Source organism: Streptomyces sp. NPDC059861, from assembly GCF_042731435.1.
Lineage (GTDB): Bacteria > Actinomycetota > Actinomycetes > Streptomycetales > Streptomycetaceae > Streptomyces.
Window position 1 is genome coordinate 1 of record NZ_JBHWJQ010000017.1, and the last position, 55772, is coordinate 55772.

The window sequence follows — 55772 nt, forward strand, 5'->3', positions numbered from 1 at the left end:
TTCCCGGCCTTGGCGTGCGGCTCGATCTGGCTGCGCCGGACGGAGATCAGGGCGAACTCCGCGCCGACGAAGAAGGCGTTGGTCAACAGGGTCAGAGCGCCGATCGCGAGTTGCAGCACGGTCATCGGGACACCTCCCCCTTCGGCTCCTGCGTCGCGGCCGTCCGGGCCGGGACCTGTGCGGGCCCGAGGATGCGGACGCGGTCGGCGCGGTGGTGCTCGACGTCGAGGACGTCCAGGTGCCAGCCGTCGTCCAGGTCCAGGACGTCGCCCTTGGCGGGGATGCGCGCGAGGCGGTTGGCGACCAGGCCGGCCACGGTCTCGTACGGCCCCTCGGGGGCCGTCAGGCCTATCCCGGCCAGCTGGTCGAGACGGACGGAGCCGTCCGCCTCCCACGCGGCGCGGCCGTCCGCGGTCTGCGGGGTGGGCAGCAGGTCGGGCACCTCGACGGGGTCGTGCTCGTCGCGGACCTCGCCGACGACCTCCTCGACGATGTCCTCCATCGTCGCCACGCCCGCCGTGCCGCCGTACTCGTCGATGACCACGGCCATGGTGCGGGTGGCGCGCAGCCGCACCAGGAGCCGGTCGGCGGTGAGGCTGTCGGGCACCAGCAGGGGCGCGGTGGCCAGGTCGGTGACCGGTGTGACCGCGCGCTTCTCCGGCGGCAGCGCGAGCACGTCACGGATGTGGACGGTGCCGATGACGTCGTCCAGCCCGGCGCGGTAGACCGGGAACCGGGACAGGCCGGTGGCGTGGGTGAGGTTCGCGGCGTCCACGGCGGTGGCCCGTGCTTCCAGGGCCTTGACGTCGACCCGCGGCGTCATGACGTTCTCCGCGGTCAGCTCGCCGAGGTGCAGGGTCCGTACGAAGAGTTCCGCGGAGTCCGCCTCCAGGGCGCCCTCGGCGGCCGAGTGCTGGGCGAGCGCCACCAGCTCCTCGGGGCTGCGGGCGGAGGCCAGCTCCTCGGCGGGCTCCAGGCCCACGCGGCGGACGAAGCGGTTCGCCGTGTTGTTCAGGTGGCGGATGAACGGGCCGAAGGCGGCGGTGAAGCCGCGCTGCGGGCCGGCCACCACCTTGGCGACGGCCAGCGGGCGGGAGATCGCCCAGTTCTTGGGCACCAGCTCACCGATCACCATCAGCACCACGGTGGACACGACCACGCCCAGCACGGTGGCGACGGGGGACGCGGCGCCGCCGAGGCCGATCGCCTCCAGCGGCCCGCGCAGCAGCACCGCGAGCGACGGCTCGGCGAGCATGCCGATCACCAGGGAGGTGACGGTGATGCCGAGCTGGGCGCCGGAGAGCTGGACCGTCAGGCGGCGTACGGCCTTCAGCGCGCCCTCCGCGCCACGCTCGCCGGCGGTGGCGGCCCGCTCCAGGTCACCGCGCTCGACGGTGGTCAGGGAGAACTCGGCGGCGACGAACACCGCGCAGGCCAGTGTCAGGAGGAGGGCCAGCAGGAGCAGCAGGACCTCGGTCACCGTGCCACCCCCGTCCCCTCGCAGTCGTGGCGTGGGTGGGGCTTGGCACGGCTGGTACTGGGAGGCTCACCCATTGCGGGTCCCTGGCTCCTTTTCGGTCTGTCGGTTCGGGAGGGCGTCGACACCCTGACCCCATGGTAAAGGACAAGCAAAGCAGGCTGGTCAAGCTCCCGCACGCAGCGAGTTCACGGCGTTTTCGGACTTTCCCGCGCCGCGGGCCGTGACACCGCCTGCGGCGCCATGGGCCACTTTATGCTTCTACTCGCTTGTAGAGAACGTCCGGGCCCTCCCGGTTGTTCCGTCACGGAGCCCGGCCGGGCGGCCGGCGGCAGCGGTCGCCCCGTCCACCCGGCACCGGCGACGCCCCCGGCCGGAAACGCCACGCGGCGGGCGGAGCGAGCGGTGCCCCCGCCCTGATCGTCGCCGGACCGCAGGGGTCAGAGTGGTGTCGCCGTGTGCAGGATGAAGACCAGCGTCACCGCGGAGTTGGCGGACGACATCGCGGAGACGGCCGTCCCGGCGGCGGCCGTCCACGCGGCCACCCCCACCGCGGTGAACGCGGAGGGCCAGGTGCGCGTCGCGGGAGGGGGCCCCAGCAGCGCCGCGACCCGGCGCGGCACCGGACCGGGTGCGGCGAAGCCCGCGAGGGCGGGGTGCCGCGTATCCCATGGGACCAGGGCCGCCCTGCCGATCGCGCGCGCCACGGTCCGGCGGTCGCCCACCTCGCGGGCCGCCTCCTCGTCCGCCCACCGCTCCGTCGTGTACGACACCGCCGTGCGCAGCGGACGCAGGAAGGGGTTGGCCCGCGCGGCCAGTTGGGCGACGAGCAGCAACCGGTGATGACGTGCGGCCAGGTGGGCCCGCTCGTGGGCGAACAGGGCGCGCCGTTCGGCGGGGCGCAGAACGCGCAGCAGTGCCGTGGTGACCACGATCCGCTCGTCGGCGCCGCCGGGCAGGGCGTACGCGTAGGGCGTGTCGTCGGGCAGTACCGCGACCTTCGTGGTGGGCAGGCCGGCCAGGGCGCGGTGCGCTCGGCGGCGTGTCCGCCGGTGGCGCCACAGCGTGCCGCCGCACGCCACGGCGACGGCCAGCAGCGCGGGGATGGCCGCCTTGCCGACCACCTCGTCGTAGGGGACGGCCTCGCGGACCTCCGGGTCGGACCAGCCGTCCGGCAGTGGATTGCCGGGCAGTTGGGCGGTGCCGACCACCATGAGCAGACCCAGGCACAGCGTGCTGCACGAGGCCATGACGCCGCCCATCACCGTCAGCAGCCGGGTGGCGAGGCGCGGGTGGAGGTGGTGCTCGGCGAGCCGCGCGATCGGCCACGCGGTCAGCGGCAGCACCAGTGGCAGAAAGACGAACACCCCCATGCGGCCTCAGTCTTCCCCTTCGCCCTTCGCCCGCTCCAGCAGGTCCCGCAGCAGCCGCTCGTCCCCCGGTTCGAGGGCGGTGACGAAGCTGGCGAGCACCGCCTCGCGGTCCTGCTCGGCGTCCAGCACCTTGCGCATCTTCCGGGCCGCGAGGCCCGCGCCGTCGGAGGCCGGCGTCCAGGCGAACGACCGCCCGGCGCGCTCACGGGTCACCGCGCCCTTGGCCAGCAGCCGGGTCAGGATCGTGATCACCGTCGTGTAGGCGAGGTCGCCACCGAGCCGCTGGCGCACCCAACCGGCGGTCGCGGGTCCGTCCGCCTCCCGCAGGGCGGCCAGGACCTGCACCTCCAGCTCGCCCTGCCCCCGTCGCCGGGGACCCCGGTGATCCGTCACGCCCTGTCTCCCTTCCGCTGCCACGCACTTCACGGGCGGTCCATCGTACGGACACCCGGACCTCTTCCCCGCCCGCTACTCTTCTACAGTGCTGTAGATTCAAGGCATGTTCGGACTGAGTGAACTCGCCGTCGTTCTCATCGTCGTCATAGCCGCCGTCGCCGCCAAGAAGCTTCCCGAACTGGCCCGCTCGGCGGGCAAGTCGGCGCGCATCCTGAAGGCGGAGGCCAGGGCGACGAACGAGCAGCGGGCACCGGCCGGGGAGCGGGCCGCGCCCCGGGTGATCCGGGGCGAGACCGTCACACCCACCGGTCAGGAGCCCCCTCCCCCGTCCTCCGGGCAGCGACCCCCGCAGGGCTGATCAGACACTGCTCCGCCCGGCCTCTCACCGCGCCACGGGCATCGCGAGGTACTGGTACTCCAGGAACTCGTCGATCCCCACGCGTCCGCCCTCCCGACCCAGCCCGGACTGCTTGACCCCGCCGAAGGGTGCCGCCGGGTTGGAGACGAGACCGGTGTTGAGGCCCACCATGCCCACGTCCAGGCGTTCGCTCACGCGCAGGGCACGGTCGAGGCCCTCGGTGAAGACGTAACCGACGAGCCCCCAGGGCGTGTCGTTGGCGCGGCGGACCACCTCGTCCTCGTCGTCGAAGGTGAGGATCGCCGCGACCGGGCCGAAGATCTCCGTGGCCATCAGGCGGCTCTCCGGGGAGACGTCCGTGAGCACGGTCGGCGGGTAGAAGCAGCCCGGCCCGTCCGGTGTACGGCCGCCGGCGAGCACCCGGGCGCCGCGCTCCACCGCGTCGGCCACCAGCTGCTCGACCTTGGCGCGCCCGGCGGCGTCGATGAGCGGGCCGACGTCCACACCCTCCTGGGTGCCGGGGCCGACGACGAGCGCCCCCATCCGAGCGGCGAGCCGCTGCCCGAACTCCCCCGCCACCGACCGGTGGACGAAGAAGCGGTTGGCGGCGGTGCACGCCTCCCCCATGTTGCGCATCTTGGCGACGAGCGCGCCCTCCACGGCCACGTCCAGGTCCGCGTCCTCGAAGACGAGGAACGGCGCGTTCCCGCCCAGCTCCATCGAGGCGCGTACGACGGTGTCGGCGCACTGGGCGAGCAGCAGCCGCCCGACCTGCGTGGAGCCGGTGAAGGACAGCTTGCGGATGCGTCCGCCACGCAGCAGGGGCTCGCACACCTCACCGGCCCGGGAGGTGGTCACGACGTTCAGCACGCCGTCCGGCAGTCCGGCCTCCTCGAGGATCGCGGCGACGGCCAGGCTGGAGAGCGGGGTCTGCGGCGCCGGCTTGAGCACCATCGTGCAGCCGGCCGCGATCGCGGGTCCGATCTTGCGGGTGCCCATGGCGAGGGGGAAGTTCCACGGGGTGATCAGCAGGCAGGGGCCGACCGGACGGCGGGAGAGCAGCATGCGGTTGCGGCCGTCGGGAAGGGTTCCGTGGCCGCCGTCGATGCGGACGGCCTCCTCCGAGAACCAGCGGAAGAACTCCGCCGCGTACGCCACCTCGCCCCTGGCCTCCGCCAGCGGCTTGCCCATCTCGGAGGTCATCAGGCGGGCGAGTTGGTCGGTGCGGTCGAGGATGATCTCGTAGGCGCGGCGCAGGATCTCGCTGCGTGCCCTGGGTGCCGTGTGTGCCCACTCCCGCTCCGCCCGCACCGCGGCGTCCTCGGCCAGCCGGGCGTCCTTGGGGCCCGCGTCGGCGACGTGTGCGATGGTCTCGCCGGTGGCGGGGTCGTCGACGGCCATGGTGGCGCCGTCGGCGGCATCCAGCCAGGTGCCGCCGATCAGGAGTTGCTTGCGTACGTCCGGAGTCATGAGGGCTCCCCTGGTCGGTCGGCGGCGGGGTCGAGCAGTTCCGCGAGATGGACGGCGTGGACGCCTCGGTCACCGGCGAGGTGGCCGATCTGGGTGGCGCAGCTGAATCCGTCGGCCACGACGACGGTGCGCCCGCCGTCCGGGAGTTCGTCGAGGCGTGGTGCGAGGGCCAGGCCGGCGACGGCGAGCGAGGTGTCGTAGTGCTGTTCCTCGAAGCCGAAGTTCCCGGCGAGTCCGCAGCAGCCCTCGGCCTCGTCGACCAGCTCCGCGCCGAGCCGGCGGAGCAGGTCGCGCGGGCGGCGTCCGGTGAAGGTGGCGTACTCGTGGCAGTGCGTCTGCAGGAGGACCTGGTCCGGCAGGGGCGGTGGGGTCCAGTCCGGAGCGGCCAGGTCGGTCAGGGCACCGGTGAGGGTGTGGACGCGGGCCGCGACGCGCCGGGCGGCGTCGGTGCCGAGGAGTTCGGGCACGTCGCTCTTCAGGGCGGCGGCGCAGCTGGGCTCGGCCACGACGACCGGCAGTTCGTCGCCGGCGTCGAGGCGGGCGACGGTGCGGGCCATGACCCGGCGGGCCATGGCCAGTTGGCCGGTGCTGACCCAGGTCAGACCGCAGCACAGGCCGTCGCGGGCCGTGCAGGGGATGCCGGCCTCGCGCAGGACGCGGCTCGCCGCTCCCGCCACCTGCGGGCGGAAGGCGCGGGTGAAGCTGTCGACGAAGAGGACGGCCCTGGCGGGCGCACCGGTCTCCGCCGCGCGCAGGGCCTTGCGCAGGGCACGCCGGGAGGCGAAGGCGGGTATCGCCCGGCGGGTCGTGACTCCCCCGAGCCGCGCGAGCGGCCCGCGCAACGGCCCGCACAGGAGCGCGTTGAGCGGGCGGGCGGCGTATCCGGCGAGGGCGGAGGTCAGGGGCAGCCAGCCCAGTGCGTAGTGCGCGCGGGGCCGGAGCCGGCCCCGGTAGTGCCGGTGCAGGAACTCCGCCTTGTACGTCGCCAAGTCGACACCCACCGGGCAGTCGGCGGCGCACGCCTTGCACGACAGACACAGGTCGAGGGCGTCCAGGACCTCGGCGGAGCGCCAGCCGTCCGGGACCGTCTCCCCCCGCAGCATCTCCTGGAGCAGGCGGGCCCGGCCCCGGGTGGAGTGCTGCTCCACGCCGGTGGCCCGGTAGCTGGGGCACATCACGCCGCCCGCCTCGCCGCGGCAGCGGCCGATCCCGACGCAGCGGCGCACCGCGCCCGCGAAGCCGTCCTCGTCGTGCGGGAAGGTGAACTCGGTACCGACAGGCCCAATCCGGTGCAGGGCCAGGTCGGCGTCGAGCCGGGCGGGCGCCACGACGACACCCGGGTTCAGCAGCCCCTCCGGATCGAAGATCTCCTTGAAGGCGGCGAACGCCCGGATCAGCCGCGGGGTGTACATGACCTCCAGCAGCTCGCCGCGCGCCCGTCCGTCGCCGTGCTCGCCGGACAGCGTGCCGCCGTGGGCGACGACGAGTTCGGCCGCGGCGCGCAGGAAGCGGCGGGTGGCGGCGCGGCCGGCGTCCGTGGCCAGGTCGAAGTCGATGCGCACATGGACACAGCCGGCGCCGAAGTGGCCGTACAGCACACCGGTCAGCGCGTGCGAGGCGAGCAGCGCGCGGAAGTCCCGCAGGTAGGCCGCCAGATCGCCGGGGGCGACCGCCGCGTCCTCCCAGCCGGGCCAGGACTCCCCGCCGTCGACCAGGCGGGCGGCCAGTCCGGCGCCGTCCTCGCGGACCCGCCACAGCGCGCGCCGCTCGGCCGCGCTCGCGACGACGCGTCCGCCCGTCATGCGGCCCCGGGCCTCGAGCGCGTCGAGGAGTTCGGCCGCTCGCGCGGTGACCGCCGCCTCGTCGTCGCCGTCGAGTTCGACGTACAGCCAGGCGCGGCCCTCGGGGAGCCCGGTGACGGAGCCGGGGCCGCGGCGGGCGCGCATGGTGGCGACGATCGCCTCGTCCATGCCCTCCACCGCGGTGGGCGACCGGCGCAGGATCTCGGGGACGTCCTCGGCGGCGTCGACGACGTCGTCGTAGCCGATGGTGAGGAGCGCGGACGCCGGTGCGGTCTCCACCAGGCGGACGGTCGCCGCCGTGACGACGGCGCAGGTGCCCTCGGTTCCGACGAGGGCGCGGGCCATGTCGAAGCCGCTCTCCGGCAGCAGCCGGTGCAGCGGGTAGCCGGAGACCTGGCGGGGGATGCGGCCCAGTTCGGTGCGGATCGGGGCGAGGTGGGCATCGATCAGACGCCGGACGTCCGCCTCCAGCCGGGCCACCCCGCCGGCGTCCGAGGGGTCCGTGGCGTGCAGCCCGGTGTGGTCGGCCACGGCACGCAGCCCGTCGGCGGTGACGATCTCCAGGGTCTCGACGTGACCGCTGGTCCGGCCGTGTCGTACCGACCGGTTGCCGCACGCGTCGTTGCCGATCATGCCGCCCAGCGTGCAGCGGCTGTGCGAGGACGGGTCCGGGCCGAAGGTGAGGCCGTGCTCGCCGGCCGCGTGACGCAGGGTGTCGAGCACGGCTCCGGCCTCGACGCGGGCGGTGCGCGCCACCGGGTCGATGTCCAGGATCCGGTGCATGTACCGGGAGAGGTCCAGGACCACGCCGGGTCCCACGGCGTTGCCCGCCATGCTGGTGCCGCCGCCGCGCGCGGTGACCGGGACACCCGCCTCCCGGCAGGCCCGCAGCACCGCGCGGACGTCGTCGGCGGAGCGCGGGAAGGCCACTGCCGTAGGTGGGACGCGGTAGTTGGAGGCGTCGTACGCGTACGGCCCGGTGGCGCCCGGGCCGGTGGTGACCAGCAGGCCGGGCGCGCTCTCGGCGAGACGGGCGGCCAGCCGGTCCCCCGGCGCCGTGGTCATCGCCGCGCCGCTGCGGACGTGCCGGCCTCCACCGCCGCCGCCCACGCCCGAAGGCCCTCGTCGATCGCGGTCTCGTCGACGACGAGCGCCGGGATCATCCGCACGACCTGGTTCCAGGCCCCGCACAGCAGCAGGAGCAGTCCCTCGTCGACGGCGGCCCGCTGCACACGGGCGGCCGTGTCGGGGTCGGGGCCGCCGTCCTCGGTGACGAACTCGGTGCCGAGCATCAGCCCGAGCCCCCGTACGTCGCCGATGGCCGGTGTCCGCCCGGCCACCTCCTCCAGGCCCTGGCGCAGCCGGACGCCCATCGCCTCGGCGTTCTCGACGAGCTTCTCGTCGCGTACGACGTCGAGGGTGGCGCAGGCCGCCGCGCAGGCCACGGCGTTGGCGCCGTACGTGCCGCCCTGCGAGCCCGGCCACGCCTTCCGCATCAGTTCCTCGGGGGCTGCGATGCCGGACAGCGGGAAGCCGCTGGCCAGACCCTTGGCGGTGATGAGGATGTCGGGTGTGACGCCGAAGTGGTCGTGGCCCCAGAACCGTCCGGTGCGGCCGACGCCGGTCTGCACCTCGTCGAGGACCAGCAGGAAGCCGTGCCGGTCGGCCCGTTCCCGCAGGCCCTCCAGGAAGGCACGGGTCGCGGGCACGTATCCGCCCTCGCCGAGCACGGGTTCGACGATGACCGCGGCGGTGTCGGCCGGCGAGGAGATCGTCTGGAGGGTGTGGTCGAGCTCCTTCAGGGCGAAGTCGGTGGCGGTCCGCTCGTCCCAGCCGTAGCGGTAGGCCGTCGGGAACGGGGTGACGACGACACCGCTCATCAGGGGCGAGAAACCGGAGCGGAAGCGGATGCCGGACGTCGTCATCGCGGCGGCGGCGACCGTACGGCCGTGGAAACCGCCGTGGCAGACCAGGATGTTGGGCCGGCCGGTGGCCTGGCGGGCCAGCCGCAGCGCGGCCTCGACGGCCTCGCTGCCGGAGTTGGTGAAGAACAGGCTGTCCAGGCCCTCGGGCAGCACCTCGCCGAGTCTGTCGACGAGTTGCCGCAGCGGGCGGTGCATGACGGTCGTGTACTGGCCGTGGACGAGGGTGCCCACCTGCTCCCGCGCCGCCGCCACGACCCTGGGGTGGCAGTGCCCGGTGCTGGTGACGCCGATGCCGGCGGTGAAGTCGAGATAGCGGCGGCCGTCCTCGCCGTAGAGGTGGACGCCCTCGCCCCGGACGGCCGTGACGGGCGTGGCCTGGCGAAGGTGCGGCGACAGTGCGGTCATGGTCGTCTCCCGGCCGATGCGTTGCGGACTGCTCCGACGTATCGAGCGTCGCGGTCCGTCCCCGGCGCGGACAATGCCTGAACTGTCCGGTGCGGGCGCGGAGTTCGGACGTTGTGTCAACCGCGCGGGGGCGGATGAGGGGGTCCTGGGCCTCGCGCGCCTCACCGGGGCCGCTCTTGCACAGGTCAGCACCGGTTGTCAGAGTGTCCGGACGGGCAGGGTGACAGGATGAGCCAGAGTGCCGGACCGACTCCGCCCCCGGACGGGCACGGGACGGGCGAGGGAGCGCGGCCGGGTGGCGGCGCGTCGGGAAGCGGCCGCTCCCTCACGGTGGCCGACGCCCTGGCGCTCCCGGTGCTGGCGGCCGGTCAGCCGCAGGTCGTCACCGGCGTCACGCGCCTCGACCGGCCGGTGCGCTGGGTGCACATCACCGAACTCACCGACCCGGCCTCCTTCCTCAAGGGCGGCGAACTCGTCCTGACCACCGGTATGCCGCTGCCCGAGGACACGGCGGGCATCCGCCGCTACGTCGACGAACTCGCCGACGTCGATGCCGCGGCCCTGGTGATCGAACTCGTACGGCGCTACCACCGGCCGCCCGACGCCCTCGTGCAGGCCTGCCGGTCCCGGGACATGCCGCTCGTCACCCTGGCCAGGGACGTCAACTTCCTGGAGGTCACCCAGGTCGTGCACGCCCTGATCCTCGGCAACCAGGCGGACGCGATGCGCCGTACCCAGCGCATCCACGAGGCGTTCACCGCGCTGACCCTGCGCGGCGCGGGGCCCGATGACGTCATGCGGGCGGCGGCGGAGATGAGCGGTCGCACGGTCGTCCTGGAGAACCTGGTGCACCAGGCCCTGATCTGCGAGCCCTCCGGCAGCACGGTGGAGGAGGTGCTGGCCGGCTGGGAGCAGCGCTCCCGGTCGACTCCCCCGGGCGATCAGCCGCGGACGCGCGGGCCCGAGGGCTGGCTGGTGACGCCGGTGGCGTACCAGGGCGAACGGTGGGGGCGCGTCGCCATGCTGCCGCCCCCGCCGGGCCCGGCAGCCGTCGGCGGGGCACCGGCGTTCTCGCCCGAGGACGTCACCGTCCTGGAGCGGACGGCGATGGCCCTCACCATCGCCCGCCTGATCCACGCCACCCCCTGGGAGCGCACCGCGCACCGCAGCGCCCTGCGCGACCTCACCGAGCAGCGTCACCACTCCCCCGAGGACGCCCGCGCCCGCTTCGCCGCACTGGGGCTGCCCACCGAGGGCGCCGTCTACCTGGCCGTGCTGACGGACGGGGGGACCGCGGGCGACGAGGCCGGCCTGGAGAGCCGGCTGTCCCACGAACTCACGGCGCTCGGCCTGCCGGCCCTCGTCGGCACGCTGGCCCCCGGCCGGATCGGCGTCCTGCTGGCCCTGCGGCCGGCACAGCAGTGGCGGCCCACCGCCGAGCGGCTGAGCCGTGTCGTGCTGGGGGCGCATCCCGAAGCGGTGGTGAGCGTGGGTCCGGAGGTCACCCGTCTCGCCGACGCCCCCCGCTCCTTCCGCGCGGCGGCCCGCGTGGCCGAGGCGGCCCTGCCCGGCCGACCGCTCCCCGACGGCAGGTCGTTCCACGAGCAGTCCGACGTCGGCCTGCGCCATCTGCTGTTCGCGCTCCGCGCGGACACCCGGGTCCAGGACTTCGCCGAACGACGGCTCGGCCCCCTCGTCGACCACGACACCCGGCACGGCACCGATCTCCTGACGACCCTGCGCCACTACCTGGACGCGGCAGGCAACAAGACCACCACCGCCCGCCGCGGCAACCTGTCCCGGGAGACCGTCTACCAGCGTCTGCGCACCATCGAGCGGGTCCTCGGCTGCGACCTCGAATCAGGCGAGGAGCGCACCGAACTGCACACGGCACTCACGGCGCTCGACGTCCTGCGACTCGGGTGACGCCGCCGTCAGGTGCTGTTCAGGCCTCTCGTCGGTCCACGACCGGATACGGCACTGCTGTGGTGGTCGATCCGGAGCGTCCGGCCGAGAGGAGGTGCGGCGCGCCGAAGGCAGTCGAGCCGTTCGCGGACACGGCAGCCCATGCGGACGGGGGTGGCGGCGAAGGCGTTCGCCTTCGACGGTTCCTGGGTCGCCCACACCGGCCTCGCGCCGGGTGCCGCGAGGTCTTCGACGGTGTCCTCGGCGACCGGCCGCACCCGGCCGGCGAACCCCCAGCGCCCTCGCCCACACCGGCGGCCCGCGCGACCACGCCCAGCATCGGGCGGCCGACGCCTGGTGCCCGCTCGTCGGGCAGTGCCGATGACGGGCCCCAAGTCACCGCGTGCTCCGGGCCGTTGAGCGCGAAGGGGCCCAGGAACAGAGGGGCGGCGCCGTCCTGCCGCGGCGGGGCGCGGCCGTCCGGCGAACGACGCGCATCGCAGATCACCCCCGCGCGGCGCGCCGCCGCCGCCGGTGACGGCGCCGACCTGTGCGGAGCGCCGCGCCTAAAATGGTTCTCACAGGCCCGGACCGGGATGCCACGGCGCTTCCCCACGGTCGCCGCCGTCGGTGCCCCGCGCGAGAGGGGGTCGCCATGGCTGCCACACGCCTGAGCAGTACGCCGCTGCCGGGGATCGGCGTCCGGTACGACCTGACCACTCACGACCAGTGGCGCCTGTCGGTGGTCGCGCACCGCGACGGGGAGCGCACCTTCAGCACGTACCGCACGGACGACCCGGACGACTGCGCCCTGTCCGTGCGGCTCACGGCCGAGGAGGCGGCCGCTCTCGTGGACGCGCTGCTGCCCGAGCACCACGCACCGAACCTGCTGTCCCCCGCCGACCTGGGCCTGGTGGCCGAGCGGATCGAGCTGTCCGGCACTTCCCACTGGAACGGGCGGCTGCTCGGCGAGACCCGGCTGCGCACCACGACCGGCGCCTCGATCGTGGCCGTCCTGCGCCGGGCCGAGGCGATCCCCTCCCCCACGCCGGACTTCCGGCTGGCCGGCGGAGACACCCTGATCGTGATCGGCACCCGCGAAGGCGTGGAGGCTGCCGCCGGCACACTCGGGCGGGAGTGAGCCGCCGTGCACTCCTCGGCCGTGTTCCTGAGAGGCGGACTGCTTCCGCTGGGGGCCAGCGAGGAGTTCATCGCCGTCGGGGCCGAGATCGGCGTCATCCTGCTGCTGCTCATGCTCGGCCTGGAGTACACGGCCAGCGACCTCGTCACCAACCTCAAGTCCCACTACCCGGCCGGCTTGGTCGACTTCGCCCTCAACGCCCTGCCGGGCGCCGCGCTGGCGCTGCTGCTCGGCTGGGGACCGGTCGCGGCCGTCGTCCTGGCGGGCGTCACCTGGATCTCGTCCTCCGGCGTGATCGCCAAGATCCTCGGCGACCTGGGCCGGCTGGGAAACCGTGAGACACCCGTCGTGCTGAGCATCCTGGTCCTCGAAGACCTCTCCATGGCCGTCTACCTGCCCATCCTGACAGCCCTGGTGGCGGGCATAGGCCTGGCGGCCGGCGGCATCACCCTGGCCATCGCGCTCGGCGCCGCCGCCCTCGTCCTCGTCCTCGCGGTGCGCTACGGCCGGGTCATCTCGCGGTTCGTCTCCAGCGACGACCCGGAGAAGCTGCTGCTGGTCGTCCTCGGGCTGACCCTGCTGATCGCCGGGCTCGCCCAGCAGGTGCAGGTGTCCGCGGCGGTGGGCGCCTTCCTGGTCGGCATCGCGCTGTCGGGCGAGGTCGCCGAGGGCGCGTACAGCCTGCTCGCCCCGTTGCGGGATCTGTTCGCCGCCGTCTTCTTCGTCTTCTTCGGCCTCAACACCGACCCGGCGAGCATCCCGCCCGTCCTGCTGCCCGCCCTCGCCCTGGCCGCCGTCACCGCGCTGACGAAGATCGCCACCGGCTACTGGGCGGCCCGACGGACGGGCGTCGGCCCGAGGGGCCGCTGGCGGGCGGGCGGCACGCTGGTGGCTCGCGGCGAGTTCTCCATCGTCATCGCCGGGCTCGCCGTCACCGAGGGGATCGAGCCCTCCCTCGGCCCGCTGGCCACCGCATACGTCCTGATCCTGGTGATGCTCGGCCCGCTCACCGCCCGCTACACCGAGCCTGTCGCCTCACGGCTCGCCCGCCGACGCCGCCGCGGGTCCGCGTCGGCGGGCGGGAAGGCGGGGTCGTCCGCCGGCCTGGAACCGCACGAGCCGCTGGACGACCAGGACACCGTCGGCCGGGCCTGACGGACGGTGGCGCCGGGTCGCGCGCCCAGGACACGAACCCCTTCGCGACCCTGTGACACAGAACACGTCGCAGCGTGCAAAATTTGGCCAGTGCAATGATGAATCCGGGTCGCCCGTCCGTACCTCCTGACGTACCAGCCACTCGCGTCAGGAGGCCCCATGCCCGTCTCACCCAGCAAGTTGGGAAGCATCTTCGTGTTCGGCGCGCTGGGTCTGACCCTCGCCGCCCTCGCGTACCCGGCCATGCTCGGGATCGAGAACACCGCCGGCTCTCCGGACCGCATCATCGCGAACACGCCCTACGGCCCGCTGACCGAGGCCGATCGTGACTTCGTCGTCAAGGTCCGCTCAGCGGGGCTGTGGGAGTACCCGCTCGGGGAGATGGCCATGGCGCGGGGCACGACGCCGGAGATGAAGGAGGCCGGCGAGCACCTCATCGTCGGGCACGCGGGACTGGACGCCACCTGCCGCAGAATCGCCCCCGAACTCGGCATCACCCTGCCCAACCAGGCGACGCCGCAGCAGCAGCAGTTCGTGGCGACCGTGGACTCGGAGACGGGCAACCAGTTCGACATCACGGCGGTCAACATCATGCGCGTGACCCACGGCCAGATCTTCCCGGCGATCGCCAAGATCCGCGCCAACACCAAGAACACGCTGGTCCGTGCGCTGGCCGACCAGGCCAACGACACCGTCCTCGACCACATCACGGTGCTGGAGAAGACCGGCATGGTCAACTACGAGCAGGTCCAGTTCCAGCAGACCGCGCCGCCGAAGCTGCCCAAGGAGCAGCTGACCCCGCCTCCGCCCCAGCCGGGCTCCCCGATTCTGGCCCTCAAGCCGCGCCCCGACCTCGATGTGCAGACCACGTCGCCGACGCCGAGCCCGACGCCCGCTGGGCAGGTGGGCTGACCTGTCCGAGGCGACGACGCGGCACGGCGGCCTCAGGCGCCGTACCGCTCGGCCGGGGGGTCCTCCCAGCCGAGCGGGTGCGGACCCGGGTCGCCCTGTGCGGGCGCGAGGGGTTCTCCGCCCGCCTCGTTGAAGGCGGTGAGCGCGGCGACGAGCGCGGCGCGCTGGTCCGGGTCCAGTCGCTGGACGATCGTCGCGATCTCGGCCCGGCGCCGCGCGGTCACGAAGGCTACGGTGCGCCGGCCTTCGTCCGTGAGCTGGAGGAGGGTCTCGCGGCGGTTGGCCGGATTGGTCTGCCGGTCGGCCAGCCCGGCCGCGATCAGCCGGTCGACCATCCGCATCGCCGTCGAGGGGGACACCTGAAGCTGGTCGGCGAGCGCCACCAGCTTGGTGGCGCCGCGGGTGGACAGCACCATCAGCATGCGGAACTGCGGGAGTGTGACGCGTTCCTCGACCTGGGCGAGGGACCGGGCGGAGACCGCCACCAGCAGCCGTGACGCGGTGAGCACCGCTCGGGTGACCGCGTCCACATCGTCCATGCCCTTCACGGGCTCCTCACGCTCCGCCATGCCCCTTTCTATCGCGCCGGGGCACGCCGGCACGCATCTCACCGGCGCAGATTTTCCCGGACCATGACCATCGCGGGGTGTGACCGCGAGCACCTCCCTGCCCGAGGACACTGAGTGCGGTGCGCGCCAGGTGGCGCGCGACCACCCGGGCGAGGCGATCATCCACTGCAGGTGCGGCCCCACCGGTTCGTCGGTCTGGCCGCCCGCACGGGGGCTGTATCCACACCGCACTTCTCACACGGCTCTGTGGCCCACACACATCGTCGGGCGCCCAAGTGTACGGTCGTACGCATGTCGACGGACTACTTCGCACAGGACCCCCGGACGAACCTCGAACGCATGCTGGCGGGTGACCTCTACATCGCCGACGACCCCGAGATCGCCCGCCGTCAGCAGCGAGCCGTGCGCCTGGCCGCTCGTTTCCAGGCCGCCTACACCGAGGACGCCGACGCGGCGCTGCCGCTCCTCGCCGAACTGCTCGGTTCCGTGGGCGAGGGGGTGCACGTACGGCCGCCGCTGTACGTCGACTACGGCAGCAACATCACGATCGGCGCGCGCACCTTCGTCAACCACAACCTCACCGCGCTGGACGTCGCGGCCGTCACCATCGGCGAGGACTGCCAGATCGGGCCGAACGTCCAGTTGCTCACCCCCACCCACCCGCTGGAGCCGCGGCCCCGGCGCGACAAGCTGGAGGCCGCCCGCCCGATCACCATCGGGAACAACGTGTGGCTCGGCGGTGGCGCGATCGTCCTGCCCGGCGTGACCATCGGAGACAACTCCGTGATCGGCGCGGGCGCGGTGGTCACGAAGGACGTGCCCGCCGATGTCGTCGCCGTCGGGAACCCCGCCCGCCAGGTCCGCACCCTCTGAAGGTCCCTGCCATGGCTACCGGACACACCGATCCGCAGCGCCGCGCACGCATCGTCGCCGCGACCCTCGATCTCATCGCCGAGGAGGGGGTCGCCGGTGTCTCGCACCGGAAGATCGCCGCGCGCGCGGGTGTCCCGCTGGGCTCGATGACCTACCACTTCGGCGGCATCGAAGAGCTGCTGCGGGAGGCGTTCGGCCAGTTCGCCGGTCACGTCGTCGCCGTCTTCGACGCCCATCTCGCCGCGCCGGCCGACCGCGACGAGGCGCGCGAGGCGGTGACGGACCTCGTCCACACCCTGTCGGAAGGCAGCGGGCGGGACCTCGTCCTCACCCAGGAGCTGTACACGCTCGCCGCCCGCCGGCCCGCCTACCGGGAACTCACCCACGAGTGGATGCGACGCAGCCGCCTCCACCTCGAGAAGCACTTCGACCCGGACACCGCCCGCCAGCTCGACGCCCTCGTCGAGGGCCTGATCCTCCACCGCGCGCTGGCCCGCGAGCCCCATGACCGCGCCCTGACCGCTGAGGCCGTCCGGCGTATCACCACGACCGGGCGGTGACGCCGGCGGCTGTCAGACCTCGAAGCGGCGGCGGGCGGACTCGATCTGGCCGAGGTACTGGTGGGTCCAGCCGCACATGCCGTCGACGGTGGCTCGCAGGGCCTGGCCCGGCTCGGTGAGGGTGTACTCCACCCGGGGCGGCACGGTGGCGTGCACCTTCCGGTCGACCAGCCCGTTGCGCTCCAGCATGCGCAGGTTCTGGGTGAGCATCTTGTGGCTGACGCCCTCGACCCTGGTCCGCAACTCGCTGAAGCGCAGCGTGCCCGCGCCGAGAGCCTCGATGATCAGGAACGCCCACTTGTTGGCGACGTCCGAGAAGATCTCCCGCGCGAGCGAGTCGGCACGCCTGAGGTCCGCGTCCTCGGGCGCGCCGCCGAACTGCTTGGTCCCTATGCGATTCCCCGGTCGGCGAGATGCGTTCTGCACGGTCGGCGACCACTCTCCTACGGTTCCCAAGTAACCACAAGCGAGCATCCGGAGACGGGCGGCCGGTGGTCCGGCCGCCTCGAGAGCGCCCGGTCGTCAGCCCGGGCGGTGTCCGGGTTCGGAGTCGTTCGGGTCGACGCCGGTGAAGGCGTCGTCGTCCTTGGTGCCGCTGGGCCGGCCGGAGCGGCCCCTGCGGCCGGTGTCCCGCATGCCCTTCTCCGACTCCTCGGCGTAGTCCTCGCCACTGCGCCCCTCACTGCCGGCGACGTCACCGGGGACGGAGGTGCGCTCCTCCTTGGACTTGGTGCGCCCCGCTCCGCGCCGGGGCGCGTTCTCCTCGGCCCGGAAGGAGCGCCGGGCACTGGGGTTGTCCTGCTGTCGCGTCTCGTCGACGTCGGGGGACCAGCCGTGCTGCTCGGTCCCCTCGTGCCGGCTCGGCCCACGGCCGTGAGACGGCTTCGACGACTTGCGTTCCTTGGCCATTCGCCGACCTGCCTGTCCGCTGTCGGGGGGGCACGCTCGACGGGTGCCCGGTCGCTAGCGATTCTTCCACTTACCGACAAATAGGGCATATCGATCGACCTGGCCAATGAGGGAGTTCCCGAGTCGCCTGCGGCGGTCCCTGCGGCATATGGCGGGAAGCCCACCTCCTACGAGTGACCGCCGGGATTCGCTTCGACGTCCACCGATGCGTCTGTATGACGATCACGGGCATGCGCATCCTGCTCATCGGCAGCGCCTACAACAGCCTCACTCAGCGTGTGCACGCGGAGCTGCGCGAGCGCGGGCACGGTGTGGCCGTCGAGGTGACGCCCCGCGGCGACGACGTACGGGCGGCCGTCCGACGACACGCGCCCGATCTGGTCGTGGCGCCGATGCTGAAGACCGTCGTACCGCGCGACGTGTGGTCGGCCCGCACCTGCCTGATCGTCCACCCCGGCCCCGTGGGCGACCGGGGCCCCTCCTCGCTGGACTGGGCCATCCGTGACGGCGCCGGCGAGTGGGGCGTGACCGTGCTCCAGGCCGACGAGGAGATGGACGCCGGGCCGGTGTGGGCGACGGCCGCCTGCCCCCTCCCCTGCGTGGGCAAGAGCGAGCTGTACCGGAACGAGGTGTCCGACGCGGCGGTCGAGGCGGTGCTGCTGGCCGTGGAGCGGTTCGCCTCCGGCCGGTACGTACCGCGGGATCAGGCCACCCTGCCGAGGGCGGCCGGCGCGCGGACCAGGCCCGTGATGCGCCAGGAGGACCGCCGCATCTCCTGGGCCGACGACTCCACCGACACCGTGCTGCGCACCCTGCGCGCCGCCGACTCGCAGCCCGGTGTGCTCGACGAGCTGCTGGGCGCGCAGTGGTTCCTGCACGGCGGGCATCCCGAGCTCCGGCTGCGGGGTCGCCCCGGTGAGCTGCTGGCGACCCGGGCGGGCGCGATCTGCCGGGCCACGAGGGACGGCGCGGTCTGGATCCCCGAGCTGCGGGAGCGTACGGCCGCCGGTGCCCCGCGCGCGTGCAAGCTGCCCGCCGTGACCGCCATGGGCGCGCGGCTGCCCCGGCTGCCGGACCTGGACCCGGCGGAGAACTCCTCCTGGTCCGACATCCGGTACCGGGAGGACGGGCCGGTGGGTGTCCTGTCGTTCGCGTTCCCGGGCGGGGCGATGTCCACCGACCGGTGCCGGCGGCTGCTGGCCGCCTACCGGGCGGCGTGCGAGCGGCCGACCACCGTGCTGGTGCTGGGAGCCGGGCGTGACTTCTTCTCGAACGGGATCCATCTCGGTGTCATCGAGGCCGCCGCCGATCCGGCCGCGGAGTCCTGGGCGAACATCAACGCGATGGACGATCTCGTCGAGGCGGTCCTCACCACCACCGACCGGCTCGTCGTGAGCGCCGTCGGCGGCAACGCCGCGGCCGGAGGCGTGATGCTGGCACTGGCCGCCGACGAGGTGTGGTGCCGCTCGGGCTCGGTGCTCAATCCCCACTACCGGCGCATGGGGCTGTACGGCTCCGAGTACTGGACATACAGCCTGCCCCGCCGGGTCGGCGCGGCCATGGCGGAGCGGCTCACCCAGGAGGCGCTGCCGGTCACCGCCGCCCGCGCTCGGGACATCGGGCTGATCGACCGGGTCGTCGCCTGCCCTCCGGCGCGCTTCACGGACGACGTCACTCTCCTGGCCCACCGGCTGGCGACCTCGGCCGTCGCGCAGTCACGCCTCGCCGCGAAGAAGGCCGAGTGCGAGCGCCGGGAGGCGGTCACCCCGCTGGCGGCGGTCCGGGAGCGGGAACTGCACCGGATGCGCAGGACCTTCTCGGACCCCGACGCGCCCTATCACGCACTGCGCCGGGCCTTCGCCCGCAAGGAGCGGGCGCCGTCCGGCCCGGCCGCTACGGATGCGGGGGACGCCACGCTGTCCGACGCTTAGCTGGAACATGGGCCGATTCGTCGGCTTCGAGGCTTTTCCTCCACGGGAGGCAGTTGATGAACGCAGCATCGCCGACCACGGCTCAGGAGCCGGACGCGGCCGGCTCACCCGGCACGGACGAGGAACCGATCCACATCCTCTGGATCAACGCCGGGCTGAGTTGCGACGGCGACTCGGTCGCCCTGACGGCCGCCATGCAGCCGAGCATCGAGGAGATCGCCCTGGGGGCGCTGCCGGGGTTGCCGAAGATCGCGGTGCACTGGCCGCTGATCGACTTCGAGTGCGGTCCGGTCGGTGGCGCGGACACGTTCATCGAGTGGTTCTTCAAGGGCGAGCGCGGGGAGATCGACCCGTTCGTCCTCGTGGTCGAGGGGTCCGTCCCGAACGAGGCGATCAAGCAGGAGGGCTACTGGTGCGGCTTCGGCGACAACCCGGAGACCGGCCAGCCCATCACCACCAGTGAGTGGATCGACCGGCTCGCCCCGAAGGCCCTGGCCGTCGTCGCGATCGGCACCTGCGCCACGTACGGCGGCATCCACGCCATGGCAGGCAACCCGACCGGCGCGATGGGCGTGCCCGACTACCTGGGCTGGGACTGGAAGTCGAAGGCGGGCATCCCGATCGTGTGCGTGCCGGGCTGCCCGATCCAGCCGGACAACTTCGCCGAGACGCTGACGTATCTGCTGTACCAGGCGGCGGGGTCGGCGCCGATGATCCCGCTGGACGACAAGCTCCGGCCGACCTGGCTGTTCGGGGCGACCGTGCACGAGGGCTGCGACCGGGCCGGCTACTACGAGCAGGGCCAGTTCGCGATGGAGTACGACTCGCCCAAGTGCCTGGTGAAGCTCGGCTGCTGGGGTCCGGTCGTCAAGTGCAACGTGCCCAAGCGGGGCTGGATGAACGGCATCGGCGGCTGCCCGAACGTGGGCGGCATCTGCATCGCCTGCACGATGCCCGGCTTCCCCGACAAGTTCATGCCGTTCATGGACGAGCCGCCCGGCGGCAGGCTCTCCAGCACCGCCAGCGGTGCCTACGGCGCGGTGATCCGCAGGCTGCGGTCCATCACGGCGAAGACGGTGGACAAGGAACCCAAGTGGCGGCACACGGGCCGGGAGATCACCACCGGCTACCGGCCCCCCTGGTGACCACGCTCCCCCGGCCACTCCCCCCCTCGCAGACCCGACCGACCGAAGGGCATCACAGACACAATGGCGACCTCGACGACATCCGGTGACGGCACCGGGCTGGTGGAGATGGCGTGGGACCCGATCACCCGGATCGTGGGCAGCCTCGGCATCCACGCGAAGATCGACTTCAAGCAGAAGCGGGTCGCCGAGTGCTACAGCACTTCGTCGGTCTTCCGCGGCTACAGCGTCTTCATGCGGGGCAAGGACCCGCGCGACGCGCACTTCATCACCAGCCGCATCTGCGGCATCTGCGGTGACAACCACGCCACTTGCTCGGTGTACACGCAGAACATGGCGTACGGCGTGAAGCCGCCGCACCTCGGTGAGTGGATCATCAACTGCGGTGAGTCCGCGGAGTTCATGTTCGACCACAACATCTTCCAGGAGAACCTGGTCGGGGTCGACTACTGCGAGAAGATGGTCCGCGAGACCAACCCAAGCGTCATGGAACTCGCCGAGCGCACCGAGGCGCCGCACGCCGCCGACCACGGCTACCGCACCATCGCCGACATCATGCGCGCCCTGAACCCGCTGGAGGGCGAGTTCTACCGCGAGGCGCTCTCGGTCAGCCGCTACACCCGGGAGATGTTCTGCCTGATGGAGGGGCGCCACGTGCACCCCTCCACGCTCTACCCGGGCGGCGTCGGCACCATCGGCTCCGTGCAGCTCTTCACGGACTACATGACGCGCCTCATGCGGTACGTGGAGTTCATGAAGCGCGTCGTCCCGCTCCACGACGACCTGTTCGACTTCTTCTACGAGGCGCTGCCCGGCTACGAGGAGGTCGGCCGCCGCCGGGTGATGCTCGGCTGCTGGGGAGCGTTCAACGACCCCGAGTACTGCGACTTCACGTACGCCAACATGACGGACTGGGGCCGGCGGATGCTCGTCACCCCCGGCGTCATCGTGGACGGCAAGCTGGTCACCAACGACCTCACCGAGATCAACCTCGGCATCCGGATCCTGCTGGGCAGCTCGTACTACGAGGACTGGGTGGGCCAGGAGCAGTTCGTCACGCACGACCCGCTGGGAAACCCGGTCGACCCGCGCCACCCCTGGAACCAGCACACCATCCCGGCCCCGCAGAAGCGGGACTTCAACGACAAGTACAGCTGGGTGATGTCGCCGCGCTGGTTCGACGGCAAGGACTACCTGCCGCTGGACACCGGCGGCGGCCCCCTCGCCCGGCTGTGGTCGACGGCCCTGTCGGGCCTGGTGGACATCGGGTACGTGAAGGCCACCGGGCACAGCGTGGTCATCAACCTGCCGCGCACGCTCACCAAGCCGGAGACCACCTTCGAGTGGAAGATCCCGAAGTGGAGCAACGCCCTCGAACGCAACCGCGCCCGCACCTACTTCCAGGCGTACGCCGCCGCGGTGGCGCTGCACAGCGCGGAGATGGGCCTCGCCGAGGTACGCGCCGGGCGCACCCAGACGTGGGAGAAGTTCGACGTGCCGGACGAGTCGATCGGCGTCGGCTTCACCGAGGCGGTGCGCGGGGTGCTCTCGCACCACATGGTCATCCGGGACGGCAAGATCGCCAACTACCACCCGTACCCGCCCACCCCGTGGAACGCCTCCACCCGCGACACCTACGGCACACCGGGCCCCTACGAGGACGCGGTGCAGAACACGCCGATCTTCGAGGAGAACCCGCCGGAGAACTTCAAGGGCATCGACATCATGCGCACCGTGCGCAGCTTCGACCCGTGTCTGCCGTGCGGTGTGCACATGTACGTCGGTGACGGCCGCACGACGAAGGCGATGCACGTCCCCACCGGCCTGAGCGGTCTGGCCGGATGAGCGGGACGCCCGGCACGGTGAACGCGGTGAACGCGGAGACGGCCGGCCGGCTCGTCGAGGAGGTCCTCGACCGGCTGGCCGCCTCCGGCGACCCCGCGGCGTGCGAGGCGGCCGAGGAACTCGTGCGGGTTCTCATGGAGTTCTACGGCGCCGGCCTGGCGCGCGTCCTCGACCTGGTCGAGCGCGACGCCGACGCGTCCGCCGCCCTCGGTGCCCTGCTCGGCGACGACCTGGTGGCGAGCCTGCTGGTGCTGCACGGGCTGCACCCGGAGGACGCCCGCACCCGCATCGCCCGCGCGCTCGACAGCCTCCCCCAGCCCGTCGAGAACGCCGGCTTCGACCCGGCGACCGGTGCGCTGCGGCTGCGGCCCGCCGGCTCCGGCGGCTGTGGCTGCGGGGGCACCGGGGGCGTCGAGGAGGCGGCCCGGGAGGCGCTGGCGTGTTTCGCGCCGGAGGTGACCTCGGTGGAGATGGAGGCCCCGGCGCGGGAGCCCGCGCTGTTGCAGATCGGCACCGCGCCGCCCGGCGCCGGGACGGGCGGCCGCTCGTCGGCCGACGCGCGGTGAGCGCGCCGCAGACCGGTCCGGGGCGCATGCGGAACGGCACGGGGCCCCGGGGCCTGAGCCGCTTCACCACCCCCCGCCGGCCCCGTGAGGAGCGCTGCGAACTGTGCGCCGCGCCGCTCGCCGACACGCGGCACCGGCACCTCGTCGACGTCGAGAAACGAGCCTTGGCCTGCGCCTGCGATCCCTGCGCCCAACTGCTCGACCGCTCCGGGGAGACGCACGGCCGGTTCCGCACCGTGCCCGGCCGCTATCTGCGCGATCCCGGCCACCGGATCGACGAGCAGGCCTGGGAGCGGCTCGGCATCCCCGTCGGCGTCGCGTTCTTCTTCCGCAACTCGGCCCTCGACCGGCTGGTCGCCCTGTACCCGAGCCCGGCCGGGGCGACCGAGAGCGAACTGGACCCGGAGAGCTGGCAGTCCGTGCTGGCCGCCACGGAACTGGCCGAGCTGCTGGCACCCGACGTCGAGGCGCTGCTTCTGCGCCGGTACGAGGGCCGGGTCGAGTGCTATCTGGTCCCGGTCGACATCTGTTACGAACTGGTCGGGCGGATGCGGCTGCGCTGGCAGGGCTTCGACGGCGGCGCGGAGGCCCGTGCCGACCTGGAGGCGTTCTTCGCGCACGTCGGTGAACAGGCCCGTGAGCCGCGAGGGAGCCGGTCGTGACCGAGTTCGCGTTCACGTGCACGGGGGTGCGCGCCGAACCGTACGCCATGGGCCCCACCCTGGTGTTCCGGCTGCGCGTCACGGCGTCCCCGCCGACCCGGGTGCACGCGCTGGCGCTGCGCTGCCAGATCCGGATCGAACCCGCCCGGCGCGGCTACGCCGACTCCGAGGCCGCGGCGCTGACCGACCTGTTCGGTGAACGGTCCCGGTGGGGCAGCACCCTGAACCCGCTGCAGTTCGCGCAGGTGCAGGTGATGGTGCCCGGGTTCACCGGCGAGGTCGAGACCGACGTCGTCGTGCCCTGCACCTACGACATGGACATCGCGTCCACCCGCTACTTCGACGCCCTGGAGGACGGGGAGGTGCCGCTGCTGATGCTGTTCTCCGGCACCGCCTTCACCGGCGACGGCGGCTTCCGCGTCGAGCCGGTCCCCTGGGACAAGGAGGCCGGATTCCGGATGCCGGTGAAGACGTGGCGGGAGATGGTCGAACAGCACTTCCCGGGCTCCGGCTGGATCCGACTGCCCCGGGACACCATGGACGCCCTGGTGGCGTACCGGTCACGGCGCGCGCTGCCCTCGTGGCAGGAGACCGTCGAGGCGCTCATGACGGCGGCCGGGGAGAGGACACCGTGATCACAACGACCTTCCGCCCCGAAGCAGAGGCCCGCCTGGCCGTCGCCCGGCAGGTCGCCGACGCCGTGCTGTTCGAGGGGTACGTGCTCTACCCGTACCGTGCCTCCGCCGCGAAGAACCGGCTGCGCTGGCAGTTCGGCGTGCTGGTGCCCCCGGCGTGGAGCGCGGCCACCGAGGAGCACGACTTCCAGCACACCGAGTTGCTGATGGAGCCCAAGCCGGGCGCGACGCTCGCCGTCGAGGTGCGCTTCCTGCACGCCCAGCGGCGCACCGTGCAGCGGGCCCGCCCCGGCGGCGGCTTCGAGACGGTGCCCGAACTGGCCCTGGACGACCGGCTGCTGGTCCCCTGGGACGAGGGGCACGAGGAGCAGGTGAGGCTCGTCGTGCCGGTGGCGAAACTGGCGGAAGGTGACGTCGTCGTGCCGTTCGGCATGCCGGCGGCCGAGGAGACCGAGCCCGTGACGGACCGCGCCGGCGCGACGGTCGGCCGGCTGGTGCGGCGCCGCGAAGAGGTCAGCGGCACCCTGCGCCTGTCGGTGAGCGAGCTGGACGGGCCGTACCGGACGCAGCGGTTGAGCGTGGTCGTGGAGAACACCGGTGACTGGCTGCCCGCGGAGGGCGCCGACCGTGACGCCGTCCTGCCCCGTTCGCTGGTCGCGAGCCACACGCTGCTGTGCCTGGACGCCGGGCGGTTCCTGTCGCTGACCGACCCGCCGGAGTGGGCCAAGGGGGCCACCGCGGCCTGCCGCAACCTGCACACCTGGCCGGTGCTGGCCGGTGAGCCGGGCCGCGGTGACCTGGTGCTCTCCTCTCCGATCATCCTGGAGGACCACCCCGCGATCGCCCCGGAGAGCCCCGGCGCCCTGTACGACGCGACCGAGATCGACGAGATCCTCGCCCTTCGCACCGCCGCCCTGACCGACGAGGAGAAGCGCGAGGCCAGGGGCACGGACGAGCGGGCGGCCGCGGTGATCGACCTGGCCGACTCGATGCCGCCGGAGGTACTGGAGCGGCTGCACGGCGCGGTACGCAGTCTACGGGAGGTCACGGGGCCCGCCGCGCGTGCCACGGACGGTGTGCCGCAGTTCCGTACGCCCGACGAGGCCGATCCTTTCCGGCAGGACGGTGTCATGCGCCCCGACACCCCGTGGTGGGACCCGGGCGGGGACACCGCCGTCGATCCGGCCAGCGACCACGTGCTGGTCGACGGGCAGCCGGTGCGGGCCGGCTGCCGGGTCGTGCTGCGGCCCCGACTGCGGCACACCGACGCGCAGGACCTGTTCGTCGACGGGCGGCACGCACTGGTGGAGGCGGTGCTGCACGACGTCGACGGCGGTGTGCACATCGCCGTCACCCTGGAGGACGACCCGGGCGCCGACATCCGCCGGGAGCAGGGGCGTTTCCTGTACTTCCAGCCCGACGAAGTGGCCGTCGCCGAGATCCGGGAGGACGCGTGAACGCCGCCACGCCACCGTGCCCCCGTGCCCTGGTCGCCGGGGTGGGCAACATCTTCCTCGGCGACGACGGCTTCGGCGTCGAGGCGGCACGTCTGCTGGCCGGGCAGGAGCTGCCGCCCGGCGTCGAGGTCGCCGACATCGGCATCCGCGGGGTGCATCTGGCGTACCAGCTGCTCGACGGGTACGACACCCTCGTCCTCCTCGACGCGACGGCCCGCGGCGGCAGGCCCGGGACGTTGTACGTCATCGACGCGGCGGAGCCGGGCAGTCGCCGCCCGCCGCAGGACGTGCCGCTCGACGGCCACCGGATGTCGCCCGACGCCGTGCTGGCCCTGCTGGACACCCTGTGCGCCGGCATCGGTACGCCGCCGCCGCGGCGCACGCTGGTGGTGGGGTGTGAACCCGCCACCGTCGAGGAAGGCATCGGCCTCAGCCCGGCCGTCGCCGCCGCGCTGCCCGAGGCGGTGCGCCTGGTCGCCGGGCTGCTGCGCGACCCGTCCACCGTGAAGGAAGGCGATGAAGCAGCCGTATAGGTGCCGAGGGCTTCGCCGAGGCACCCCCCAACCCACGGAGAGCACCATGAAGAAGCGCATCATCAGCGGTGCGGCCGCCGCGACCGCCGCCACCGCGCTCGCGGCGTTGGTCACCCACGTCATGCCCGACATCAAGCGCTACCTGCGCATTCGCCGTATGTGACGCCGACCTGAGCGCCCACCGCCGGCCGGGTGCACCGAACGGGCCAGGCATCCGTGTGACTCCGGCGCGCCGCTCGGCCGGCCGCCGGGCCCCCGCCGTGTAATGGGCGCCCAGGACTTAAGCCCGGCCCGGGACGGAGACCGATGCACGAAATGTCCGTCGCCCTGTCGGTCGTGGACCAGGTCGAGCGAGCGGCGCACTCACGAGGCGTGGCCGGTGTCGGCGCCGTGCATCTCGACGTCGGCGAGCTCGCCGGAGTGGTGCCCGACTCCCTCGCGTTCTGCTTCGAACTGGCCTGTGCCGGGACCGTGCTGGAAGGCGCCGCGCTCACCACCCGGCCTGTGCCCGGCCGGGCGTCCTGTGCGCCGTGCGGGCGGGCCTGGGACACCGGGATGCCGCCCGACATGGTCTGCGCGGGCTGCGGGAGCGGCGCCACCGATCTGCTCGCGGGTCGTGAACTGCGGATCACCGAGGTGCACTGGGCCGACCCCGCCGACCCGCCCGCGCCCACACCCGCCAACCCACGCAAGGAGAGCTGACCATGTGCCGCGTAGTGGACCTACGGCAGGCGGTGCTCGCCAAGAACACCATGGCGGCCCGCGTCCTGCGTACCGAACTGACGGCCCGGGGCACGACGGTGGTCAACCTCCTGTCCAGCCCCGGCAGTGGCAAGACGGCGCTGCTGGAGCGGGAATTGCTGCTCGCCCGGGAGCGTGGCGTCGCGACCGCCGCGCTCACCGCGGACCTCGCCACCGAGAACGACGCCGTCCGGCTGGCGCGTTCGGGCGTGCCGGTCAAGCAGGTGCTCACGGACGGGCTCTGCCATCTGGAGGCGGACATGCTGGCCGGCCATCTGCACGAGTGGCTGCCCGAGGACACCCGCCTGCTGTTCGTGGAGAACGTCGGCAACCTGGTGTGCCCCGCCTCCTACGACCTCGGCGAGTCGCTGCGCGTGGTCCTGGCGTCCGTCACGGAGGGCGAGGACAAGCCGCTGAAGTACCCGACCGCGTTCGGGCTGGCCCAGCTGGTGATCGTCACCAAGTCCGACCTGGCAGGACCGGCCGAGTTCGACGAGGCCGCCTTCCGCGCCCATGTGCAGCAGGTCAATCCGGGCGTCGAGGTCGTGCTGACCTCCGTGCGCGGCGGTGAGGGCGCCGGCGTCCTGGTCGACCGGGCTCTGGCGGCGGCCGACGGGCACGACGTCCACGCTCCGGTGATGGCCCGGACCGAGGCGTGAGCACGGCACCGGAGACCGGCACGGTCCCGGACGTGCGAGCCTCGCCCGCCGTGCGGCGGGCGCGGGTCGTCGTACGGGGTGTGGTGCAGGGCGTGGGTTTCCGGCCGTACCTGTACGGACTCGCCACGGAGTTGCGGCTCGCCGGTCATGTCACCAACACCGGCGACGGCGTGCTCGTCGAGGTGGAGGGCGCGCCGGACGCCGTCGCCCGGTTCTGCAGGGGCATCGCGCCCGGCGCCCCGCCGCTCGCGCTGGTCGAGGCCGTGGAGGCCACCGACCTGGCCCCCACCGGGAGCCACGGCTTCACCATCGTCCCCTCACGCACGACCGGTTCCGTCCGGACGCTGGTGGCTCCCGACACCGCCACCTGCGCCGACTGCCTCGCCGAACTCACCGACCCCGCCGACCGGCGCCACCGCCACCCCTTCATCACGTGCACGCACTGCGGGCCGCGCTTCACCATCGTGACGGGTCTGCCGTACGACCGTGCGCACACGACGATGGCGGACTTCCCCCTGTGTCCCGACTGCGCCCGCGAGTACGACGACCCCGCCGACCGGCGCTTCCACGCCCAGCCCGTCGCCTGCCCCGCCTGCGGCCCGCGCCTGAAGCTGACCGGCGCGCACGGCGAGACGCCCGACGGCGATCCGATCGAGGCGGCGCGCGCCCTGCTCGCCGAGGGTGCCGTTCTCGCCGTGAAGGGTGTCGGCGGCTACCACCTCGCGTGCGACGCGACCGACCCGGCGGCGGTCGCCGAGCTGCGCCGCCGCAAGGCGCGCGGGGACAAGCCGTTCGCGCTGATGGCCGGGGACGTCGCCGACGTCGAACACCTGGTGCGTGTCGGGCCCGTCGAACGCGAGTTGCTCACCGGACGGGTGCGGCCCATCGTCCTGATGCGCCGGCGCGCCGGAGGCAGGCCCGCCCCAGGTGCGCCGGTGCCGAGCGACGGCGTGGCTCCGGGCAGTCCGGACCTCGGCGTCATGCTGCCGTACACGCCGGTGCACCACCTGCTGTTCGGGAGCGAGGACGCGCCCCGGCTGCTGGTGATGACGAGCGGCAACCTCTCCGGCGAGCCCATCGTCACCGACGACGCCGAGGCCCTCGAACGGCTCGCGATCCTGGCCGACGCCTGGCTCACCCACGACCGGCCCATCCATGTGCCGTGCGACGACTCCGTCGTGCGGGTGTGCGACGGCGAGCAGCTGGTGCTGCGCCGCTCGCGTGGCTACGCGCCCCTGCCGGTCACCCTGCCCGTGCCGGTGGCCCCCGTGCTCGCCGTCGGCGGGGACCTCAAGAACGTGTTCGGTCTCGGCGAGGGCCGCAGGGCCTGGCTGTCCGCGCACGTCGGGGACATGGACGACCTCGCCACACAGCGGGCGTTCGACCGGGCGGAGCGGCAGCTGGAGTCCATCACGGGAGTACGGCCGACGCTCCTTGTCACCGACACGCACCCGGCATACCGGTCGGGCGCGTGGGCGCGACGGCACGCGGACGGGCGCCCGGTCGTCCCGGTCCAGCACCATCACGCGCACGTCGCCGCCGTCATGGCCGAGCACGGCCTTCAGGCGGACGCCCGGGTGATCGGGGTCGCCTTCGACGGCACCGGGCACGGGGACGACGGGGCCGTGTGGGGCGGTGAGTTCCTGCTCACGGGCTACGACGGCTTCCGCCGGTTCGGGCATCTGGCGTACGTGCCGCTGCCCGGTGGGGACGCGGCGGTGCGCCGGCCGTACCGCATGGCGCTGGCGCATCTGCACGCCGCGGGCCTCGCGCCCGGTCCGGACCTGCCGTGTGTCGCCGCCTGCCCGGACGCCGAACTGCCGCTGCTGCGCGCACAGTTGGAGCGAGGGCTGAACTGCGTGCCCACGTCCAGCATGGGGCGGCTCTTCGACGCCGTGGCGTCTCTGGCGGGGGTCTGCCAGCACGTCGGCTACGAGGCGCAGGCCGCGATCGAGCTGGAGGGCGCCGCCGTGTCCGCCGCCGACGAGGACGACGACCCGCGGTACGCCTTCCGGCTGGCGGGCGCCGAGCCGGTCACCGCCGGTGCGGGGCCGCTGCTGGCGGCCGTCGCCGAGGACGTACGGGCGGGCGTTCCCGCGGCCGTGATCGCGGTGCGCTTCCATCTCGCCGTCGCCCGGCTGGTGCGGGCGGTGTGCGCCGCGGCCCGTACGGCGACCGGGCTGGAGACCGTGGCCCTGAGCGGCGGGGTGTTCGCGAACACCCTGCTGTCCTCGGCCTGTGCCCGTGGGCTGCGCGCGGACGGATTCACCGTCCTGCGGCACCGCGGGATCCCGCCCAACGACGGCGGACTGGCCCTCGGCCAGCTCGTGGTGGCCGCCCGCGCGGCGGAGCGAGGCGGATCCGGATGACGGGCGCGGGCCCGCCGCTCGACGAGGAGTCAAAGGAGACACATATGTGCCTGGCGGTACCCGGCAGAGTGCTGGGTGTGGAGGAGCGGGACGGCACCCGCATGGCCACCGTCGACTTCGGCGGCGTGGTCAAGGAGGTGTGCCTGGAGTATCTGCCGGATCTTCAGGTCGGTGAGTACGCCATCGTGCACGTCGGGTTCGCCCTGCAGCGGCTGGACGAGGAGTCCGCCCGCCGCACGCTGGAGCTGTTCGAGAACCTCGGCATGCTCCAGGAGGAGTTCGGCGACCCGTGGGAGCAGGCCGAAGGGGCCGCGCGGACCGAGGCCGGGGAGGTGCGGCCGTGAAGTACATCGACGAGTTCCAGGACCCGGAGCTGGCGGCGCGGCTGCTCGACGACATCAGGGCCACGGTGACCCGGCCGTGGGCGCTGATGGAGGTGTGCGGCGGCCAGACGCACACCATCATCCGGCACGGCATCGACCAGCTGCTGCCCGATGAGGTGGAGTTGATCCACGGGCCGGGCTGTCCGGTGTGTGTGACGCCGCTCGAGGTGATCGACAAGGCGCTGGAGATCGCCTCGCGGCCGGGGGTGATCTTCTGTTCCTTCGGCGACATGCTGCGCGTTCCGGGGACGGGGCGTGACCTGTTCCAGGTGCGCGGGGAGGGCGGTGACGTGCGCGTGGTGTACTCGCCGCTCGACGCGCTGCGGATCGCCGAGGAGAACCCGGGCCGGCAGGTCGTCTTCTTCGGCATCGGTTTCGAGACGACGGCCCCGCCCAACGCGATGACGGTCCATCAGGCCCGCAAGCACGGCATCCGAAACTTCAGCATGCTCGTCAGCCACGTCCGGGTCCCGCCGGCCATCGAGGCGATCATGCAGTCCCCGGACTGCAGGGTGCAGGGCTTCCTCGCGGCGGGCCATGTGTGCAGCGTGATGGGCGTCGAGGAGTATCCGGAGCTCGCCGAGCGGTTCCGGGTGCCGATCGTGGTGACCGGGTTCGAGCCGCTGGACATCCTGGAGGGCGTCCGGCGGACCGTGCGGCAGCTGGAGCGCGGCGAGCACACTGTCGACAACGCCTATCCGCGCGCGGTACGGCCGGAGGGCAACCCGGCGGCGCGGGCGATGCTGGACGACGTCTTCGAGGTCACCGACCGGGCCTGGCGCGGCATCGGGACCATCCCCGACAGCGGCTGGCGGCTGTCCGACCGCTACCGGGACTACGACGCCGAGCACCGCTTCCAGGTCGGCGACATCATGACGCTGGAGCCGGCCGAGTGCCGCAGCGGTGAGGTGCTGCAGGGGCTGCTGAAGCCGCACGAGTGCGAGGCCTTCGGCACGACGTGCACGCCGCGTACGCCGCTGGGGGCGACGATGGTGTCCAGCGAGGGCGCCTGTGCGGCGTACTACCTGTACCGGCGGCTGGAACTGCCGGACCGCGCCGCGACCGTGACGGCCCCGAGCCAGGAGGACACCTCCCTTGTCTGAGACCACGGCAGCGCCGGACATGCTCTCCTGGACCTGCCCGGCACCCCTGCGGGACCGGCCCCGGGTGGTGATGGGCCACGGCGGTGGCGGCGCCCTGTCCGCCGAGCTGATCGAGCAGGTCGTCGTGCCCGCGCTGGGCGGGCCCGAGCCTGCCCCGCTGACCGACTCCGCGACAGTCGAGCTGGGCGGTGCGCGGCTGGCCTTCTCCACCGACTCCTTCGTCGTACGGCCGCTGTTCTTCCCCGGCGGGAGCATCGGCGACCTGGCCGTCAACGGCACGGTGAACGACCTCGCCATGAGCGGCGCCCGCCCGGCCGTCCTGTCGTGCGGGCTCATCCTGGAGGAGGGTGTCGAGATCGACACCGTCGCCAGGGTGGCCGAGGCGCTCGGGGCGGCCGCGAAGGCGGCCGGGGTGCGGGTCGTGACCGGAGACACCAAGGTCGTCGAGGCCGGGCACGGCGACGGCGTCTACATCAACACCTCCGGCATCGGGCTGATCCCGGACGGTGTCGATCTGCGCCCGGAGCGGGTGGTCCCCGGGGACGTCGTGATCGTCAGCGGCGCCGTCGGCCTGCACGGCGTGGCCATCATGAGCGAGCGGGAGAACCTGCGGTTCGAGGTCGAGATCGAGAGCGACTGCGCGCCGCTCGGCGGGCTCGTCGAGGCGATGCTCGCGGTGACGCCCGACCTGCATGTCCTGCGCGACCCCACCCGCGGGGGCCTGGCCGCCTCCCTCAACGAGATCGCCGCGGCCTCGGGGGCCGGGGTCGTCGTCCAGGAGCGCGCCGTGCCGGTGCCACCCCCGGTGGCGAGCGCCTGCGCGATGCTCGGCCTGGACCCGATGTACGTGGCGAACGAGGGCAAGCTCGTCTGCTTCGTGCCCCGCGAGCACGCCGACGCGGTGCTCGCCGCGATGCGGGCGCACGAGCGGGGCGCCGAGGCGGCGGTCATCGGCGAGGTCGTCGCGGACCACCCGGGCATGGTCGTGGCCCGCACGGGGCTGGGAGGGACGCGGGTGGTGGACCTGCCGCTGGGCGAGCAGTTGCCTCGGATCTGCTGAGTCAACTTCGGACAAATAGGAATTGTTAGGCTATCCACTTCCGTGTTGTGCGAAGGGGCATTCCATGAGCATTGATCCCGCCATAGCCTGTTTCGACCAACCGGGCCATCGTCTGCACGAGATCAACGCCCGCCTTCGGACGGCGGGGCCGGCGGTGCCCGTCGACCTGCTCGACGGTGTCAGGGCGTGGTCGGTCACCCGGTACGACGTGCTGCGCCGCCTGACGAAGGACGAGCGGGTCTCACGTGACGCGCAACGGCACTGGCCCGCCTTGCCCTCGGTGCCGACCACCTGGCCACTGCACCAGTTCCTCGTCTCGCCGACCGTCCTCAACGCCTACGGGGCCGACCACACGAGGCTGCGCACCGCCATGCAGGGCGCCTTCTCCACGGCACATGTGCGGGACCTGGGGATCGCTCTGCGCGAGAGGGTGCCGGTTCTTCTCGACTCGCTGGGCACCTCGGGCTCCGGTGAGGTGGTCGACGTACGGGCCGAATACGCCCACGTCCTCGCCGGCGAGACCATATGTGACCTGTTCGGTGTGGACCGGAGCCAGAGGGAGGAGACCAAGGCGGTCATCCACGCCTTCACCGTGCCTTCCCCCGACGGGGACCCGGCCGCGGTCACCCACAGCACGCTCGAGTTCCTCCGCTCCCTCCTGCGACCGGGCTCACCGGACCTGAGCCTGATCAGCACCCTCCTCTCGTCCGGCCTCACGGACGAGGAGCGGGTGCTCGCCCTGGCCGTCACCGTCGCCGGTGGTGTGCCCTCGTCGACCGGCTTGATCACCAACGCCGTGCACGCTCTTCTGACCCACCCCGGGCAGCTCTCGTCCGTCACGGGCGGAGACACGTCCTGGGCCGCAGTGGTGGAAGAGACGCTGCGCGCGGACGCCCCCGTCCAGCACATGCCGCTCCGCTACGCCGTGGCGGACATCGACCTGGGTGAGGGCGTCGTGATCAAGCAGGGGGAGGCCATCATCATGGGCTTCGGTGCCGGAGGGCGTGATCCGCAGGTCAACGGCCCCACAGCGGCCGTCTTCGACGCCGGCCGCGAGGACAGGACGCACCTGGCGTTCGGGTACGGCGTGCACCGCTGCATCGCGGAACCCCTGGGCCGGCTGCTGGCCGTCACGGCACTGTCCGCGCTGTTCGAACGGTTTCCTCAGCTGAGACTCGCCACCCCTAGCGCGGAACTGCCCCTGCTGCCCACCTTCGTCTTCCACGGCAAGGCGTCGCTGCCCGTCGTCCTGTGACCAGCCTGCAGGCGGGGGCCTGCCTCAGTGGGTCAGGCCTCGGCGGCCCGGTCGGGTGTCGAGGGTCCAGGTGTGGGTGCAGCCGGGGCACTGGAGGTGGACGCGGGCGCCCTCGTTGCCGATGAGGTAGCGCCAGTGCGTGGGGCAGTTGCGCCGGGCGGCGCAGGTCACGCAGTCGCGGGCGTCGTCGCAGCCGGGGCACGGCACCCAGGCCCGGCGGGCCCGGTCGGCCTGCGGATCAATGGGAAGTCGCATCGCCCGCGTCCCGTCCCGGCAGCACACCGGCCGCGACCAGCATGGCGTAGGTCCGCTCCTGCTCCGCGTCGAGGCCCGAGTAGAGCAGGGCGTGGGCCGCCTCCTCCGACCGCAGCACGGCCACGGGGTCCCAATCGGGCCCGAGGGCCGCCAGCACCTCGGCCCGCCGGCGGGCTTCCTCCCGCGTGAGGTCGATGCTGAAGGGCACGTGGTCGCGGCTGGAGCTGTCATCCATGGGGGCGGTGCTTTCACGGGGGGAACGTCCTGGCCCAGCCACGTCTACCAGGCGCACTGCTCAGCGTGAAGCGGATGTGACGGATGCCATCGTCCGGGACCTGTGTGCTCAGGCCGCCGTATCGTCCCGCTGCCCGGCCTCGTCATGGTGCGGGCCGCCCGTCCGGCCGGAGCGCGCGGGGACGGCCGTGCGTCCCACCGCCGCGGCCAGTTTGCGCAGCCGGCGCCAGTCCAGGCGGGGCGGCAGGTCGGGCACGCCCGGCCGCCGGCGCGGGACGCGCACGCGCAGGGCACGGCGTTCGATGCGGCACCGCACGGGAGTGGTGAGGGTCGTGGCCTCACCGTCGAGGCCGACCTCCAGCTGCGGCTCGTCGGCCTCGATGATCACCTCTTGGGCCGTGTGCGCCCCGAACCCCTGCGGGTCGAGCAGCAGCTCCGCCGCCTCCAGGGCGCTGTCGACCTTCACGGACAGCACGCCGAGCCTGCCGGAGTTCAGCCGCTGACGCCGGCCGAAGCCGAGCGGGTCGTCGATGCGGTACGGGTTGTTGCTCACCAGCACGGCCTGCGGATCGGTGAACGTCCTGCCGTCTGCGCGGGCGGTCAGGCGCGGGCCGCGCTGCCGGGTGAGCAGGTCGGGCAGCAGTTCCAGTGCCGTACCGACCTTGTCGTCGCGGTAGCCGGGGCTCTGCACGACCGCGCCGTAGACCCCGAAGGAGGCGTTGTTGACGAACGGGCGGTCGCCCGCGAAGCACAGGTCGACGCGGAGCTCGACACCGTCCGTCAGCGCGTCGAGACAGGCGGCGGGGTCGTCGCGGTCCAGGCCGAGGTCCATCGCGAAGTGGTTGCGGGTGCCGGCCGAGATCACGAGGAACGGCAGTCCGTGCTCGGCGGCCACCGCCGCGACCAGCGCCTGGGTCCCGTCGCCGCCGGCGACGCCCAGCAGGTCGGCGCCGTCGGCCACGCCCTGCCGCGCGAGCGCGGCGACGTCCTGATGGCGCTCGGGGTCCAGCAGCACCACCTGCGCACCGAGGCTCTCGGCCTTCTCCCGCAGCGCGAACTTCTCGACCTTGCCACCGCCCGAGCGCGGGTTGAGCAGCAGGAACGGGCGTCGCGGGGGCGGGGTGCGGTACTCCTTGAGCCGCCCCTGGCGCAGGCCCGTGCTGCGCAGCGCGTACCGGCCGCACCACACGGCCGCCCACCACAGGAGCCCCGAGACGGTCACCACCCACAGCAGGTTCGCCCGGGCGAAGAGCACGACCACGCCGACGGGGGTGGCGAGGGCCAGCAGGGCGGCGCCGACCCGTACGGGGCCACGCCGGGACAGGGTCCACCACAGCGCGGCGCAGGTGAGGCTGAGGCCCGCGAGCCCCACGACGAGCAGGATCACGCCTCCCACGCCGCCCTGTGCAAGCGGCAGCAGGAGCGCGACGGCCACCGCCGCCAGGGCACCCCTGGCGGCCCATGTCTGCCGACGGTGCCGCCACTCGACCGATGTCGCTCCCACAGGTCCCCTCCACCCGCTGCCGGCCGGCGTCGCCGTCCGTACGCCTCCAAGGTCTCATGCGGGCGGAGGGCGGCGTAGAGGGGCGGGGGTGCGCCGTCTCTCCTGGCCCGTTCGAGTGGTGCGTTCCTCCACACGGTCGTAGCGTCGGAACCAGCCGACTCGATCGACGCGCACGGACGCAGCACGACGGCGGGAGCAGACATGAAGTGGCACAGCACGAGGGCGGCCGTCACGCTCTGTATGACGGCGGCACTCGCGGCTACCCTGGGCACCGCCTCCGGCGCGCCGCCGAGCGGGACCACGGAGCAGCAGGTGAAGGAGCCGGTGCTGGTCGACTGTTTCTGGCGCACCGCGGTACGCCCCGACGACTTCATGCTGGCCTGCGGTGACGGCAACAGCCGTCTCGCCTCCCTGAAGTGGCTGCGGTGGGACGGGGAGGCGGCGATGGCCCGGGGGACCAACTGGGTCAACGACTGCAAGCCGTACTGCGCGGCGGGCCGGTTCCGGTCCTACGCCGTGGAGGTGCGGCTGGAGGATCCCAAGCCGTGGAAGAAGAACCCGGACGTGCGGCAGTACGGCAAGATCAGCCTGACCTACATGGAGGGCAGCCCGGAGGGGTTCCCGAAGGTGGTCGAGTACCCCCTGTGGAGTTGAGCCGAGGCCGGTTCAGCCAATACACGCCATTCCACTGAAGGTCCATGCCCCAGCAGGTCCCTCCCAAGAGGGGCCTGCATTGGCATGGACCTGACTGGCATGCCTGGCTAAGCTCTGCCCCAACCCTGTGAGAGCGCTCTCAATTGCGGTTGTTCCACCCCACCTTGCTGGAACGACGAAGGGCTACTCCCTTGAGACGCAAGCGACTCATGCGTGCCGGTCTGGCCGCCCTGCTCATGCTGGGCACCTGGACCGCCGCAGGAACCCTCCCGGCCGCGGCGAGCGACTCCTCACCCACGGCCGACGCACCACAGGCCTCCGCGGGACTCGTCGAGGCGATGCAGCGGGACTTCGGACTGACCAGGCCCGAGGCCGAGACGCGGCTGGCGGCCGAGACCGAGGCGCGCGACATCGCGCCCGCCGCCCGCCGGGCCGCAGGGGCGGCGTACGGCGGTTCGTGGTTCGACGCCGGCAGTGACCGGCTGACCGTGGCCGTCACCGCCGACGCCCCGGCCGCGACCGTACGGGCCGTCCGCTCCACCGGCGCGGCCGTGCGCACCGTCGAGCACAGCGCCCGCGAGCTCGACACGGCCGTGGCACGGCTCGACCGGATCGACGCGCCCCGGGGCGTGAGCAGTTGGCATGCCGACCCGGTGGCCAACACGGTCGTCGTCAACGTCGTCGACAGCCGGCGATCCGACAACGATGTCCGCAGGTTCGTCGCCCGCGCCCGCGCGGCCGGTCCGGTCACCGTGGAGACGGTGCCCGCCGCGCCCAGCACGTTCGCGGCCGGGACGGTCGGCGGCGACCCGTACTACACCGGCAACGTCCGCTGCTCGATCGGCTTCTCGGTGCACGGCGGGTTCGTCACCGCCGGGCACTGCGGTGGCGGCGGCGCCGCGGTCCGGGGCTGGGACGGCACGCACGTCGGTACGTTCCAGGGCTCGTCGTTCCCCGGCGACGACTACGCCTGGGTCAGCGTCGGCAGCGGCTGGTGGACCGTCCCGGTCGTCCTCGGTTGGGGCACGGTACCGGACCAGCTCGTGCGCGGCTCGGCCGAGGCGCCCGTCGGCACCTCGGTCTGCCGCTCCGGCTCCACCACGCGCTGGCACTGCGGCACCGTGCTGGCCAGGAACGAGACCGTCAACTACAGCCAGGGCGCGGTGCACCAGATGACGAAGACCAGCGTCTGCGCCGAACCCGGCGACTCCGGCGGCTCGTTCATCAGCGGCGACCAGGCGCAGGGCGTCACCTCGGGCGGCTGGGGCAACTGCTCCGGCGGCGGGGAGACCTGGTTCCAGCCGGTCAACGAGATCCTCAACCGCTACGGGCTGAGGCTGCACACCGCGTGAGCACCCGGCGGACACGCTGAACGGCACGACACACAGAGGGTTCCGCCGGTCACCCGGCGGAACCCTCCCTGTTTCTCGGTCGGTCGAGCGAGCTCGGGGAGCGATTCGGTCGCCGTGTCGGGCGCCTGGTGCGGCTGCCGCTGCCCGGCGGGGGGCCTGGCCGCCGGCTGGGCCGTGCTCGCCGTCACCGCCGGCGGTGCCGCGGCCGCGCTGCCGCTGCTGGTGGTGCAGGGCGCGTTGTCGTCCACCGTGGGATCGACGCCGGTCACGCGGTCGGGGTACGCCCCGCCGCACGCTCCGACGTTCGGCGGGGCGTACGCGACGGCGGCACTGAACGCCGGTGCCGCTCGGCCCGGTCGTGGGCGGGGCGACCGTCGAGGCGGGCCGGGGCCACCGCTCACCGCTGGGGGCCGGCGCGGGGCTCGTGGCGAGGACGAGGGTGACCGGGGGCGGCGCGCAGGCCGGTCTCCGGACACTCGACACAAAGGGGTGATCATGGCCCTGTTACGTCTTGGTGACATATGGGACGAAGTTGTGGCACGAACCCAGGGCAACGAACTGTCGGCGAGGCGAGTCGTAGGAGACGTAACGACGGGAAAGCGCACGACACATTGGGGGAAACATGACCGTCCGCGCCCGACTCCGCACCCGACTCGGCATCGCCGCCCTCGCGGCCGGTGCCGCTGTCGCCCTCACCGCCGTCCCGGCCTCCGCCGGCCCGGCAGCCCAGGGCTCACCCCGCTTCCTGGCCCCGGGCGAGCTGCCGCCGCACCCGACCTCGCCCTGGTACGCCGGGCGCGTCACCGCCGGTCAGCCGGACCCCCTGCCGATCTGCGTCGGCGACGCCCTGCCGTCGACCGCCTCGCACCGCACGTACTGGACGGAGTTCGACACCAACGCCCTGCAGGTCACCGTGGTGGAGCGGAACGAGCGGCGGGCGAAGGAGTTCGCCGCGCTGCTGCGCAAGGATCTCGCCGGCTGCGCCAAGAAGCTGATGGAGCAGGACCCCGACATGACGGCGGCCAAGAAGTACTACGGCCGGCTGAACGTCGAGGAGGGCGCCCATGTCTACGGCCTCGACACCGCCCACTCCTGGGGCGCCTCCGACATCGCGCTGTTCTCGGTCGGCCGGGACGGCAGGACCGTGACGGTCGTCAAGTGGGCGCAGATGGGCAACTTCCAGCACGCCCAGGTCGCCGACTTCAAGGCGACGACGGTGAAGGCCGTCAAGAAGCTCCACTGAGATTGCCACCGTCGCGGGCCCGGCACCCACAGGTGCCGGGCCGCATCGGCGTGCGCCGGGGACCCCCGGCCGGAGTCCTCACGGGACGCCGCCCGAGCCGTCCTGGTGGACGACGGTGAGATGCCGCTCGGCTCCGGGGGCTTCGAGTTCGTCGGCCACGGCCACGGCCACGGCAAGGTCCTCGGCGCTGACCCACGAGCGGCCGGCGGCGGTGAGCAGGGTGTCGGTGCCGCGCCGGTGGCGTCCGGTGCGGACACCGGGTTCGAGCACGGCCGGCGGGCTCGGATACGTCCGGTCCGCGCCCCCGTGTGCCTGGCAGGCGCGCACCTGGGCGACGCCGGCGAGCGCGACGGCCCGGTACTCGGCGGGCACGTCCGTCCGCCGGCCGCCGCCGATCCGGAACCGGCGCCGGTGACCGACGGCCCACGCCGGGTGGAGTATCTGGCCTGGAGCCGCTTCAACCCCAGCCCGGCGACCCGGGCCATGCCCGATGTGCTCGGCCTCAGGTCACCGGGACGCCCGGCGGACGGGTGAGCCGGTGAAGAGCCCGGCCGACTAGTCGACGGGGGCGAGGAACTCCTCGCGGGACAGCGGCCGGCCGACGATCCGGGTGTCGCCCATCCAGCCGTAGAAGCCCTGCCCGAAGCGCTCGTCGAAGGACGTGGCGCCGAGGACGAAGGGCTTGCCGAGAGTGGCGATGCCGGTGGACGGCTGGGTCGGGTTGCGGGCGATCCTCGAGCCGTCCACGTACAGCACCGTGCGGCGGCCGTCGTTGACCACGGCGATGTGCATCCAGCGGCCGACGGGCACCGCGTGGCTCCACGACGTCGGGTCGGCGTCCTGGCGGTGGGGGTAGACCACGAACTGGAGGAACCGCTCCGGCGACACGTTGAGGCTGCACGTGGGCTCCAGCGGGGACCATCCGGTGGTCTTGCCCGCGTCGCCGCTGCGGCCCTGCCAGCTGAGGATGCCCATCCAGCTGTGGTCGCCCTCGAAGGGTTCGGGCAGCCGGACGAAGGTCTCGATGGTGTAGCCCCGCATGAACTTCTCGGCGTTCAGGGGCGCCTGTGCGGCGGTGGTCAGGATCGCGCCGCGGTCGGGGCTCTTGCCGCCGTCGAACCGGAGGCTGGCGCGGGCGGGCTGGCCGGGGTGGTGGTCCTCGGACCAGGTGAGCGCGTCGGGTCCGCTGGAGTGCAGCCGGCTGACGGTCAGGTCGTTGCCGTGGCCGGACAGGTCCCGCACGACGACACCGTCCGCGACCGGCGTGCCGGGCGCTCCCGGTGCCCGGGTGCCGGAGGCGTCGAAGCGCCAGTAGGCGAGGGTGCCGCGCGGCATCACCGCGGACGGCGGACGCGGAGCGGGCGGGGTGACCGGGGCGAAGCCCGCGAAGCGCTTGTCGAAGTCGATGGTCAGGCTGAACCGGTCGACGTCACCGGTGAGTTCGATCGTCTCGGCCTCCAGCGGCGACCGCTTCTCCGGGTCCCGGGCCAGGAACCAGGGCGAGAACGTCTCCACGTCGATGACGCCCCGCACGAGGTCGAACCCGTAGGTGCGGATCATCCCGGCGCCGCCGTAGTAGCGGTCCTGGTAGTTGGTGATGTGCACGTGGACATCGTTGTCGCAGTCGTTGACCAGGACCGTGCGCCCCGGGGGCCAGTAGTGGCCGCCCAGCGCGAGGAAGATCTGGTCGTTGCCCTTGATCAGGCCGTTCCACAGGCGGTCGCCGTTGCCCGACAGCGTCGCCCCGCCCTCGTCGTCCGCCCAGGCGATGTCGTGCGTGGTCAGGACGGCGGGCAGGGTCGGGTGCTTGTCCAGCACCTCCTGCGCCCAGCGCAGTCCCTTGTCCGACACCCGCCAGTCCAGGGCGAGGACGAGCCACTCGCGGCCCCCGGCGCGCAGCACGTGGTACGTGTTGTAGCCGTCGGGCGAGGCGCCCCCGTACGTGGGCATGGACGCGTAGCGCGCGGGGCCGAACGCGGCGAGGTAGGCCGAGTCGCCGCGCTGGTCGTCCGTCGAGGAGCGGATGTCGTGGTTGCCGGCGAGCACGCTGTAGGGCACCTTGCCGTGCAGGGTGCGGAAGGTGTCGGCGGCGAGTTCGATCTCGTCCTCGGTGCCGTGCTCGGTGACGTCACCGAGGTGCGTCATGAAGGCGATGTTGGCCGAGGCACGCTCGGCGGCGAGGTAGCGGAAGGTCTCCCGCAGCGGCGTCGGGTCGGCGCTGTCGGCGTCGAAGAGATACTGCGTGTCCGGCAGCACGGCCAGCGCGAAGCGCGGGCTCTCCTCGTCGAACCGGCCGCCGCGCGCCCCCTCGGAAGCCTGCGCGTGCGCGGCCGCGGGCCCGGCGAGGGCCATGCCTGCCGCGCCGGCCGCCGGCACCGCGACCGCGGCGCGCAGCAACGCGCGTCTGTGTACCGGGTTCTGCTCTTCTCCTGCGCTCATGCCTGCTCCAGGTGTGGTGAGCTGCGTCTGGTCAGGCCGTACGCTGCTCACCCACGCTGGCCGCACGGTGGCGATCAGCTGAACAGGGGTTGCGAGGTGCTGGACGTCACACCTCCAGCACCTCCCCCGCCCGCACCACCCCGCCCCTTCTCGCGGCAGCCGGGTGGGTCACCGCTGCGGGCCGCGGCAGCCTTCCGGACCGGCCGTCGGCTCCGCGCGGCAGAAGCAGGACGACGCGATCGGTACGTCCGCCAGGGCGGCGGCGATCTTCAGTTGCTGTGCCACGATCGCCGCCTCGGCCGGCTTGCCCAGCCGCGTCAGGCACTCGTGGAAGCCGCGCAGGGACCACACGTTGCCCGGGTGCTGCTGGGGCCGGGGCAGGGTCCCGTCGAGTCCGAGGTCGGCACGGTAGACCGCCTCGGCCTCGGCGACCCGGCCCTGTTCGAGCAGCAGGGCGCCGTAGGCGTGCCGGGTGGGCTGCATCCAGCCCCAGGGCTCGTCGTAGGGCAGGCCGTCGTCGAGCGCGATCGACCGTTCCAGCGCGGCGAAGGCCGCGGTGTGGTCGCCCTTGCGGTACTCCAGTTCGCCGTCCAGCATCTCCGAGGCGATGGCGAGGATGTCGGCGCAGGTGTTGTTGAACAGGGTGCGGGACCGCGGGACCCGGGCGAGGGCCTCGCGGAACAGGCGGCGTTCGGCCTCGGCCTCCTCGATCCGGCCGGTCGCGGAGAGGGCGACGCCGCGGGCGTAGTGGAGCATCGCGGTGGTCACGCAGTACAGCCGCGCGTCCTCGGGGAACGGCAGTTCCAGGATGTCCGCCCAGCGTCCGAAGCGGATCAGCACGTGGACCCGCATGGCGAGGAAGCCCTCGAGCCAGTCGGCCATGGGCGGGCTCTGCACCCGCAGCAGCTCCTCCGTGATGGTCTCCTCCAGCTCGGCCGCGGTCGTCAGGGCGGTCCGGTACTGGCCGAGGAACATCGCGCCGTAGATCTTGAAGTGGTAGTTGTGCGAGCGGTACAGGGTGTAGAAGTTCATCGCGCCGGACCGGGCGAGGAATTTCCCGTCGGCGGCGATCGCCTCGCTGTTGCCGGAGACCACGCGCCGGTAGTCGCCGCACAGCACGTCCAGGTGCGAGGGCATGTGCTGGAGGTGTCCGGCGTCGGGCACCAGACCGCGCAGCCGGTCGGCGACGGTCAGGGCCGCCTCGGGGGTGGCGGACATCTCCATCAGGTGGATGTACATGTGCAGCACTCCGGGGTGCCGTGCCCCGTCGTCGGTCGCGAGCGCGCGGTCGAGGACGTCCTTGGCCTCAAGGGTGCGGGCGCCCTCCGCCGGCTCTCCGGTGCGGATGTCCCACAGCTGCCAGGGCGTGAGGTTCATCAGGGCGTCGGCGTACAGGGTGGCGAGGTCGAGGTCACCGGGGGCGAGTGCGTGGACGGCGCGCATGCGCTCGGCGTAGGGCTCGTTCCACACCGAGCAGTCCTCGACGGCCTCCGGTTGCGGGTAGCGCGAGCGCAGGGCCTCGATCAGGGCGCGTTCGACGGGGGCGGCGCCGGCCGCCTTCTCGTGGGCGCGTTCCACGGCGGCGTGGGCGCGGTCGACGGTGCGGACCAGTTCCCGCTCGTCGAAGGCGTCCCAGGGCTTGTTGTAGTTGGGGCCGAGGGCGTAGGCGATGCCCCAGTACGCCATGGCGCAGTCGGGGTCGGCGGCCGCGGCGGCCTCGAAGCAGGAGACGGCCTCCTCGTGGTGGAAGGCGTACGTCCAGACGAGGCCGCGGTCGAACCACACCTGGGCTTCGGGGGACGTGGTCGTCACCGTACGGGTGTGGGTGCCGAGGTCGTAGTAGTCCATCCGTGTCTCCTGTGATCGCGCGGGTGTCGCGGCACCGGCCGACCGGCGCCCGACCCGCACAATTTTCAGGTGTCGCAGGGTCGTTGGCGGGCCGTACGCACGCACGCGGAACGGTGACGACACGAAAGAGGGATCAAGTGCGGCAGCGCCGGAGAGCCAAGTGCGCCCCTCGGCCGCGCCAAGCACGCATCAAGCTCTGGCCATGAATTCACCAGGCCGCACCATGAATTCGTAGCGTGAACCCCTCACCATGGCATCGGGCATACGTTCGAGGCCGTGAACCTCGATGACGCCCCTCCCAGAGGCACCGGCCGTCAGCCGGCCTCGTCCCCCACGGCGACCCCGCACCGCCGTACCCTCCTGCGCGCCGCTCTGACCGGCGCCGCGGCGCTCGGTGCCGGCCTCGCCCTCGACGCCTCCCCCGCGTCCGCCGTCACCGCAGCCCCGCGCCCCCGCCCCGGCACTCCCGCGGAGGCCCTGCGCGCACTGGAGGCGGGCAACCACCGCTGGCGCACGTACCGCGAGCGGCATCCGAACGAGTCACCGGCCGTACGACAGTCCCTGACGTCGGGTCAGTATCCGTTCGCGGTCGTCCTCGGCTGCGTCGACTCCCGTGTGCCGCCGGAGCTGGTCTTCGACCAGGGGCTCGGCGACCTGCTCACGGTGCGCAGCGCTGGTGAGGTCCTCGACGAGGCCGTGCTCGGGAGCGTCGCCTACGGGGTGCTCGAACTGGCCGTGCCGCTGGTCGTGGTCCTCGGCCACCAGTCGTGCGGGGCAGTGCGGGCCGCCGTCGAGGCGGAGGAGTCCGGTGAGCCGCTGCCGGCCCACATCCAGTACCTGGCCGACCAGATCAGCCCGGCGATCGACCACACCCAGGCGGGCGACGCCCGCGTCGACGCGACCATAGACGCCCAGATACGGCTCGTCCGGTCCCGTCTCGCCGCCGAACCCGACCTGGCCGCCAAGGTGACGTCCGGTCAGCTCGCCGTCGTGGGCGCACGCTACGAGCTGACGACCCAGCGCGTGCACCGCGTCTCCTGACACACACGAGGAGGCGGACGAGCCCCCCGGCCCGTCCGCCCCCCTGGGCTCCCCCGCGCGTCAGCTGGGGTTGTCGCCGTGCGTGAGCGTCTCCCAGGCGACGAAGAGGTTGTTGCTGCCGGACGGACGGTTGCGCTCGGTCAGCGCCTGCGTGTTGGTCATGGCGTGGCCGAGCCGGTTGTGCAGGGCGTTGTAGCCGACCTCGGTGATCGGGCCGAGCCCGAGGTGCAGCGAACCGCCGCACAGCCAGCTCGGGACGCCCTCGCCCATCTCGTACTTGGCCTGGAAGCCGAGCGCGTGCCGCAGCCGTTCGCCGACGTCGGTGCCGTAGAGGTCCTGGCCCTGGATGCGGCTGGTCTCGGCGACGTGGGAGATGGCTGATATGCCGTAGCCGGTGTGGGTGAGGTCGCGGCACGTCTCCTGGGTGAGACCGGTGACGAACGTGCCCTGGCCCTGCCAGTAGTTGACGATCTTGTCGCGGGTGTTGAGGTTCTGGCTCGGGACCGTCTTCGGCAGGGCACCGTCGGACTCCAGGTAGACGAAGGCGGCGGTGCGGGTGCGGAACTTCGCCATGGCCTTGTCGTACGAGGCCTTGTCCTCCAGGAAGACGGAGATGCCGATCGCGGCCTCCATCATCGACAGCTCCCAGTTGCCGTTGGAGTTGGAGCCGTTGATGATCTCGGGGAGGTAGACGTCGCGGAGCATGGTGGCGAAGCGGCCGGAGTTCGCCCAGCCGCCGGTGTACGTGTACTTGATGATTTCGGCGGCCTTCGGCCAGGAGGAGCCCGCCCAGCCCGTCTGCAGCGGGGCGTTGCTGTTGGTGTGGTCGCGGATCACCGCGGACCAGGCGTCCATCAGCTCGATGGCCTTACGGGCGTGCCTGTCGTCGCGCGTGATGTACCAGGCGAGCGCGTGGGTGTACGCGGCGATCGCGTCCTCGCGCTCGTCGGTGCAGCCGTAGTTGGGGTTGGAGTAGGAGCCGCACTCGACGACCGCGCGGGGCTTGGGTGCGCGGTTCAGGTCCGCGTACTTGCTCGCCATCATCCGGTCGAAGGCGTTCTTCCAGGGCTGGGCACCGGCGTTGACCTTGCCGCGGGTGAAGTCAAGCTGGCCCTTGGAGACGGTCACGCCGGGGTGGACGAAGGTGGCGGGGGCGGCGTCGGCGCTGGGTGCGCCGGGCCCGGCGACCAGGGTGGCCACCAGGGCGGCGGCCGCGGCGGTGGTCACGGCGAGGAGCGGACGACGGGACTTGCGGCGGGGACGAACGGGGGCGTCTGTCATGGGGGGTCCGTTCTCGTATATGAACGAAGGGTGTGTGACTGAACGCGCGCACTGGCCGTGACCATAGGTACGGACCAGCCTTCCGTCAAGACGCGAGGAGAGAAGAGGCGTTGGGCGGCGGCGCGCGAAAAGTTACCAAGAGGTATGTCGTGACTTCGTATGCCAACGGCAGTAGAACCCGTTTCGATTCACTCGAAATCGAGGAGTGCCGTATGAGCGCTGACCTCCAGAACAGACCCCCACCAAGCGGAATCTCCCGCCGCCGACTCATTGCTGGAACAGGTTTCATTTCGGGCGCCATTGTGCTCGGTGGCCACCACTCGCCCGCCCTGGCGGCACCGCGGCAGAACGCCGCCCTGATCGAACCGGGTGCCCGGATCCCGGTCCTGGTGGTCGGCACGGGATACGGCGGCTCGGTCGCCGCCCTCCGGCTCGCCCAGGCAGGCGTCGATGTGCACATGGTCGAAATGGGAATGGCCTGGGACACCCCCGGCCCCGACGGAAAGATCTTCGCCAACACGACCAGTCCCGACCACCGTTCGTACTGGCTGCGCACCAGAACCAAACAACCCCTCAGCAACTTCCTGGGCTTTCCGCTCGACAAGAACGTCCCTCGCCACACCGGAATTCTCGACGCCGAGGAAATGGGCGGGATCACGGTCTATCAGGGACGCGGAGTCGGCGGTGGATCACTGGTGAACGGCGGCATGGCCGTCACGCCGAGGCGCGAGAACTTCGGCGCCGTCCTGCCGTCCGTCGACGCCGACGAGATGTACGACGTCTACTACCCGCGAGCCAACGCCGAACTCGGCGTCGGCACGATCGACCCGGCGTGGTTCGAGACCGCCGCGTGCTACCAGTACGCCCGGGTGGGCCGGAAGCACGCCCAGCGGTCCGGTTTCCCCTTCGTCTTCGTCCCGGACGTCTACGACTGGGAGTACATGAAGCGAGAAGCCGCCGGGACGGCCCCGAAATCGGCGCTGGCCGGTGAGATCCTCTACGGCAACAACCACGGCAAGAAGAGCCTCCAACAGACCTATCTCGCCCGGGCCCGGGCCACCGGAAAGGTCACCATCTCCCCACTGCACAGAGTGGTGTCCGTCACTCCCGCGTCCTCGGGCGGCTACACCGTCGGCATCGAGCAGCTCGACACCGGCGGCGGCGTCACGGCCATGAAAACGGTCACCGCGGCCCGGGTGTTCTTCGCCGCCGGCAGCGTCGGCACCAGCAAGCTCCTGGTCCGGCTCAAGGCCCAGGGCGCGCTGCCCGGCCTGAACGGCGAGATCGGCAAGGGCTGGGGCGAGAACGGCAACGTCATGTGCGGCCGGGCCAACCACATGTGGGACCCCACCGGTGCCCTGCAGTCCTCGATTCCCACCGCGGGAATCGACAACTGGGCCGCCGGCGGAGCCTTCGCGGAAGTCGCGCCACTGCCCACCGGAATCGAGACGTACGCCTCCTTCTACCTGTCGATCACCAAGAATCCGCACCGCGCCGAGTTCACCTGGAACGCGGCGAGCGGAAAAGTCGAACTCAACTGGCAGACGGCCTGGAAACAGCCGTCGATCACCATGGCCAAGTCGATATTCGACCGGATCAACGCGAAAGAGGGCACGATCTACCGCACCGACCTCTTCGGCGTGTACAAGATCTGGGGCGACCACCTCACCTACCATCCGCTGGGAGGTGCGGTGCTGGACAGGGCGACCGACAACTACGGTCGCCTGCATGGCCATGCGGGCCTCTACGTGGTCGACGGGGCGCTGATCCCGGGCAACGCCAGCGTGAACCCCTTCGTCACCATCACGGCGCTCGCCGAACGGAACATCGAGGAGATCATCGCCACCGACCTCTGACCCACCTCAACGCTGGGGCAGGACACAGACGCCGTCCAGCCCCAGCACATGGTTGAGCCGCCCGAACGCCAGCCAGGATCCGATGCTCATACTGAGCTCCACGATCTCCGCCTGGCTGTAGTGGGCCGTCATCCGGCCCCAGAACTCCTCGTCCAGGCCGTGGTGGTCCAGGGCGTAGCGCTCGGCGTACTCGGCGGCCAGGCGGGTGCGCGCGTCGAAGGCGTCCGTGGTCCGCCAGGAGGTGACCGCCTCCGCGAAGCCGTCCTCCACCTTCCGCCCGTCGCGTTCGGTACGCCAGTCCAGGCAGAAGACGCAGCCGTTGATCTGTGCGATGCGCAGCCGCGCCGCCTCGAACTCCCGCAGGCCCAGGCTGGTGTGGGCGTACACGGCCAGCGAGAAGTTCGACGCCGCCATGCCGATCTCGGGAACCATGTCGCCCCACACGTAGGGGATGGGGTCCGCTCCGTCGGGGATGTCGATGCGCAGGGTCATCGGTCAGGTCCTTCCCAGTCGGCCGGCCGCGGGGCGCAGCGGGACGTCGAGCGCGTCGTAGAGGCCGGGCTTGGCCTTGGTGAGCCAGTCGACGGCGTTGACCAGCCGGCCGGCCGCGGTGGCGTTGCCGCCCGCCGACCGGTTGCCGCCCTCGTCGCTCGCCTCGACGGTGACCTCGATGCGGGGGCGGCCCTCGACGACCACCCGGTGTGCTCCGGCACCGCCGTCCGGGGGCTGCGGCCAGTCCGGGGCGCAGGAGGCGTGGATGCGGGTGACGTGCTCGACGACGATGCGGGGTTCCCCGTCGACGAGGCCCCGCACCTCGAAGCGCACGGCGCCCTGGGTGCCGGCCGCGAACTCGCCCATGGTGGGTGTGGTGACGGTGGCCTCGAGCGGGCGCCGCTGAAGCGTCTCGCGGATCTCGTCGAGTTCGACGCCCAGGCCCCGGGCCATCATCCGCAGCTGGCCGCCCCACACCATCGTCGGTACGCCCTCGAAGAGCATCGGCGGCTGGTAGTCCATCGAGTGCCCCATGCCGACCAGATGCCGTACCGAGTCCTCCTGGTCGTACGTGGAGTAGTCGAAGATCTCCTGGCAGCGGACCGCGTCGATGCGGGAGCCGAGGCCGGTGACCAGCAGGGGCAGGAGGTCGTTCGCCCAGCCCGGGTCCACGCCGGAGACGAACAGGGATCCCCCGCCGGCCGCGACGGCCTGCACCAGTGGCTCCCTGATCTCGGGCGGGGCGCCCCGGTGGTCGTACATGCCGTAGACGGACGGCGTGACGACGACCGCCCCGGCCCGCACGGCCCGTTCGAGGTCCCGCAGGGCCTCGTCGGGCCGGACGTCGCCGGAGGCCGCGTAGACGACCGCGCGCGGACCGGCCGCGAGCACCGCGGCGACGTCGTCGGTCGCCGCCACGCCCAATGGGCGGCCCAGGTCGCTCAGTTCACCCGCGTCCCGGCCGACCTTGGCCGGATCGGCGACCAGGACGGCCACCAGATCCAGCGACGGATGGGCGTCGACGGCGCGGATGGCCGCGCGGCCGACATTGCCCGTACCCCACACAACCGTGGAAATCATGGGCGGAGGGTAACGAGGCGCGGCAAAGGTTCCCAGAGCCGTGCAGGGAGATCTTTCCGGCCCGAAAAGGGATCTTCACGACCCCCTCCGACTCGGGGTGACGGGCCCCTGCGGCGCGGGGTGTCAGGCCCGCGGCGGCTTCATCGCCACGTCCAGGTAGAACGTGTCGATGCTGCGGACCGCCTCCTCGAACTCCGCCAGGTTGACGGGCTTGGTGACATAGGCGTTCGCGTGGTGGCGGTAGGCGCCGGAGACGTCGTCGGGGGCCGCGGACGTGGTCAGCACCACCACCGGAATGGTGCGCAGGTCCGGGTCCTCCTTGACGACGGCCAGGAACTCCCGGCCGTTCATGCGGGGCATGTTCAGGTCGAGGACGATCAGGTCGGGGCGCTGGTTCGCCGGATCGCGCAGATACTCCAGCGCCTCGATGCCGTCGGCGACCTGGGTGAGGTTGCGGGCGCCGCGTTCGGCCAGGGCGTCCTGGATGAGCATCGCGTCGGCGATGTCGTCCTCGACCAGCAGCACGTCGTAGGGGCGGATGGGGGCGGGGACGGACATGGCTATGAACTCCGGGAAGCGGAAGGGGTGTGACGTGGGGTGGCGCTGGTGATCAGGCCCGGCCAGCGGCGCCGGGCTCCCTGCCGGCTCATGCCGGAGGCCCGGCCGATCTCGGGGTAGCCCGCACCGGCCGCCGCCGCGGCGCGGGCGGCACGATCTGCCAACTGCTGCGCCACCCGTTCCACCTGAACGAGCACGAGCAGCTGGACGAGGGCCTCGTGGCGTGCCGAGCCGGTCCGGTCGTCCGGACCGGCCTGCTCCGGCAGCGCGTACCGCGCACAGCGCAGGGCGAGTTCGTCGACCGCCTCGGTGACGAGATCGGTCATCTCCCCTCCCGCCTGGGGCAGAGAGAAGTGGGAGGCAGACATGGCACTACCCTAAGGGGCCCTCACCAGCCGCGACAACATCTGTTGTCCGACCTGGGTAAGGTGCCTTCCGCAGGGGGGCCTCGACGCGGCCCTGTCAGACGCGAAGGAGTTCAGCAGGCCGTGATGAACGAGCAGCCGCCCGGCGCCCGCAAGGTCACAGCGGGCTGGACCACCCGCCGTTGGCTGCGGGTGAGCGTCGCCGTCACCCTCGCGGTGCTGGCCGTGCTCGGCTCCCTCGGCGTGTGGGCGATGGCCCGCACGTCCCAGCTGACCGAGCAGATCGTGGACCGGCGGGGGCCCGCACTGACGTACGCGGTACGGCTGGAGACCGCGCTGGTCAACCAGGAGACCGGCGTGCGCGGCTACGGCCTGTCCGGCGAACGGGACTTCCTCCAGCCCTACGCGCAGGGCGTGACCGAGGAGAGGGAGGCGCTGCGGCAACTGGAGACGCTGCTCTCGGACTCCCCGCGTGCCCGTGCGGAGCTGGCGACGGTACGGAGGCTGTCCGACCGGTGGCAGAACGACGTCGCCGTGCCCATCGCGAGCGCGGCCCCCGCTCGCGCCGTGTCGATCGCCTCCGCCCGGGTGACGCAGGGCAAGGCCAGCTTCGACACCCTGCGCGACGCGCTGACCACGCAGCAGACGCGCCTGGGCGAGGAACGGGCCGCCGCCTCCAGCGAGCTGCGGCGGGCCACGTATCTGCGCAACTGGACGTTCACGGTGATCGCGCTGGTCATCGTGCTGGTGGCCGCGCTCGCCTTCGAGGCGCTGCGGCGCGGCATCACCAGCCCGCTCGGCCGGCTCGGGCAGACGGCGCGGGAAGTGGCCGAGGGCCGTTTCGAGCTGCCCATCGCCATCACCGGCCCCGCCGATCTGCGGCAGCTGGGCTCCGACGTGGAGTCGATGCGCGGGCGCCTGCTGGAGGAGCTCGAGTTCAGCGAGACCTCCCGCCGGCTTCTCGACGAACAGGCCGCCGACCTGCAGCGCTCCAACGCCGAGCTGGAGCAGTTCGCCTACGTCGCCTCCCACGACCTCCAGGAGCCGCTGCGCAAGGTCTCCAGCTTCACCCAGCTTCTGCAACGGCGGTACGGCGGGCAGCTCGACGAGCGGGCCGACCAGTACATCGCGTTCGCGGTCGACGGGGCCAACCGCATGCAGGTCCTGATCAACGACCTGCTCGCGTTCTCCCGGGTCGGGCGGGTGCTCAACGACCACGAGGAGGTCGACCTGGAGGCCGTCGTCGGCCGCGCGCTGGACAATCTCAGTGTGGCGATCGAGGAGAGCGGCGCCGAGGTCACGCACGACCCGCTGCCCAAGGTCGTGGGCGACGCGACCCAACTGGGCATGCTCTGGCAGAACCTGCTGTCGAACTCCGTCAAGTTCCGCCGGCCCGACCGGACACCACAGATCCGGATCAGTGTCCGCACCGACGGGAACGGCCTGCGGGAGTTCGCCGTGACGGACAACGGCATCGGTATCGAGCCGGGCTTCCAGGAGAAGGTCTTCGTCCTCTTCCAGCGGCTGCACACCCGGGACGCCTATCCGGGCACCGGCATCGGGCTGGCCATGTGCAAGAAGGTCGTGGAGTTCCACGGCGGAACCATCCGCATCGACCCCGGTCACACGGCCGGTACCCGTGTCGTGTTCACCCTTCCCGTTGAGCATTCCGCCACGGTGGACGGCGCGCGAGAGGCACAGCCGTGACAGAGACAGCCGTCGAGCAGGAAGCGCCGTACCGCATCGTCCTGGTCGAGGACGACGACGGCGACGCCCTGCTGGTCGAGGAACTGCTGTACGACACGGAGCTCCCGCACACCCTCGTGCGGTGCCGGACGCTGGCCGAGGCACGCGTCGAACTCGTGGCACGCCACCACGACTGCGTGCTGCTCGACCTGCATCTGCCCGACGCCCTCGGCCTCGACACGGTCGAGGCGATACAGCGGACGGACACGCATGCCGCGGTCATCGTGCTCACCGGCCTGGCCGAGTCGCACGCGGGCGTGGACGCGCTGGCCGCCGGCGCCCAGGACTACCTCGTCAAGGGAAAGGTCGACCCGGACCTGCTGCAACGGGCCGTCCGCTACGCCGTCCAGCGCAAGCAGGCCGAGCGGGCCAGCGCGGATCTCCAGGTCGGACGGCTGCGGGCGCAGGAGAACGCGCGTCTGGAGCGCGGGCTGCTGCCCACGCCGATCCTGTCCACCGCCTCGGTCACCGCCACGAGCCGCTACTTCCCCGGGCGGGAACAGGCACTGCTCGGCGGTGACTTCCTGGACGTCGTGCAGACCGACGACGGACGGGTCCACGCCATCATCGGCGATGTCAGCGGGCACGGTCCGGACGCCGCCGCCCTCGGCGTCTGCCTGCGGATCGCCTGGCGGGCGCTGACGCTCGGCGGTCACCGCGACCACCAGCTGCTGCATCTGCTGGAGCAGATCCACACGGCCGAGCGCACCGGCAGCGACCTCTTCACCACCTGCACGCTCATCACCCTGGACCCGGCGGCGGCCACGGTCACCCTGCACCTGGTGGGCCACCACGAGCCGCTGCTCATCGGGCCCACCGGGGCCGAGATCGTGTCCGCCCCGCACGGCATCGCCCTCGGCATCGTGCCCGGGCTCGGGCAGTGGCCGTCGACGACGCTGCGGCTGCCGCCGGACGGCGCGCTGATCGCGTACACCGACGGCCTGATCGAGGGGTACGGGGGCGACGACCGGGACCGGCTAGGGGTCGACGGGCTGCTGCGGATCCTCGACGAGACGCGGGAAAGGGACCCCGGCAAGCATCTCGACCAGCTGATCGGCCGGGTCCGTGGCCTCAACGCCGAGCGGCACACCGACGACCTGGCGATCCTGCGCCTGGACTGGACGGCGCTGCCTGGCCGGGTGGCCGGTGGCGGAGCCGGGCGGCGGACGGTGCCGGAGCAGCCGTACGGGCGCGTGGGCCGCTCCTGAGGCCATGGGAGAGCCGACCGGCGGCTCCGACCGCGGTGAGAGGGCGGCAGGACCATGATCGCTCGGTCGGACATCGGCTACGTCCGAGCGGTAGGCTGCCAGAAGGGCTGCCGAGCGGGTGCTCGGCCGGCGCCGTACCGCCCTGTGACCGGTCGGAACAGGCAGTGGTCGGGTCCGACGGTCGGGTTCTGGTGGTCGGCCTTCGGGCGCCTTGCGACGCGAAGGCACGACGAGCGGGACGGTGGACACGGATGGACTGGCGCGCGTTCGCCGAACAGATGGCCGAGCTGGCGCGGCACCTGCTGGCGCAGGGCTCCACGCAGGAGACGCTCGACGCGATCTCCGAGCGGGGTGTCGGGCTGATCGAGGGCTGCGACGCGGCCGGCATCCTGGCCCTGCGCAAGGGCCGCGCGGTGACTCTGGCTGCCTGCGGCGACATGGTCGTGGAGTCCGACCGCCTGCAGGGCGAACTGGGTGAGGGCCCGTGCTTCGACGCGGCCCGGCGCGTCAACGGGGAGCGCCTGTTCCGGATCACGGACATGAGCAAGTCGCAGCCCGACTGGCCGCGCTTCGCCCCCGCCGCCCGCGACCTGGGCGTGGGCAGCATGATGGGTTTCCTGCTCTACACCAAGGACGACGACTTCGGCGCCCTGAACTTCTACTCCGGACGGCCCGGCGCCTTCACGCCCGAGATGGAGACGGCCGGCTGGCTGCTCGCCTCGCACGCCGCCGTGGCGCTGGCCAGCGCCCGCACGGTCGACCAGCTCGAACACGCCATGGACACCCGGCACGCCATCGGCGAGGCCATGGGCATCCTGCGCGAGCGCCACCAGATGAGCGAGGAAGCGGCCTTCGACGTGCTCAAGCGCATCTCCCAGACGCACAACGTCAAGCTCCGCGACGTCGCCCAGTCGATTCGCACCAGGGCAGTCCCGGAGCGCTGAGGCCGGCTCGTCCCCGTGTTGCGAAGACCGGTTCCCGGAATGCCGGCGGGAGCGATTCAGCCGAGGGCGAGTGGGGGTACCTGGAGGGCAGGGCGCAACCGGTGCCGCGGAATCGGTTTCGCCAGGTGTCGTGGTTCGGACCAGAGCCACGACACCGCCGCGTTCGGCGCCCACGCCGTGACCGGGCACTCTTAGGACGGCGCGTACGGGTTACTCGGGCTCCATGGCGAAGCTGCATCTCCCAGGTCACAAGGATCAGCGCGACGGAGGGAATCCGGCGCCCGCGGAGGCCGGTCCCCGGCCCGAGGTGGAAAGGGCGGCGCCCGACTCACCGGCGAAGCTCACCAAGCGGTCGTGGGTGGCGGTGCTGAAGGGAAGCCTGCGTGAGTTCAAGGACGACGAGCTGACCGACCGGGCGGCGGCCCTGACCTACTACACGGTGCTGTCACTGTTCCCGGCGCTGCTGGTGCTGGTGTCGCTGCTGGGCATCGCCGGCCGGTCGGTCACCGACCGGCTCATGGACAGCCTCCAGCAGTTCGCTCCCGGCGCCGGCCGGGAGATCATCACCCAGGCCGTGCGGCAGCTGCAGAACAACGCCGGGGTCGGCTCGCTCCTGGCCGTCGTCGGCCTGGTGCTGGCCGTGTGGTCGGCGTCGGGCTACGTGGCGGCGTTCATCCGCACCTCCAATGTCGTGTACGACGTGCCCGAGGGCCGGCCGATCTGGAAGGTCCTGCCGGTCCGCGTCGGAGTGACCGTCGCCCTCATGGTGCTGGCCCTGATCAGCGCCGTGATCGTGGTCTTCACCGGCGGTCTGGCGCAACGGGCCGGGGACGCCTTGGGCCTCGGCGACACCTTCCTGACCGTGTGGTCGATCGCCAAGTGGCCGGTCCTGGTCGTCCTGATCACGCTGATGATCGCGATCCTGTACTGGGCCTGCCCGAACGCCAAGGTCAGGGGGTGGCGCTGGATCACTCCTGGCAGCTTCCTGGCACTGCTGGTCTGGATGGCCGCGTCCGCGGGCTTCGCCTTCTACGTCGCCAACTTCGGCTCGTACAACAAGACGTACGGCACCATGGCCGGCGTCATCATCTTCCTCATCTGGCTGTGGGTGACCAATCTGGCCATCCTGCTCGGCCTGGAGTTCGACGCCGAGACCGCACGCCAACGAGCCATCGCCGGAGGCCATCCGGCCGAGGCCGAGCCGTACACCGAGCCGCGTGACACCCGTGCCTGGGACGAGCAGGACCGGCGGAAGGTGGACCTGCCCGAGGACCGCACCTCCTGACCCTGAGCATCCGCAGCTCCTCCGGGGGACGGGCCCGGTGGCCCGGCCCCCGGCGCCGTGTCTACGACGCGTTACGCCGATCCCGGCGTACCAGCCGTGTCAGCAGCGGCCACGCCAGCAGTACGACGACCACGGCGTACACCGTCACCGCGAACGGGGTGTTGACCAGGCCGGTGACGCTGCCGTCGCTGATCTGCAGGGCGCGGCGCAGCTGCTGTTCGGCGTTGGGGCCGAGGATGACGCCGATGACGGCGGGCAGCACGGGCAGCCCGTAGCGGCGCATGCCGAACCCGATCAGGCCGATGACCAGCAGGATCACCAGGTCGACGGCCTCGCCGCCGACGGCGTAGGCGCCGACCGAGGCGAAGAAGAGGATTCCCGCGTACAGGTACGGCCGTGGAATGCGCAGCAGCTTGGCCCACAGCGGCGCGAGCGGCAGGTTGAGGGCGAGCAGCAGCACCATGCCGACGAACAGCGAGGCGATCAGACCCCACACCAGCTCGGGTTCGCGTTCGAAGAGCAACGGGCCCGGCTGGATGCCGTACTGCTGGAAGGCGGCCAGCATGACGGCGGCGACCGCGGTGGTCGGCAGGCCCAGCGTCAGCATCGCCACCAGCGTGCCCGCCGCCGAGGCCGACGCGGCGGACTCAGGTCCCGCCACGCCCTCGATGGCGCCCTTGCCCCACTCGTCCTTGTGCCGGGACAGGCGTTTCTCGGTGACGTAGGAGAGGAAGGTGGGGATCTCGGCGCCACCTGCCGGGATCGCGCCGAAGGGGAAGCCGATGAACGGGCCGCGCAGCCACGACTTCCAGG

At 72.3% G+C, this 55772-nt stretch carries 53 protein-coding genes and 2 pseudogenes (1 of these 55 running past the window's edge); 33 read left to right on the forward strand and 22 right to left on the reverse strand.

Annotated elements, in window-relative coordinates; translation table 11 throughout:
* Positions 1-121 precede the first annotated feature (121 nt).
* The 3 genes from ACFV6X_RS16980 to ACFV6X_RS16990 all read right to left on the reverse strand — a co-directional run bounded on the left by ACFV6X_RS16980 (position 122) and on the right by ACFV6X_RS16990 (position 3243).
* Entirely contained in the window at positions 122-1480 is a 1359-nt protein-coding gene (locus ACFV6X_RS16980) for a hemolysin family protein (protein ID WP_385383824.1), read from the reverse strand.
* 437 nt (positions 1481-1917) lie between these two features.
* The gene (locus tag ACFV6X_RS16985) at positions 1918-2850 is read right to left on the reverse strand and encodes a M56 family metallopeptidase (RefSeq protein WP_385383827.1); all 933 of its coding nucleotides are present in this window, start codon (positions 2848-2850) and stop codon (positions 1918-1920) included.
* 6 nt (positions 2851-2856) lie between these two features.
* On the reverse strand, positions 2857-3243 hold the full coding sequence (locus ACFV6X_RS16990; protein ID WP_385383830.1) for a BlaI/MecI/CopY family transcriptional regulator: 387 nt from the start codon (positions 3241-3243) through the stop codon (positions 2857-2859).
* Positions 3244-3349: 106 nt separating this feature from the next.
* Here ACFV6X_RS16990 and ACFV6X_RS16995 point away from each other — a divergent pair, with 106 nt between their 5' ends.
* On the forward strand, positions 3350-3604 hold the full coding sequence (locus ACFV6X_RS16995) for a twin-arginine translocase TatA/TatE family subunit (protein WP_385383833.1): 255 nt from the start codon (positions 3350-3352) through the stop codon (positions 3602-3604).
* 24 nt (positions 3605-3628) lie between these two features.
* Here the strand turns inward: ACFV6X_RS16995 and ACFV6X_RS17000 are convergent, their stop codons facing one another.
* Genes ACFV6X_RS17000 through ACFV6X_RS17010 form a run of 3 tightly spaced genes read right to left on the reverse strand, consistent with a single transcriptional unit; the run spans position 3629 to position 9206 of the window.
* Entirely contained in the window at positions 3629-5074 is a 1446-nt protein-coding gene (locus ACFV6X_RS17000; protein WP_385383836.1) for an NAD-dependent succinate-semialdehyde dehydrogenase, read from the reverse strand.
* Entirely contained in the window at positions 5071-7941 is a 2871-nt protein-coding gene (locus ACFV6X_RS17005; RefSeq protein ID WP_385383839.1) for an FAD-binding and (Fe-S)-binding domain-containing protein, read from the reverse strand. The genes ACFV6X_RS17000 and ACFV6X_RS17005 overlap by 4 nt, the downstream gene beginning before the upstream one ends.
* A complete protein-coding gene (locus ACFV6X_RS17010; RefSeq protein WP_385383842.1) occupies positions 7938-9206 on the reverse strand; it encodes an aspartate aminotransferase family protein in 1269 nt (422 codons plus the stop codon). Before ACFV6X_RS17010 ends, ACFV6X_RS17005 begins: the two co-directional genes overlap by 4 nt.
* A 228-nt stretch (positions 9207-9434) precedes the next feature.
* Here ACFV6X_RS17010 and ACFV6X_RS17015 point away from each other — a divergent pair, with 228 nt between their 5' ends.
* Positions 9435-11132 carry a PucR family transcriptional regulator gene (locus ACFV6X_RS17015; RefSeq protein WP_385383844.1) on the forward strand — a complete coding sequence of 566 codons (1698 nt, stop codon included), beginning with the start codon at positions 9435-9437 and terminating at the stop codon, positions 11130-11132.
* 8 nt (positions 11133-11140) lie between these two features.
* Here the strand turns inward: ACFV6X_RS17015 and ACFV6X_RS17020 are convergent, their stop codons facing one another.
* Entirely contained in the window at positions 11141-11275 is a 135-nt protein-coding gene (locus tag ACFV6X_RS17020) for a short-chain fatty acyl-CoA regulator family protein (protein WP_385384152.1), read from the reverse strand.
* A gap of 491 nt (positions 11276-11766) precedes the next feature.
* Here ACFV6X_RS17020 and ACFV6X_RS17025 point away from each other — a divergent pair, with 491 nt between their 5' ends.
* The 3 genes from ACFV6X_RS17025 to ACFV6X_RS17035 all read left to right on the forward strand — a co-directional run bounded on the left by ACFV6X_RS17025 (position 11767) and on the right by ACFV6X_RS17035 (position 14319).
* Positions 11767-12252, forward strand: coding sequence for a cation:proton antiporter regulatory subunit (locus tag ACFV6X_RS17025; RefSeq protein WP_385383847.1), 486 nt, complete (start codon positions 11767-11769; stop codon positions 12250-12252).
* Between the two features lie 6 nt (positions 12253-12258).
* The gene (locus ACFV6X_RS17030) at positions 12259-13407 is read left to right on the forward strand and encodes a cation:proton antiporter (protein WP_385383850.1); all 1149 of its coding nucleotides are present in this window, start codon (positions 12259-12261) and stop codon (positions 13405-13407) included.
* Positions 13408-13566: 159 nt separating this feature from the next.
* Positions 13567-14319 (forward strand): DUF4142 domain-containing protein, encoded by a 753-nt coding sequence (locus ACFV6X_RS17035; protein ID WP_385383853.1) that lies wholly within the window; start codon positions 13567-13569, stop codon positions 14317-14319.
* 32 nt (positions 14320-14351) lie between these two features.
* Here the strand turns inward: ACFV6X_RS17035 and ACFV6X_RS17040 are convergent, their stop codons facing one another.
* Entirely contained in the window at positions 14352-14888 is a 537-nt protein-coding gene (locus tag ACFV6X_RS17040) for a MarR family winged helix-turn-helix transcriptional regulator (RefSeq protein WP_385383856.1), read from the reverse strand.
* 291 nt (positions 14889-15179) lie between these two features.
* On the opposite strand from ACFV6X_RS17040, the gene ACFV6X_RS17045 reads away from it, so the two are divergent.
* Together ACFV6X_RS17045 and ACFV6X_RS17050 are read left to right on the forward strand one after the other, a co-directional pair.
* Positions 15180-15761 carry a sugar O-acetyltransferase gene (locus ACFV6X_RS17045; protein WP_385383859.1) on the forward strand — a complete coding sequence of 194 codons (582 nt, stop codon included), beginning with the start codon at positions 15180-15182 and terminating at the stop codon, positions 15759-15761.
* Positions 15762-15772: 11 nt separating this feature from the next.
* Complete coding sequence (locus ACFV6X_RS17050; protein ID WP_385383862.1) at positions 15773-16321, forward strand: TetR/AcrR family transcriptional regulator; 549 nt, start codon at positions 15773-15775, stop codon at positions 16319-16321.
* 12 nt (positions 16322-16333) lie between these two features.
* Here ACFV6X_RS17050 and ACFV6X_RS17055 read toward each other — a convergent pair whose 3' ends face one another.
* Both ACFV6X_RS17055 and ACFV6X_RS17060 read right to left on the reverse strand, forming a co-directional pair.
* Positions 16334-16714 carry a winged helix-turn-helix transcriptional regulator gene (locus ACFV6X_RS17055; RefSeq protein ID WP_385384155.1) on the reverse strand — a complete coding sequence of 127 codons (381 nt, stop codon included), beginning with the start codon at positions 16712-16714 and terminating at the stop codon, positions 16334-16336.
* 129 nt (positions 16715-16843) lie between these two features.
* The gene (locus ACFV6X_RS17060) at positions 16844-17230 is read right to left on the reverse strand and encodes a hypothetical protein (protein ID WP_385383864.1); all 387 of its coding nucleotides are present in this window, start codon (positions 17228-17230) and stop codon (positions 16844-16846) included.
* A 230-nt stretch (positions 17231-17460) separates the two neighbouring features.
* Here ACFV6X_RS17060 and ACFV6X_RS17065 point away from each other — a divergent pair, with 230 nt between their 5' ends.
* The 16 genes from ACFV6X_RS17065 to ACFV6X_RS17140 all read left to right on the forward strand — a co-directional run bounded on the left by ACFV6X_RS17065 (position 17461) and on the right by ACFV6X_RS17140 (position 33574).
* Entirely contained in the window at positions 17461-19161 is a 1701-nt protein-coding gene (locus tag ACFV6X_RS17065; RefSeq protein WP_385383867.1) for a hydrogenase maturation protein, read from the forward strand.
* Between the two features lie 56 nt (positions 19162-19217).
* Complete coding sequence (locus tag ACFV6X_RS17070) at positions 19218-20306, forward strand: hydrogenase expression protein HypE (RefSeq protein WP_365450721.1); 1089 nt, start codon at positions 19218-19220, stop codon at positions 20304-20306.
* A 63-nt stretch (positions 20307-20369) separates the two neighbouring features.
* A complete protein-coding gene (locus ACFV6X_RS17075) occupies positions 20370-22151 on the forward strand; it encodes a nickel-dependent hydrogenase large subunit (protein ID WP_385383870.1) in 1782 nt (593 codons plus the stop codon).
* A complete protein-coding gene (locus ACFV6X_RS17080; protein ID WP_385383873.1) occupies positions 22148-22717 on the forward strand; it encodes a hypothetical protein in 570 nt (189 codons plus the stop codon). The genes ACFV6X_RS17075 and ACFV6X_RS17080 overlap by 4 nt, the downstream gene beginning before the upstream one ends.
* 26 nt (positions 22718-22743) lie before the next feature.
* Entirely contained in the window at positions 22744-23379 is a 636-nt protein-coding gene (locus tag ACFV6X_RS17085; protein ID WP_385383876.1) for a DUF5947 family protein, read from the forward strand.
* Entirely contained in the window at positions 23376-24014 is a 639-nt protein-coding gene (locus ACFV6X_RS17090) for a DUF6084 family protein (protein ID WP_385383879.1), read from the forward strand. The genes ACFV6X_RS17085 and ACFV6X_RS17090 overlap by 4 nt, the downstream gene beginning before the upstream one ends.
* The gene (locus tag ACFV6X_RS17095; RefSeq protein ID WP_385383882.1) at positions 24011-25471 is read left to right on the forward strand and encodes a hypothetical protein; all 1461 of its coding nucleotides are present in this window, start codon (positions 24011-24013) and stop codon (positions 25469-25471) included. The genes ACFV6X_RS17090 and ACFV6X_RS17095 overlap by 4 nt, the downstream gene beginning before the upstream one ends.
* Positions 25468-26004: a hydrogenase maturation protease gene (locus ACFV6X_RS17100; protein WP_385383885.1), complete on the forward strand. Its 537-nt coding sequence runs from the start codon at positions 25468-25470 to the stop codon at positions 26002-26004. Before ACFV6X_RS17095 ends, ACFV6X_RS17100 begins: the two co-directional genes overlap by 4 nt.
* Before the next feature lie 46 nt (positions 26005-26050).
* Entirely contained in the window at positions 26051-26167 is a 117-nt protein-coding gene (locus ACFV6X_RS17105) for a DUF6893 family small protein (protein ID WP_385383888.1), read from the forward strand.
* Between the two features lie 143 nt (positions 26168-26310).
* Positions 26311-26706: a hydrogenase maturation nickel metallochaperone HypA gene (locus tag ACFV6X_RS17110; RefSeq protein WP_385383891.1), complete on the forward strand. Its 396-nt coding sequence runs from the start codon at positions 26311-26313 to the stop codon at positions 26704-26706.
* A 2-nt stretch (positions 26707-26708) separates the two neighbouring features.
* On the forward strand, positions 26709-27404 hold the full coding sequence (gene hypB / locus ACFV6X_RS17115) for a hydrogenase nickel incorporation protein HypB (protein WP_385383893.1): 696 nt from the start codon (positions 26709-26711) through the stop codon (positions 27402-27404).
* Complete coding sequence (gene hypF / locus ACFV6X_RS17120; protein ID WP_385383895.1) at positions 27401-29773, forward strand: carbamoyltransferase HypF; 2373 nt, start codon at positions 27401-27403, stop codon at positions 29771-29773. Before hypB ends, hypF begins: the two co-directional genes overlap by 4 nt.
* A gap of 44 nt (positions 29774-29817) precedes the next feature.
* Complete coding sequence (locus ACFV6X_RS17125; protein WP_385383896.1) at positions 29818-30117, forward strand: HypC/HybG/HupF family hydrogenase formation chaperone; 300 nt, start codon at positions 29818-29820, stop codon at positions 30115-30117.
* Entirely contained in the window at positions 30114-31259 is a 1146-nt protein-coding gene (gene hypD, locus ACFV6X_RS17130; RefSeq protein WP_385383899.1) for a hydrogenase formation protein HypD, read from the forward strand. The genes ACFV6X_RS17125 and hypD overlap by 4 nt, the downstream gene beginning before the upstream one ends.
* Entirely contained in the window at positions 31252-32319 is a 1068-nt protein-coding gene (gene hypE / locus ACFV6X_RS17135) for a hydrogenase expression/formation protein HypE (protein ID WP_385383901.1), read from the forward strand. The genes hypD and hypE overlap by 8 nt, the downstream gene beginning before the upstream one ends.
* A 64-nt stretch (positions 32320-32383) precedes the next feature.
* Positions 32384-33574, forward strand: coding sequence for a cytochrome P450 (locus tag ACFV6X_RS17140; RefSeq protein ID WP_385383904.1), 1191 nt, complete (start codon positions 32384-32386; stop codon positions 33572-33574).
* 24 nt (positions 33575-33598) lie between these two features.
* Here ACFV6X_RS17140 and ACFV6X_RS17145 read toward each other — a convergent pair whose 3' ends face one another.
* From ACFV6X_RS17145 to ACFV6X_RS17155, 3 genes are all read right to left on the reverse strand, one after another.
* The gene (locus ACFV6X_RS17145; protein WP_365450747.1) at positions 33599-33829 is read right to left on the reverse strand and encodes a hypothetical protein; all 231 of its coding nucleotides are present in this window, start codon (positions 33827-33829) and stop codon (positions 33599-33601) included.
* The gene (locus ACFV6X_RS17150; RefSeq protein WP_385383907.1) at positions 33813-34064 is read right to left on the reverse strand and encodes a DUF6400 family protein; all 252 of its coding nucleotides are present in this window, start codon (positions 34062-34064) and stop codon (positions 33813-33815) included. Before ACFV6X_RS17150 ends, ACFV6X_RS17145 begins: the two co-directional genes overlap by 17 nt.
* 108 nt (positions 34065-34172) lie before the next feature.
* Positions 34173-35567: a diacylglycerol/lipid kinase family protein gene (locus ACFV6X_RS17155; protein ID WP_385383910.1), complete on the reverse strand. Its 1395-nt coding sequence runs from the start codon at positions 35565-35567 to the stop codon at positions 34173-34175.
* Positions 35568-35768: 201 nt separating this feature from the next.
* Between ACFV6X_RS17155 and ACFV6X_RS17160 the strand changes: the two genes are divergently transcribed.
* The 3 genes from ACFV6X_RS17160 (at position 35769) to ACFV6X_RS17170 (ending at position 38816) form a co-directional block, all read left to right on the forward strand.
* Positions 35769-36221 carry a hypothetical protein gene (locus ACFV6X_RS17160; RefSeq protein WP_385383912.1) on the forward strand — a complete coding sequence of 151 codons (453 nt, stop codon included), beginning with the start codon at positions 35769-35771 and terminating at the stop codon, positions 36219-36221.
* Between the two features lie 191 nt (positions 36222-36412).
* Positions 36413-37573 (forward strand): S1 family peptidase, encoded by a 1161-nt coding sequence (locus tag ACFV6X_RS17165; RefSeq protein ID WP_385383915.1) that lies wholly within the window; start codon positions 36413-36415, stop codon positions 37571-37573.
* Between the two features lie 622 nt (positions 37574-38195).
* Entirely contained in the window at positions 38196-38816 is a 621-nt protein-coding gene (locus ACFV6X_RS17170) for a hypothetical protein (protein ID WP_385383918.1), read from the forward strand.
* A gap of 78 nt (positions 38817-38894) precedes the next feature.
* Here the strand turns inward: ACFV6X_RS17170 and ACFV6X_RS17175 are convergent.
* Positions 38895-39188, reverse strand: a pseudogene (locus tag ACFV6X_RS17175) (hypothetical protein); the annotation flags it as partial.
* Between ACFV6X_RS17175 and ACFV6X_RS17180 the strand changes: the two are divergent.
* Positions 39189-39350, forward strand: a pseudogene (locus ACFV6X_RS17180) (LysR family transcriptional regulator); the annotation flags it as partial.
* 21 nt (positions 39351-39371) lie between these two features.
* Here ACFV6X_RS17180 and ACFV6X_RS17185 read toward each other — a convergent pair.
* Both ACFV6X_RS17185 and ACFV6X_RS17190 read right to left on the reverse strand, forming a co-directional pair.
* Positions 39372-41255, reverse strand: coding sequence for a LamG-like jellyroll fold domain-containing protein (locus ACFV6X_RS17185; protein WP_385383921.1), 1884 nt, complete (start codon positions 41253-41255; stop codon positions 39372-39374).
* A gap of 168 nt (positions 41256-41423) precedes the next feature.
* Entirely contained in the window at positions 41424-43103 is a 1680-nt protein-coding gene (locus tag ACFV6X_RS17190) for a tetratricopeptide repeat protein (RefSeq protein ID WP_385383924.1), read from the reverse strand.
* 276 nt (positions 43104-43379) lie between these two features.
* Here ACFV6X_RS17190 and ACFV6X_RS17195 point away from each other — a divergent pair, with 276 nt between their 5' ends.
* The gene (locus ACFV6X_RS17195; RefSeq protein WP_385383927.1) at positions 43380-44144 is read left to right on the forward strand and encodes a carbonic anhydrase; all 765 of its coding nucleotides are present in this window, start codon (positions 43380-43382) and stop codon (positions 44142-44144) included.
* A gap of 60 nt (positions 44145-44204) precedes the next feature.
* Here ACFV6X_RS17195 and ACFV6X_RS17200 read toward each other — a convergent pair whose 3' ends face one another.
* On the reverse strand, positions 44205-45425 hold the full coding sequence (locus ACFV6X_RS17200; RefSeq protein ID WP_385383930.1) for an alginate lyase family protein: 1221 nt from the start codon (positions 45423-45425) through the stop codon (positions 44205-44207).
* 212 nt (positions 45426-45637) lie between these two features.
* Between ACFV6X_RS17200 and ACFV6X_RS17205 the strand changes: the two genes are divergently transcribed.
* A complete protein-coding gene (locus ACFV6X_RS17205) occupies positions 45638-47281 on the forward strand; it encodes a GMC oxidoreductase (protein ID WP_385383933.1) in 1644 nt (547 codons plus the stop codon).
* Positions 47282-47287: 6 nt separating this feature from the next.
* Here ACFV6X_RS17205 and ACFV6X_RS17210 read toward each other — a convergent pair whose 3' ends face one another.
* From ACFV6X_RS17210 to ACFV6X_RS17225, 4 genes are all read right to left on the reverse strand, one after another.
* Positions 47288-47773 carry a carboxymuconolactone decarboxylase family protein gene (locus ACFV6X_RS17210; protein ID WP_385383936.1) on the reverse strand — a complete coding sequence of 162 codons (486 nt, stop codon included), beginning with the start codon at positions 47771-47773 and terminating at the stop codon, positions 47288-47290.
* Between the two features lie 3 nt (positions 47774-47776).
* Entirely contained in the window at positions 47777-48853 is a 1077-nt protein-coding gene (locus ACFV6X_RS17215) for a dihydrodipicolinate reductase (RefSeq protein WP_385383939.1), read from the reverse strand.
* 123 nt (positions 48854-48976) lie between these two features.
* Positions 48977-49411 carry a response regulator gene (locus tag ACFV6X_RS17220; RefSeq protein ID WP_365450767.1) on the reverse strand — a complete coding sequence of 145 codons (435 nt, stop codon included), beginning with the start codon at positions 49409-49411 and terminating at the stop codon, positions 48977-48979.
* 2 nt (positions 49412-49413) lie between these two features.
* The gene (locus tag ACFV6X_RS17225; protein WP_385383942.1) at positions 49414-49779 is read right to left on the reverse strand and encodes a hypothetical protein; all 366 of its coding nucleotides are present in this window, start codon (positions 49777-49779) and stop codon (positions 49414-49416) included.
* A 123-nt stretch (positions 49780-49902) separates the two neighbouring features.
* On the opposite strand from ACFV6X_RS17225, the gene ACFV6X_RS17230 reads away from it, so the two are divergent.
* From ACFV6X_RS17230 to ACFV6X_RS17245, 4 genes are all read left to right on the forward strand, one after another.
* Positions 49903-51483: an ATP-binding protein gene (locus ACFV6X_RS17230; protein WP_385383945.1), complete on the forward strand. Its 1581-nt coding sequence runs from the start codon at positions 49903-49905 to the stop codon at positions 51481-51483.
* Entirely contained in the window at positions 51480-52730 is a 1251-nt protein-coding gene (locus tag ACFV6X_RS17235) for a PP2C family protein-serine/threonine phosphatase (RefSeq protein WP_385383948.1), read from the forward strand. The genes ACFV6X_RS17230 and ACFV6X_RS17235 overlap by 4 nt, the downstream gene beginning before the upstream one ends.
* Positions 52731-52981: 251 nt before the next feature.
* Positions 52982-53674 carry a GAF and ANTAR domain-containing protein gene (locus ACFV6X_RS17240; RefSeq protein WP_385383951.1) on the forward strand — a complete coding sequence of 231 codons (693 nt, stop codon included), beginning with the start codon at positions 52982-52984 and terminating at the stop codon, positions 53672-53674.
* A 223-nt stretch (positions 53675-53897) separates the two neighbouring features.
* Positions 53898-54959, forward strand: a complete 1062-nt coding sequence (locus tag ACFV6X_RS17245) for a YihY/virulence factor BrkB family protein (protein ID WP_385383954.1) — start codon at positions 53898-53900, stop codon at positions 54957-54959.
* A 61-nt stretch (positions 54960-55020) separates the two neighbouring features.
* Here the strand turns inward: ACFV6X_RS17245 and ACFV6X_RS17250 are convergent, their stop codons facing one another.
* On the reverse strand, positions 55021-55772 hold the 3' portion of the coding sequence (locus ACFV6X_RS17250; protein WP_385383957.1) for a tripartite tricarboxylate transporter permease. The gene runs 745 nt beyond the window's last position; 752 of the gene's 1497 nt are visible here — the last part of the coding sequence; its start codon lies beyond the right edge, outside the window; the stop codon is at positions 55021-55023.

Excerpts from the sequence above, each read along its gene's own strand:
- ACFV6X_RS16985 (WP_385383827.1), bottom strand. The coding sequence starts at position 2,850 with ATGGGGGTGTTCGTCTTTCTGCCACTGGTGCTGCCGCTGACCGCGTGG.
- ACFV6X_RS16995 (WP_385383833.1), top strand. The coding sequence starts at position 3,350 with ATGTTCGGACTGAGTGAACTCGCCGTCGTTCTCATCGTCGTCATAGCC.
- ACFV6X_RS17000 (WP_385383836.1), bottom strand. The coding sequence starts at position 5,074 with ATGACTCCGGACGTACGCAAGCAACTCCTGATCGGCGGCACCTGGCTG.
- ACFV6X_RS17005 (WP_385383839.1), bottom strand. The coding sequence starts at position 7,941 with ATGACCACGGCGCCGGGGGACCGGCTGGCCGCCCGTCTCGCCGAGAGC.
- ACFV6X_RS17010 (WP_385383842.1), bottom strand. The coding sequence starts at position 9,206 with ATGACCGCACTGTCGCCGCACCTTCGCCAGGCCACGCCCGTCACGGCC.
- ACFV6X_RS17015 (WP_385383844.1), top strand. The coding sequence starts at position 9,435 with ATGAGCCAGAGTGCCGGACCGACTCCGCCCCCGGACGGGCACGGGACG.
- ACFV6X_RS17020 (WP_385384152.1), bottom strand. The coding sequence starts at position 11,275 with ATGGGCTGCCGTGTCCGCGAACGGCTCGACTGCCTTCGGCGCGCCGCA.
- ACFV6X_RS17025 (WP_385383847.1), top strand. The coding sequence starts at position 11,767 with ATGGCTGCCACACGCCTGAGCAGTACGCCGCTGCCGGGGATCGGCGTC.
- ACFV6X_RS17035 (WP_385383853.1), top strand. The coding sequence starts at position 13,567 with ATGCCCGTCTCACCCAGCAAGTTGGGAAGCATCTTCGTGTTCGGCGCG.
- ACFV6X_RS17040 (WP_385383856.1), bottom strand. The coding sequence starts at position 14,888 with ATGGCGGAGCGTGAGGAGCCCGTGAAGGGCATGGACGATGTGGACGCG.
- ACFV6X_RS17045 (WP_385383859.1), top strand. The coding sequence starts at position 15,180 with ATGTCGACGGACTACTTCGCACAGGACCCCCGGACGAACCTCGAACGC.
- ACFV6X_RS17050 (WP_385383862.1), top strand. The coding sequence starts at position 15,773 with ATGGCTACCGGACACACCGATCCGCAGCGCCGCGCACGCATCGTCGCC.
- ACFV6X_RS17060 (WP_385383864.1), bottom strand. The coding sequence starts at position 17,230 with ATGGCCAAGGAACGCAAGTCGTCGAAGCCGTCTCACGGCCGTGGGCCG.
- ACFV6X_RS17065 (WP_385383867.1), top strand. The coding sequence starts at position 17,461 with ATGCGCATCCTGCTCATCGGCAGCGCCTACAACAGCCTCACTCAGCGT.
- ACFV6X_RS17070 (WP_365450721.1), top strand. The coding sequence starts at position 19,218 with ATGAACGCAGCATCGCCGACCACGGCTCAGGAGCCGGACGCGGCCGGC.
- ACFV6X_RS17075 (WP_385383870.1), top strand. The coding sequence starts at position 20,370 with ATGGCGACCTCGACGACATCCGGTGACGGCACCGGGCTGGTGGAGATG.
- ACFV6X_RS17080 (WP_385383873.1), top strand. The coding sequence starts at position 22,148 with ATGAGCGGGACGCCCGGCACGGTGAACGCGGTGAACGCGGAGACGGCC.
- ACFV6X_RS17085 (WP_385383876.1), top strand. The coding sequence starts at position 22,744 with ATGCGGAACGGCACGGGGCCCCGGGGCCTGAGCCGCTTCACCACCCCC.
- ACFV6X_RS17105 (WP_385383888.1), top strand. The coding sequence starts at position 26,051 with ATGAAGAAGCGCATCATCAGCGGTGCGGCCGCCGCGACCGCCGCCACC.
- ACFV6X_RS17110 (WP_385383891.1), top strand. The coding sequence starts at position 26,311 with ATGCACGAAATGTCCGTCGCCCTGTCGGTCGTGGACCAGGTCGAGCGA.
- hypB (WP_385383893.1), top strand. The coding sequence starts at position 26,709 with ATGTGCCGCGTAGTGGACCTACGGCAGGCGGTGCTCGCCAAGAACACC.
- ACFV6X_RS17125 (WP_385383896.1), top strand. The coding sequence starts at position 29,818 with ATGTGCCTGGCGGTACCCGGCAGAGTGCTGGGTGTGGAGGAGCGGGAC.
- ACFV6X_RS17140 (WP_385383904.1), top strand. The coding sequence starts at position 32,384 with ATGAGCATTGATCCCGCCATAGCCTGTTTCGACCAACCGGGCCATCGT.
- ACFV6X_RS17145 (WP_365450747.1), bottom strand. The coding sequence starts at position 33,829 with ATGCGACTTCCCATTGATCCGCAGGCCGACCGGGCCCGCCGGGCCTGG.
- ACFV6X_RS17150 (WP_385383907.1), bottom strand. The coding sequence starts at position 34,064 with ATGGATGACAGCTCCAGCCGCGACCACGTGCCCTTCAGCATCGACCTC.
- ACFV6X_RS17160 (WP_385383912.1), top strand. The coding sequence starts at position 35,769 with ATGAAGTGGCACAGCACGAGGGCGGCCGTCACGCTCTGTATGACGGCG.
- ACFV6X_RS17170 (WP_385383918.1), top strand. The coding sequence starts at position 38,196 with ATGACCGTCCGCGCCCGACTCCGCACCCGACTCGGCATCGCCGCCCTC.
- ACFV6X_RS17185 (WP_385383921.1), bottom strand. The coding sequence starts at position 41,255 with ATGAGCGCAGGAGAAGAGCAGAACCCGGTACACAGACGCGCGTTGCTG.
- ACFV6X_RS17190 (WP_385383924.1), bottom strand. The coding sequence starts at position 43,103 with ATGGACTACTACGACCTCGGCACCCACACCCGTACGGTGACGACCACG.
- ACFV6X_RS17200 (WP_385383930.1), bottom strand. The coding sequence starts at position 45,425 with ATGACAGACGCCCCCGTTCGTCCCCGCCGCAAGTCCCGTCGTCCGCTC.
- ACFV6X_RS17205 (WP_385383933.1), top strand. The coding sequence starts at position 45,638 with ATGAGCGCTGACCTCCAGAACAGACCCCCACCAAGCGGAATCTCCCGC.
- ACFV6X_RS17210 (WP_385383936.1), bottom strand. The coding sequence starts at position 47,773 with ATGACCCTGCGCATCGACATCCCCGACGGAGCGGACCCCATCCCCTAC.
- ACFV6X_RS17215 (WP_385383939.1), bottom strand. The coding sequence starts at position 48,853 with ATGATTTCCACGGTTGTGTGGGGTACGGGCAATGTCGGCCGCGCGGCC.
- ACFV6X_RS17220 (WP_365450767.1), bottom strand. The coding sequence starts at position 49,411 with ATGTCCGTCCCCGCCCCCATCCGCCCCTACGACGTGCTGCTGGTCGAG.
- ACFV6X_RS17225 (WP_385383942.1), bottom strand. The coding sequence starts at position 49,779 with ATGTCTGCCTCCCACTTCTCTCTGCCCCAGGCGGGAGGGGAGATGACC.
- ACFV6X_RS17230 (WP_385383945.1), top strand. The coding sequence starts at position 49,903 with ATGAACGAGCAGCCGCCCGGCGCCCGCAAGGTCACAGCGGGCTGGACC.
- ACFV6X_RS17240 (WP_385383951.1), top strand. The coding sequence starts at position 52,982 with ATGGACTGGCGCGCGTTCGCCGAACAGATGGCCGAGCTGGCGCGGCAC.
- ACFV6X_RS17245 (WP_385383954.1), top strand. The coding sequence starts at position 53,898 with ATGGCGAAGCTGCATCTCCCAGGTCACAAGGATCAGCGCGACGGAGGG.